The 55,741-nt window shown below is 66.5% G+C and carries 58 protein-coding genes (2 of these 58 running past the window's edge); 27 read left to right on the top strand and 31 right to left on the bottom strand.

Features of this window, described 5'->3' with window-relative positions; genetic code table 11:
* The 3 genes from A5775_RS09535 to pdhA all read right to left on the bottom strand — a co-directional run.
* Positions 1–1,181, bottom strand: the 5' portion of a protein-coding gene (locus tag A5775_RS09535; RefSeq protein ID WP_067251130.1) for a dihydrolipoamide acetyltransferase family protein. It extends 34 nt beyond the left edge of the window; 1,181 of the gene's 1,215 nt are visible here — the first part of the coding sequence; it begins with the start codon at positions 1,179–1,181; the stop codon falls past the left edge of the window.
* Between the two features lie 389 nt (positions 1,182–1,570).
* On the bottom strand, positions 1,571–2,578 hold the full coding sequence (locus A5775_RS09540) for an alpha-ketoacid dehydrogenase subunit beta (RefSeq protein ID WP_067251133.1): 1,008 nt from the start codon (positions 2,576–2,578) through the stop codon (positions 1,571–1,573).
* Between the two features lie 5 nt (positions 2,579–2,583).
* A complete protein-coding gene (pdhA, locus tag A5775_RS09545) occupies positions 2,584–3,699 on the bottom strand; it encodes a pyruvate dehydrogenase (acetyl-transferring) E1 component subunit alpha (RefSeq protein ID WP_067251135.1) in 1,116 nt (371 codons plus the stop codon).
* Positions 3,700–3,856: 157 nt separating this feature from the next.
* Between pdhA and A5775_RS09550 the strand changes: the two genes are divergently transcribed.
* A complete protein-coding gene (locus A5775_RS09550; protein ID WP_067251138.1) occupies positions 3,857–4,330 on the top strand; it encodes an Lrp/AsnC family transcriptional regulator in 474 nt (157 codons plus the stop codon).
* Between the two features lie 17 nt (positions 4,331–4,347).
* Here A5775_RS09550 and A5775_RS09555 read toward each other — a convergent pair whose 3' ends face one another.
* Genes A5775_RS09555 through A5775_RS09570 form a run of 4 tightly spaced genes read right to left on the bottom strand, consistent with a single transcriptional unit; the run spans position 4,348 to position 8,569 of the window.
* Positions 4,348–5,415, bottom strand: coding sequence for a Glu/Leu/Phe/Val dehydrogenase family protein (locus A5775_RS09555; RefSeq protein ID WP_067251140.1), 1,068 nt, complete (start codon positions 5,413–5,415; stop codon positions 4,348–4,350).
* A 42-nt stretch (positions 5,416–5,457) separates the two neighbouring features.
* Positions 5,458–6,678 carry an XdhC/CoxI family protein gene (locus A5775_RS09560; RefSeq protein ID WP_067251142.1) on the bottom strand — a complete coding sequence of 407 codons (1,221 nt, stop codon included), beginning with the start codon at positions 6,676–6,678 and terminating at the stop codon, positions 5,458–5,460.
* Between the two features lie 23 nt (positions 6,679–6,701).
* Complete coding sequence (locus A5775_RS09565; protein ID WP_067251144.1) at positions 6,702–7,943, bottom strand: amidohydrolase family protein; 1,242 nt, start codon at positions 7,941–7,943, stop codon at positions 6,702–6,704.
* Positions 7,940–8,569, bottom strand: coding sequence for a TetR/AcrR family transcriptional regulator (locus A5775_RS09570; RefSeq protein WP_067251146.1), 630 nt, complete (start codon positions 8,567–8,569; stop codon positions 7,940–7,942). The genes A5775_RS09565 and A5775_RS09570 overlap by 4 nt, the downstream gene beginning before the upstream one ends.
* Before the next feature lie 123 nt (positions 8,570–8,692).
* Between A5775_RS09570 and A5775_RS09575 the strand changes: the two genes are divergently transcribed.
* Genes A5775_RS09575 through A5775_RS09610 form a run of 8 tightly spaced genes read left to right on the top strand, consistent with a single transcriptional unit; the run spans position 8,693 to position 15,938 of the window.
* Positions 8,693–9,679 (top strand): LLM class flavin-dependent oxidoreductase, encoded by a 987-nt coding sequence (locus tag A5775_RS09575; RefSeq protein ID WP_067251148.1) that lies wholly within the window; start codon positions 8,693–8,695, stop codon positions 9,677–9,679.
* 20 nt (positions 9,680–9,699) lie between these two features.
* The gene (locus A5775_RS09580; RefSeq protein WP_156660637.1) at positions 9,700–10,134 is read left to right on the top strand and encodes a nuclear transport factor 2 family protein; all 435 of its coding nucleotides are present in this window, start codon (positions 9,700–9,702) and stop codon (positions 10,132–10,134) included.
* A gap of 20 nt (positions 10,135–10,154) precedes the next feature.
* Positions 10,155–10,931, top strand: a complete 777-nt coding sequence (locus A5775_RS09585) for an alpha/beta fold hydrolase (protein WP_197512457.1) — start codon at positions 10,155–10,157, stop codon at positions 10,929–10,931.
* Positions 10,932–10,940: 9 nt separating this feature from the next.
* A complete protein-coding gene (locus A5775_RS09590) occupies positions 10,941–11,804 on the top strand; it encodes a xanthine dehydrogenase family protein subunit M (protein WP_067251155.1) in 864 nt (287 codons plus the stop codon).
* Positions 11,801–12,286: a (2Fe-2S)-binding protein gene (locus tag A5775_RS09595; RefSeq protein WP_067251157.1), complete on the top strand. Its 486-nt coding sequence runs from the start codon at positions 11,801–11,803 to the stop codon at positions 12,284–12,286. Before A5775_RS09590 ends, A5775_RS09595 begins: the two co-directional genes overlap by 4 nt.
* The gene (locus tag A5775_RS09600; protein ID WP_067251160.1) at positions 12,283–14,640 is read left to right on the top strand and encodes a xanthine dehydrogenase family protein molybdopterin-binding subunit; all 2,358 of its coding nucleotides are present in this window, start codon (positions 12,283–12,285) and stop codon (positions 14,638–14,640) included. Before A5775_RS09595 ends, A5775_RS09600 begins: the two co-directional genes overlap by 4 nt.
* A complete protein-coding gene (locus tag A5775_RS09605; RefSeq protein ID WP_067251162.1) occupies positions 14,637–15,023 on the top strand; it encodes an SCP2 sterol-binding domain-containing protein in 387 nt (128 codons plus the stop codon). The genes A5775_RS09600 and A5775_RS09605 overlap by 4 nt, the downstream gene beginning before the upstream one ends.
* A 3-nt stretch (positions 15,024–15,026) precedes the next feature.
* On the top strand, positions 15,027–15,938 hold the full coding sequence (locus A5775_RS09610) for a DUF1028 domain-containing protein (RefSeq protein WP_067251164.1): 912 nt from the start codon (positions 15,027–15,029) through the stop codon (positions 15,936–15,938).
* Here the strand turns inward: A5775_RS09610 and paaK are convergent.
* From paaK to A5775_RS09655, 9 genes are read right to left on the bottom strand one after another with little or no spacing between them, the layout of a single operon-like run.
* Positions 15,933–17,264, bottom strand: a complete 1,332-nt coding sequence (paaK, locus tag A5775_RS09615; protein WP_067251166.1) for a phenylacetate--CoA ligase PaaK — start codon at positions 17,262–17,264, stop codon at positions 15,933–15,935. The genes A5775_RS09610 and paaK overlap by 6 nt on opposite strands.
* Positions 17,265–17,285: 21 nt before the next feature.
* Positions 17,286–18,353 carry a 1,2-phenylacetyl-CoA epoxidase subunit PaaE gene (gene paaE, locus A5775_RS09620; RefSeq protein WP_067251168.1) on the bottom strand — a complete coding sequence of 356 codons (1,068 nt, stop codon included), beginning with the start codon at positions 18,351–18,353 and terminating at the stop codon, positions 17,286–17,288.
* 1 nt (position 18,354) lies between these two features.
* Positions 18,355–18,861 carry a 1,2-phenylacetyl-CoA epoxidase subunit PaaD gene (gene paaD / locus A5775_RS09625; protein WP_255362109.1) on the bottom strand — a complete coding sequence of 169 codons (507 nt, stop codon included), beginning with the start codon at positions 18,859–18,861 and terminating at the stop codon, positions 18,355–18,357.
* The gene (gene paaC, locus A5775_RS09630) at positions 18,855–19,763 is read right to left on the bottom strand and encodes a 1,2-phenylacetyl-CoA epoxidase subunit PaaC (RefSeq protein ID WP_067251173.1); all 909 of its coding nucleotides are present in this window, start codon (positions 19,761–19,763) and stop codon (positions 18,855–18,857) included. Before paaC ends, paaD begins: the two co-directional genes overlap by 7 nt.
* Before the next feature lie 14 nt (positions 19,764–19,777).
* Positions 19,778–20,077, bottom strand: a complete 300-nt coding sequence (gene paaB, locus A5775_RS09635; protein ID WP_067251175.1) for a 1,2-phenylacetyl-CoA epoxidase subunit PaaB — start codon at positions 20,075–20,077, stop codon at positions 19,778–19,780.
* Positions 20,058–20,987 carry a 1,2-phenylacetyl-CoA epoxidase subunit PaaA gene (gene paaA, locus A5775_RS09640; protein WP_067251177.1) on the bottom strand — a complete coding sequence of 310 codons (930 nt, stop codon included), beginning with the start codon at positions 20,985–20,987 and terminating at the stop codon, positions 20,058–20,060. Before paaA ends, paaB begins: the two co-directional genes overlap by 20 nt.
* Positions 20,988–20,997: 10 nt before the next feature.
* On the bottom strand, positions 20,998–21,783 hold the full coding sequence (locus tag A5775_RS09645; RefSeq protein ID WP_067251178.1) for an enoyl-CoA hydratase/isomerase family protein: 786 nt from the start codon (positions 21,781–21,783) through the stop codon (positions 20,998–21,000).
* Positions 21,780–22,658, bottom strand: a complete 879-nt coding sequence (locus A5775_RS09650) for a 3-hydroxyacyl-CoA dehydrogenase family protein (protein WP_067251181.1) — start codon at positions 22,656–22,658, stop codon at positions 21,780–21,782. The genes A5775_RS09645 and A5775_RS09650 overlap by 4 nt, the downstream gene beginning before the upstream one ends.
* Positions 22,655–23,395 (bottom strand): enoyl-CoA hydratase/isomerase family protein, encoded by a 741-nt coding sequence (locus A5775_RS09655; RefSeq protein ID WP_067251184.1) that lies wholly within the window; start codon positions 23,393–23,395, stop codon positions 22,655–22,657. Before A5775_RS09655 ends, A5775_RS09650 begins: the two co-directional genes overlap by 4 nt.
* A 93-nt stretch (positions 23,396–23,488) precedes the next feature.
* Here A5775_RS09655 and A5775_RS09660 point away from each other — a divergent pair, with 93 nt between their 5' ends.
* The 5 genes from A5775_RS09660 to A5775_RS09680 all read left to right on the top strand — a co-directional run bounded on the left by A5775_RS09660 (position 23,489) and on the right by A5775_RS09680 (position 28,800).
* Positions 23,489–24,112: a TetR/AcrR family transcriptional regulator gene (locus A5775_RS09660; RefSeq protein ID WP_067251412.1), complete on the top strand. Its 624-nt coding sequence runs from the start codon at positions 23,489–23,491 to the stop codon at positions 24,110–24,112.
* 105 nt (positions 24,113–24,217) lie between these two features.
* A complete protein-coding gene (paaZ, locus tag A5775_RS09665; protein ID WP_067251186.1) occupies positions 24,218–26,269 on the top strand; it encodes a phenylacetic acid degradation bifunctional protein PaaZ in 2,052 nt (683 codons plus the stop codon).
* Positions 26,269–26,580 (top strand): EthD family reductase, encoded by a 312-nt coding sequence (locus A5775_RS09670; protein WP_067251188.1) that lies wholly within the window; start codon positions 26,269–26,271, stop codon positions 26,578–26,580. Before paaZ ends, A5775_RS09670 begins: the two co-directional genes overlap by 1 nt.
* Before the next feature lie 35 nt (positions 26,581–26,615).
* On the top strand, positions 26,616–27,605 hold the full coding sequence (locus tag A5775_RS09675) for an SDR family oxidoreductase (RefSeq protein WP_067251191.1): 990 nt from the start codon (positions 26,616–26,618) through the stop codon (positions 27,603–27,605).
* A 133-nt stretch (positions 27,606–27,738) separates the two neighbouring features.
* Complete coding sequence (locus tag A5775_RS09680; RefSeq protein WP_067251193.1) at positions 27,739–28,800, top strand: dihydrodipicolinate reductase; 1,062 nt, start codon at positions 27,739–27,741, stop codon at positions 28,798–28,800.
* On the opposite strand, the gene A5775_RS09685 is transcribed toward A5775_RS09680, so the two are convergent.
* On the bottom strand, positions 28,795–30,069 hold the full coding sequence (locus A5775_RS09685; protein ID WP_067251195.1) for a serine hydrolase domain-containing protein: 1,275 nt from the start codon (positions 30,067–30,069) through the stop codon (positions 28,795–28,797). The two genes, A5775_RS09680 and A5775_RS09685, sit on opposite strands and share 6 nt — an antisense overlap.
* 39 nt (positions 30,070–30,108) lie before the next feature.
* The gene (locus A5775_RS25635; RefSeq protein WP_197512485.1) at positions 30,109–30,267 is read right to left on the bottom strand and encodes a hypothetical protein; all 159 of its coding nucleotides are present in this window, start codon (positions 30,265–30,267) and stop codon (positions 30,109–30,111) included.
* A 60-nt stretch (positions 30,268–30,327) separates the two neighbouring features.
* On the opposite strand from A5775_RS25635, the gene A5775_RS09690 reads away from it, so the two are divergent.
* Genes A5775_RS09690 through A5775_RS09700 form a run of 3 tightly spaced genes read left to right on the top strand, consistent with a single transcriptional unit; the run spans position 30,328 to position 32,210 of the window.
* On the top strand, positions 30,328–30,501 hold the full coding sequence (locus A5775_RS09690) for a CsbD family protein (protein WP_067251198.1): 174 nt from the start codon (positions 30,328–30,330) through the stop codon (positions 30,499–30,501).
* Positions 30,501–31,217 carry a cutinase family protein gene (locus A5775_RS09695; RefSeq protein ID WP_067251200.1) on the top strand — a complete coding sequence of 239 codons (717 nt, stop codon included), beginning with the start codon at positions 30,501–30,503 and terminating at the stop codon, positions 31,215–31,217. The genes A5775_RS09690 and A5775_RS09695 overlap by 1 nt, the downstream gene beginning before the upstream one ends.
* A gap of 6 nt (positions 31,218–31,223) precedes the next feature.
* Complete coding sequence (locus A5775_RS09700) at positions 31,224–32,210, top strand: SDR family NAD(P)-dependent oxidoreductase (RefSeq protein ID WP_067251203.1); 987 nt, start codon at positions 31,224–31,226, stop codon at positions 32,208–32,210.
* A 12-nt stretch (positions 32,211–32,222) separates the two neighbouring features.
* On the opposite strand, the gene A5775_RS09705 is transcribed toward A5775_RS09700, so the two are convergent.
* Positions 32,223–32,612 carry a PPOX class F420-dependent oxidoreductase gene (locus A5775_RS09705; protein WP_067251205.1) on the bottom strand — a complete coding sequence of 130 codons (390 nt, stop codon included), beginning with the start codon at positions 32,610–32,612 and terminating at the stop codon, positions 32,223–32,225.
* Positions 32,613–32,760: 148 nt separating this feature from the next.
* Here A5775_RS09705 and A5775_RS09710 point away from each other — a divergent pair, with 148 nt between their 5' ends.
* Positions 32,761–33,345: a TetR/AcrR family transcriptional regulator gene (locus A5775_RS09710; RefSeq protein ID WP_067251207.1), complete on the top strand. Its 585-nt coding sequence runs from the start codon at positions 32,761–32,763 to the stop codon at positions 33,343–33,345.
* 6 nt (positions 33,346–33,351) lie between these two features.
* On the opposite strand, the gene A5775_RS09715 is transcribed toward A5775_RS09710, so the two are convergent.
* Both A5775_RS09715 and A5775_RS09720 read right to left on the bottom strand, forming a co-directional pair.
* The gene (locus tag A5775_RS09715; RefSeq protein WP_067251415.1) at positions 33,352–34,554 is read right to left on the bottom strand and encodes a cytochrome P450; all 1,203 of its coding nucleotides are present in this window, start codon (positions 34,552–34,554) and stop codon (positions 33,352–33,354) included.
* A 147-nt stretch (positions 34,555–34,701) separates the two neighbouring features.
* Positions 34,702–36,702, bottom strand: a complete 2,001-nt coding sequence (locus tag A5775_RS09720) for a glycoside hydrolase family 172 protein (protein WP_067251210.1) — start codon at positions 36,700–36,702, stop codon at positions 34,702–34,704.
* Positions 36,703–37,024: 322 nt separating this feature from the next.
* Here A5775_RS09720 and A5775_RS26040 point away from each other — a divergent pair, with 322 nt between their 5' ends.
* Positions 37,025–37,147, top strand: coding sequence for a hypothetical protein (locus A5775_RS26040; RefSeq protein WP_255362110.1), 123 nt, complete (start codon positions 37,025–37,027; stop codon positions 37,145–37,147).
* A gap of 576 nt (positions 37,148–37,723) precedes the next feature.
* Here A5775_RS26040 and ligD read toward each other — a convergent pair.
* Positions 37,724–38,746 carry a non-homologous end-joining DNA ligase gene (ligD, locus tag A5775_RS09725; protein ID WP_067251212.1) on the bottom strand — a complete coding sequence of 341 codons (1,023 nt, stop codon included), beginning with the start codon at positions 38,744–38,746 and terminating at the stop codon, positions 37,724–37,726.
* Between the two features lie 26 nt (positions 38,747–38,772).
* Here ligD and A5775_RS09730 point away from each other — a divergent pair, with 26 nt between their 5' ends.
* The gene (locus A5775_RS09730) at positions 38,773–39,846 is read left to right on the top strand and encodes an ATP-dependent DNA ligase (RefSeq protein WP_067251214.1); all 1,074 of its coding nucleotides are present in this window, start codon (positions 38,773–38,775) and stop codon (positions 39,844–39,846) included.
* On the opposite strand, the gene A5775_RS09735 is transcribed toward A5775_RS09730, so the two are convergent.
* The 7 genes from A5775_RS09735 to A5775_RS09765 all read right to left on the bottom strand — a co-directional run bounded on the left by A5775_RS09735 (position 39,843) and on the right by A5775_RS09765 (position 46,902).
* Complete coding sequence (locus A5775_RS09735; protein WP_067251215.1) at positions 39,843–41,381, bottom strand: HNH endonuclease signature motif containing protein; 1,539 nt, start codon at positions 41,379–41,381, stop codon at positions 39,843–39,845. The genes A5775_RS09730 and A5775_RS09735 overlap by 4 nt on opposite strands.
* Before the next feature lie 121 nt (positions 41,382–41,502).
* A complete protein-coding gene (locus tag A5775_RS09740) occupies positions 41,503–42,738 on the bottom strand; it encodes a cytochrome P450 (RefSeq protein WP_067251218.1) in 1,236 nt (411 codons plus the stop codon).
* Between the two features lie 44 nt (positions 42,739–42,782).
* A complete protein-coding gene (locus A5775_RS09745) occupies positions 42,783–43,688 on the bottom strand; it encodes a haloalkane dehalogenase (RefSeq protein ID WP_067251220.1) in 906 nt (301 codons plus the stop codon).
* Between the two features lies 1 nt (position 43,689).
* Entirely contained in the window at positions 43,690–44,175 is a 486-nt protein-coding gene (locus tag A5775_RS09750) for an NUDIX domain-containing protein (protein ID WP_067251222.1), read from the bottom strand.
* Positions 44,176–44,181: 6 nt separating this feature from the next.
* On the bottom strand, positions 44,182–45,537 hold the full coding sequence (locus tag A5775_RS09755) for a wax ester/triacylglycerol synthase family O-acyltransferase (protein ID WP_067251224.1): 1,356 nt from the start codon (positions 45,535–45,537) through the stop codon (positions 44,182–44,184).
* A gap of 74 nt (positions 45,538–45,611) precedes the next feature.
* Positions 45,612–45,995: a DUF1330 domain-containing protein gene (locus tag A5775_RS09760; protein WP_067251226.1), complete on the bottom strand. Its 384-nt coding sequence runs from the start codon at positions 45,993–45,995 to the stop codon at positions 45,612–45,614.
* A 49-nt stretch (positions 45,996–46,044) separates the two neighbouring features.
* Positions 46,045–46,902 carry an SDR family oxidoreductase gene (locus A5775_RS09765; RefSeq protein ID WP_067251229.1) on the bottom strand — a complete coding sequence of 286 codons (858 nt, stop codon included), beginning with the start codon at positions 46,900–46,902 and terminating at the stop codon, positions 46,045–46,047.
* Between the two features lie 115 nt (positions 46,903–47,017).
* On the opposite strand from A5775_RS09765, the gene A5775_RS09770 reads away from it, so the two are divergent.
* From A5775_RS09770 to A5775_RS09785, 4 genes are read left to right on the top strand one after another with little or no spacing between them, the layout of a single operon-like run.
* On the top strand, positions 47,018–48,103 hold the full coding sequence (locus A5775_RS09770; RefSeq protein ID WP_067251231.1) for a dihydrodipicolinate reductase: 1,086 nt from the start codon (positions 47,018–47,020) through the stop codon (positions 48,101–48,103).
* Positions 48,100–48,456 (top strand): VOC family protein, encoded by a 357-nt coding sequence (locus A5775_RS09775; protein WP_067251233.1) that lies wholly within the window; start codon positions 48,100–48,102, stop codon positions 48,454–48,456. The genes A5775_RS09770 and A5775_RS09775 overlap by 4 nt, the downstream gene beginning before the upstream one ends.
* Positions 48,453–49,226, top strand: coding sequence for an SDR family NAD(P)-dependent oxidoreductase (locus A5775_RS09780; RefSeq protein WP_067251235.1), 774 nt, complete (start codon positions 48,453–48,455; stop codon positions 49,224–49,226). Before A5775_RS09775 ends, A5775_RS09780 begins: the two co-directional genes overlap by 4 nt.
* The gene (locus A5775_RS09785; protein WP_067251237.1) at positions 49,223–49,831 is read left to right on the top strand and encodes a TetR/AcrR family transcriptional regulator; all 609 of its coding nucleotides are present in this window, start codon (positions 49,223–49,225) and stop codon (positions 49,829–49,831) included. The genes A5775_RS09780 and A5775_RS09785 overlap by 4 nt, the downstream gene beginning before the upstream one ends.
* 5 nt (positions 49,832–49,836) lie before the next feature.
* Here the strand turns inward: A5775_RS09785 and A5775_RS09790 are convergent, their stop codons facing one another.
* Together A5775_RS09790 and A5775_RS09795 are read right to left on the bottom strand one after the other, a co-directional pair.
* Entirely contained in the window at positions 49,837–50,826 is a 990-nt protein-coding gene (locus A5775_RS09790) for a D-2-hydroxyacid dehydrogenase family protein (RefSeq protein ID WP_067251418.1), read from the bottom strand.
* A gap of 13 nt (positions 50,827–50,839) precedes the next feature.
* Entirely contained in the window at positions 50,840–52,264 is a 1,425-nt protein-coding gene (locus tag A5775_RS09795; protein ID WP_067251239.1) for a short-chain fatty acyl-CoA regulator family protein, read from the bottom strand.
* 119 nt (positions 52,265–52,383) lie between these two features.
* On the opposite strand from A5775_RS09795, the gene prpD reads away from it, so the two are divergent.
* The 3 genes in view from prpD to A5775_RS09810 are tightly spaced (each overlapping or abutting the next) and all read left to right on the top strand, a layout consistent with a single transcriptional unit that may run on beyond the window.
* Positions 52,384–53,889, top strand: coding sequence for a 2-methylcitrate dehydratase PrpD (gene prpD / locus A5775_RS09800; protein WP_067251241.1), 1,506 nt, complete (start codon positions 52,384–52,386; stop codon positions 53,887–53,889).
* Positions 53,889–54,803 (top strand): methylisocitrate lyase, encoded by a 915-nt coding sequence (gene prpB, locus A5775_RS09805; RefSeq protein ID WP_067251243.1) that lies wholly within the window; start codon positions 53,889–53,891, stop codon positions 54,801–54,803. Before prpD ends, prpB begins: the two co-directional genes overlap by 1 nt.
* Positions 54,803–55,741, top strand: the 5' portion of a protein-coding gene (locus A5775_RS09810; RefSeq protein WP_067251245.1) for a bifunctional 2-methylcitrate synthase/citrate synthase. 189 nt of this gene lie beyond the right edge of the window; 939 of the gene's 1,128 nt are visible here — the first part of the coding sequence; its start codon is at positions 54,803–54,805; the stop codon falls past the right edge of the window. The genes prpB and A5775_RS09810 overlap by 1 nt, the downstream gene beginning before the upstream one ends.

Raw genomic sequence — 55,741 nt, forward strand, 5'->3', positions numbered from 1 at the left:
ATGAAATCGCCGAACAGCCGCAGGAATCCGCCGGCGGTAGCGCCGTCACACACCCGGTGGTCGAAGCTCAGCGATACTTGCGTGATTTTCCGCACGGTTAATGCGCCGTCGACCGCCCACGGCCGGTCGATGATGCGGCCGATACCCAGGATCGCCGCTTCGGGGTGATTGATGATCGGTGTGGACCCGTCGACACCGAAGACGCCGTAGTTGTTCAGCGTGAATGTCCCCCCGGTGAGCCTGGCGGGCGGGAGCTTGTCGTTGCGTGCCAATGTTGTTGTCTCGGTCAACACATCGGATAAGGCAAGTACGTCGAGTGTGTCGACGTTCTTGATTACCGGGACCACCAGCCCGCGCGGGGTTTGGGCCGCGATTCCCAGGTTGACATGTCGGTAGCGGACGAATTCCGATCGTGCGGTGTCGACCGACGAATTGAGGTCGGGGAACTGACGGAGTGCGGCGACGGTGAACCGGGCCAGTAGCGCCAGCAGGCTGACCTTGCGGCCCGCGACCTCCTGGACGGATCGTCGGGCGTCGAGCAGCCCGGTGGCGTCGACATCGACCCAGGTGGTCGCATCCGGAATCTCGCGGCGGCTGATTGAGAGTTTCTCCGCAATTGCCTTGCGCATGCCGGTGATTGGGGTGCGTTGTTCGTCTTGCATGCTGGTTGCGGTCTGAGTCAGGGCGTGTTCGACGTCTGCGCGAGTGATTACGCCGCCCGGTCCGGGGGCCGGCAGGACAGTGAGGTCAACACCGGTGTCGCGGGCCACTTTACGCACCACCGGCGAGATAACCTTGGTCGTGGCGGCGGCTGGAGCGATCGGCTGCGGTACCGGCGTGCGATGGCGGCGACGCCTACTGCCCGCTTCACGGGTTCCGTAACCGACCAGCACATTTCCCGAGCCCGCCCCAGCGCCAGGTTCGGTCGCTTCAGGCTCATCAGCGCTGATAACGGTGATCAACGGAGCGCCCACGGCCAGGGTTGAACCCACGTCGCCGTGCAGTTCAATCACCTTGCCCGCGAATGGGACCGGAACCTCGACCGCCACCTTGGCGGTTTCGACCTCGACGACCACCTGGTCGACGGTCACGGTGTCGCCAACCCGCACTCGCCAGTCCGCGATGACGGCCTCCGCAAGGCCCTCACCGAGGTCGGGCAGCACGAATGTCCGGTCGGTCATTAGGGCACCATCTTTGTTGCGGGTCTCGTTTGCTGTTCGTGGATAGGACTCGGCGGGAACCTAAGTGGCTCATCCCCATTGGTTGGGCCGTCTGCGCCAGGCTTGGCAGGTGAGGTCTCCCGCAACCGGCTGACACCAGCTGCCGACAACCGAGGGCTATCGAACACCCGGCTCGCCGTGGCCCTGGGGCAGTTGCGGGGTCGATGCCGGCGCCACTGCGCGGTGCCCAGGGCGTGCCCGACGGTCACGAGCACGGGTATGAGTAGCGGGAACAAGATCAGCAAGAGCATCAACGACAGGGTTCCGATGGCACTGAGCACGGATTCACTCCTCTTGTTCGGTATTCATATCGCGTTGACGGGCAATGCTTCTCACTTGACGATGTGTCGTTATGAGTGGGCCGGAGCCCACCGGGTGTCGATGCGGTCGTCCCATTGAAGCCGGCCGAGTGCGTCGAGAATCCGGTCGCAGCAGGGCAGGTGCAACCCCTCGAATTTGGGTGCTGGGTAAGGGATGTCGAATCCGCAGACGCGCAGCACCGGCGCGTGCAGGTGATGGAAGCAGCGTTCCTGAACCCGGGCCGCGATCTCGGCTCCCACCCCGGCGAATCCCTGGGCCTCGTGCACCACTATGCATCGACCGGTCTTTCGCACCGATGCCGCGACGGTCTCGTCGTCAAAAGGGACGATCGACCGCAGGTCGATTACTTCGACGTCGCACCCGTCGTCGGCAGCAGCGGCTGCCGCCTGCAACGCGGGATCGACCGCAGGCCCATACGCGATCATCGTGGCGGCGTGTCCCGGCCGGAGGATTCGCGCTCTCCCGATCGGGGCGCCACGCTCGAGGTCGACGTCGTCGCGGGAAAAATATAGGCGTTTGGGTTCGAGGAACACCACCGGATCGGGGTCGTCGATCGCGTGCCGCAACAGACTGTAGGCGTCCGCGACCGACGCCGGCGCAACGACTTTGAGGCCGGGGGTGTGCGCGTAGTACGCCTCGCTGGAATCGCAATGATGCTCGACCCCGCCGATACCGCCGGCGAACGGTATCCGGATCACCATCGGTGCTGACAGCGCACCTTTGGTGCGGTTCCTGAGCTTGGCGACGTGGGACACGATCTGCTCGAATGCCGGGTAGGCGAAGGCGTCGAACTGCATCTCCACCACCGGGCGAAAACCCGCCATCGCCATGCCGATGGCGAACCCGATGATTCCCGATTCGGCCAGCGGGGTATCGAAACACCGATCCTTGCCGAACGTTTTGGCCAGGCCGTCGGTGACACGGAAGACGCCACCCAGGTCGCCGACGTCCTCGCCGAATACCAAGACGGCTTCGTCCTCCTCGAGTGCGTCGCGGAGCGCGGTGTTGAGAGCCTGCGCCATGGTGATCACGGTCATCTTTGTCAGGCCTCCCGGGCCTCGGCGGCTAATTCCGCTCGCAGCTGCAATTGTTGTTCGCGCAGTTGACTGGTCGGTTCGGCGAATACGTAACGGAAAAGGTCGTCGGGATCGGTCGGCCGATCGGCGTTAATCGCCACTCGTAGCGCCGCGGCGCGGTCTTCGGCTTCGGCGGCGACAGCACTGACATGGGCGTCGTCAATCAGGCCTTCGGCGCGCAGGTAGGTATCGAGCCGGGCGATGGGGTCCCTCGCGCGCCAGTGCGCGACTTCGTCGTTGGTCCGATACCGGGTTGGATCATCGGCGTTGGTATGACCCTCAACGCGGTAGGTATGAGCTTCGACGATTACCGGGCCATTGCCGTCCAGCACATAGCTACGCGCTTCATCCATCACCGCCAGCATCGCCACCGGATCGTTGCCGTCGACCTGCTCACTGCCGATGCCATATCCGATACCTTTGTGCGCCAACGACGGGGCGGCCGTCTGCCGCGCCAGTGGCACGCTGATCGCAAAACCGTTGTTCTGCACCAAGAAAATCACAGGCGCACCGAAAACCGCCGCGAAGTTCAGTGCTTCGTGAAAGTCGCCTTCACTGGTCGCACCGTCGCCGCAAAGCGCCAGCACCACCGCGTCGATGCCTTTGCGGGTCTGGGCATGCGCCAGCCCAGCCGCGTGGAGAAGCTGGGTCGCCAACGGCGTGCACTGCGGTGCGGTGCGGTGGCGTGCCGGGTCGTAGCCGCAGTGCCAATCGCCTGCCACCATGGTGAGGATTTCGACAGGATCCACACCCCGGGTGACCAATGCCATCGAATCGCGGTACGTCGGGAACATCCAATCCACGGCCCGCAGCGACATCGCGGCGGCGACCTGACAGGCTTCCTGTCCTCGTGCTGACGGATACACCGCCAACCGACCCTGCTTGGTCAGCGCCGTTACCTGTTCGTCAAAACGGCGCCCCAGAACCATGTTTCGATACATGTCGACCAGTCGTTTGCCGGACGGACGGAGGTACCTCGCAGCGCTGTTGGTGAGCTGACCCGTCGGGTCGAGGTACTGCACGGGAGCGTCGGCTGGAAGAAAATTCGCGTATGTCGTGCCAATCTGCTCAACCACCGACACAACTGCCTCCCAATTTGACTACCTGCGCTCCAATCGTCGGGGTTTGCGGCCATTAGTGCATCATGACCGCAGAATTTACGGATGTATTGGTCTGGCCTGAGGCGCTGGTATGCATACTGTTCATAACCCCGATCGAACTAGGCGAGGCGGCGAACACATGGACGACGACACGACGGCATCTCTGGAACTCGACGATGTCGATCGGCGGCTGATCCGGGAATTGGTCAACGACGGCCGGGTGTCGATGCTGGAGTTGGCCAAGCGTGCGCACATCTCTCGCACCCACGTGTACTCGCGGATCGAGCGGCTCGAACAGCGGGGCATCATCGAGGGGTTCACCGCCCGAATCAACCTGGAAAGGGCGGGGTTTGCGACGTCGGCGCTGATCGCGTTGTCCATCCAACAGGACGCCTGGCGCGGCTTGTCGGCACAGTTGAAGACACTGCGGTTCGTCGAACGGTTCACACTGGTGGGCGGCGACTTCGACGTTCTCGTTGTGGTCCGCGCGCCCGACAACGCGACGCTGCGCACGGTGGTGCTGGAACGGCTGCACGGCATGGCCGGCATCCGCTCAACCCGCACCTGGTTGGTATTCGAGGAGTGGAATGGCTTGCCGGCCAATTGGTTTTGAACAGCATTAGGGCTACGTCAAGCCGGAATCACCGCGCCCACGGCCCTCATCCGGCGACGGGCCAGTATCCGGGCGGCGGCGTCGGTGGTAATGCCCTCGGCCTCACTGATCGCGTAAACCTCGATGACGGTATCTCCGATTCGTCTGGTGTGCTGTGCGACAGTGTCGTCGTCCCACCCGAGCACTTCGCGGCCGACAAGGTGGAACGCGCCGCCGGCATTGGCGACGAAGTCGGGCGCGTACAGAATGCCGCGGTCGCGCAGAATGGCACCAGCCTGTTCATGGGCAAGGATGTTGTTGGCCGCCCCGACAATCGCGGACGTGGTCAGCCGCGCGGCAGTTGCGCTGTCGATGACACCGCCCATCGCGCACGGGGCGAAGATATCGCAACGTGTGGTCGAGACGTCTTCGGGTTCGACGACCGTGCAACCGAATTGACGAGCCCATGTCAGACGCGCAACGTCGGTGTCGGAGACCAACAATCGGGCGCCCGCTTCCGACGCGAGAGCGGTCAGTTGGCCGCCGACCGCGCCCAGCCCCTGGATCAGAATGGTCAGCCCGTCGAGCGCTCCGAGGCCGCCATGTACGGCGGTAGCCTGCATGGCTTCAAACACCCCGAGCGCGGTGTTGACGGCGCTGGACCCGGCGCCGCCGCGATCCGCCGAGCGGCCGAACACGAATTCGGTTGTCTCGTTGAGGATGTCCATGTCAGCGGAGTTGGTGTTGACGTCGGGTCCCGTCCAGTAGGTGCCGTTGAGCCGGTCGATGTTCTCGGCATGCAGTTCCAGGATCCGCTGCCAGGTCGCCGCTTCGATGTCTTTGCGCGGCGACGGAAGCACGATCACGGATTTCCCACCGCCCATTGGAAGGCTGCTCACCGCCATCTTCAACGTCATTGCCTCGGCGAGTCTCCCGGCATCCTCTAGGGCGCCGGAAAGCGACGAATACTGCGCCGCCCGGGTGCCGCCGGCCGCCTGCCCTAACCGCGTCGAGTCCACCCGGATGACAAACGATGCCCCGGTCTCGGGGTCGTGCCGGGTCACCGTCAATTCCCCGTCCCAGCGCAACACATCGTCCAAACTCATGATGAAGCCCCTCTGGCCGGCAACCCTATACGTCTACAGAACCTAGGTATTCGACGATAGATTTGCATCTGTACCCGCGAAGATGGAAACAGATTGTCCGCACCCGCCGGATCGGAGCACATCATGTTCAGTCGGCCGAGGCACGACTCGATCTCGGAGGGCATGTTGCGTGGATCCCGCAAACGGGTGAATGGGCGCATCGGTCCCGGTCAGCCGGCCTCCGTTCCCGCCACCGCGATCCGCGATGATCTCCGCGGCGATCGAGATCGCCGTCTCCTCGGGCGTGATCGCACCGAGTTGAAGACCGATGGGCGCCCGCAACCGGCCCAATTCCTGTTCGGTCAATCCGATTTCACGCAGCCGAGCCGCACGGTCAGCATGGGTCCGTCGGGAACCGATCGCGCCGACGTACGCCGGCCGCTCCTTCCAGCCCTCGTCACGCAGGGCAAGTTCGAGTAAGGGGACATCGAATTTCGGGTCATGGGTCAACACCACCAATACGGTGCGACCATCAACGCGACCGGCGTCACGCTCCGCCCTGAGGTAACGGTGTGGCCACTGCGCCACGATGTCGTCGGCATCGGGAAGCCTTGTCGGCGTGGCGAATACCGCCCTCGGATCGCAGACGGTGACGTGATAGCCCAGAAACGTGCCGATTCCCGCGGTGGCTGCCGCGAAGTCGTTTGCCCCGAAGACGATCATCCGGGCCTGCGCGCGATGCGCGGACACGAAGATCTCGAGTTCGTCGTCCATCCCACCGCCTGTTGGGCGGTAACGCAGCACCCCCGGGCCCCCGGCGTTCCGCGTTCCGCGCACTGTCCGCGTCACATCCGCGTCGGCGCGAGCTGAGCCCAGCGACCCGCTGATCGAACAGGATCGGACGATCAGTCGGCGGCCCACCAGGGCCGGGTCCCCCGCCCGAATGGTGGTTGCGACAACGATCAGCTCCCGTTTCGGGCCGACCACTTCGCCGAACTCCGGATAGCTGTCGCGGTGGATCCGCTCAATGAAGACCTCGAGGGTGCCGCCACAGGTAAGGCCTGCCTCAAAGGCGTTGCTGGCCAATCCGAAACGCTGCAGAACCGGTACTCCGTCCGTGCGGACCTGGAGCGCCAGTTCATACACCGCCGATTCGACGCATCCGCCCGACACGCTGCCAGTGACCGAACCGTCCTCGGCGACAAACATCATCGACCCGGGCGGCCGAGGCGCCGAATCCCACGTTCGAACCACGGTCGCTGCCGCGACCGCTTCGTCGCGCATCCACCGCCGGCGAATCTCCCCTGTCACACCCACTGCGCAATCCGCGTGGAGGTCTTGTCGACATGGATGGTGCCGCGGTGGATCACCGCCCGTACCCGCTCGGACAAGCCGCGCACGCCGATGTCAGTGCCGTCCAACAGCACGAGGTCCGCTCGCTTGCCGGGCGCCAACTCACCGATCTGGTCACCGACACCGAGTAATTCGGCCGCCGACGTTGTTGCCGCGCGCAGCGCATCGGGCGGCGACAGGCCCTGGTCATGCATCAGTTCGAGCTCGGCGAGGTTGTGCCCGTGCGGCGCAATCCCGGCATCGGTCCCCATCGCGATGCGGACACCGGCGGAGTGCGCGAGCCTCAGCGATTCGTCGTGTGCCTCGACCACATCGGCCACCTTTGTCCGAGTGGTCGCGGTGATGCCAGCGCCAGTCTGCGCCAGACGCAAGAGGGCGCGCGGTGCGGATAGTGTTGGCACCAGCCAGGTTCCGTTGTCCACCATCATCGCGACCGCTTCCTCGTCGAGATACACGCCGTGCTCGATGGAACGAACACCGCAACGCACCGCATTCTTGACACCATCCGTGCCCTGCGCGTGCGCCATGACGTGGACCCGCGCGGCTCGTGCCTCAACCATCATCACCGCAAGTTCTTCGGAGGCGAGGTGCGCGCGGCGAGGGTCACTGCACGGGCTGATGACCCCACCCGTGGTGGCGACCTTGATGACGTCGGCGCCGGCGCGGACCAGTTCTCGGACCTTGCGGCGCATCTCGTCGACGCCGTCGACAATTGTCGACGGGCAGCCAGGGTAGGACGGCCACAGGGCGTGCACGCACTCGCCTGATGGCATCCATTCGTCGGCGTGGCCGCCGGTCTGGCTCAGCATACCGACCGCGATTTGCATGTCGGGGCCGTCGATCAGCCCGGTGGCCACCGCCTGTTTGACGCCGAGATCCGCGCCGGCGGCATCTCGGACAGTGGTCACTCCGGCGTGCAGGGTCAACCGCAGGTTGCGGACTGCCTGAAAGAACCTGAGCGAGAACGGACTTTGGATCAGCCGCAGTACGTCGACATCGTCGAGCGTGACATGAACGTGGCAGTCGACAAAACCCGGTACCACCAGGTGTCCGGTGGCATCCAGCGCGGTGTCGCCGTCCAGGCCCGGCCCCACCTCGACGATCTGTTCACCGTCGACGACCACATCGGCGGGCGCCGCCGTTCCGGAGACCGGATCAAAGACAGTCCCACCGTGGACGAGCAGCCGTGGGCTCACGGTCCATCCGCCGATTGCCGGTAGAGCGTGTTAATCCAGATGGTTGTCAGCGCGTCGGTGGCCGCGGCCGGGTCGGCGAACGGTCGCTGCCCGAACGACGCCAGCAGGTAGCGCTCGTTCATCCACGTCAGGGCGCGCGCCACCTCGTCGGGCTGCGCAATCTGGCTGCGGCCCCCCGCAATGTCCGCTTGGATCCGGCGCGCGGTCGCCGTGACGAGGCCCTCAGCCAGAGCGGAATACAGCTCGCTGATCTCCGGGTCGTATCTCGCGGTATCCGAGATCGCCTGGATGAGCCGACCATGTTCGACGAATATCTCGGTCAGGTCGGCCAGGCTGTGCCGAAGATCGGCGGCCGGATCATCGTGATCGGCCATCCACTCGTCGGCGACATGACCCAACTCCAGACCGACGTCGTCCAGCATCGCCATCAGCAGATGCTGACGATCCTCGAAATGCCGGTAGAAGGCGGTACGGGCGACCTCGGCCGCGGAGGTGATGTCGTCGAGCGAGATCTCAGCCCAGGGCTGGTTCTCCAGCAGGCGATGGGCCGCGTCGAGTAGCCGTCGTCGGGCATTGCGCCGGTGTTCGCGCCGGCGCGCCTGCAGATCGCTTTGTCGCGTCGTCACGTCGCCAAGTCTGGCACGTTGAGACGTTATGTTCAACTACAACGTTGACACCGTGTCACAGATGGCGTTACGGTGTCCGCGCCGATGATCCCATCGGCTGATCGAGCGACGAGGGGTCGGACCGTGCGGGTCAGTTTGTCGTTTACCGGGTTCGGCTCAATCCTTGCCGACCTGCCGGCCGTCCGGGCCGCCGACGAGAACGGCTTTGACGGTCTGTGGTACGCCGAACACATCTGCGCGCACGACGCGGTGGTGCCCGCGACCGTGTACTTGCGGGAGACCGAGCGGCTCGAAGTCGTCCTGATGGGGATCAGCGCCGCCGGACGTCACCCCGGCGTGGCCGCGATGGAGCTGGCGTCGCTGGCCGAAATCGCACCGGGCCGGGTCCGGGCGGCAATCGGGACCGGGGTGCCGGACATGATCGCCACGCTCGGCAAGTCGATCGACAAGCCGATCGCGTCGACGATCGCGCTGCATCGTGCGCTCAAAAGCGCGCTGGCCGGCGACGAGCTGACCGCCGAATTCCCCGGGTTCCGATTCGAGCAATACAAGTTGAACCCGTTGTCCGTGCCGCCCGCGGTGGACATCATGGCCGTGCGCCCGCGGATGGTGGAAACTGCCGCCCGCTATGCCGACGGTGTCTGCTTGAGCGCCGGCTCATCGCGCAAGTACCTGGCCGAGACCGTGCAACGGGTGGAGGCGACACTCACCGACGCCGGCCGCCCGCGTGACAGCTTCCGCATTTCCGCTGTGGTCACCGCATTCATCACCGACGACGTGCAGACGGCCCGCATTCAGGTGGCGGAGCTGCTGTCGGCGTTCGATCCGGGCACCACCGAATACCTTGCCGCCGGGGCGATCCCGGACGGGGCGCTGGTGGAGGCATTCGCTAGGGGTGGTCCCGTCGAGGCCGTCAGGGTCCTCACCCCCGAGGTCGTCGATGCGGTGGCGATGGTGTGCCCGCCCGAAGCCGTCGGCGATTCGTTGGCGGCCTACGCCGAGACCGGCATCGATGAGATCGCGATCGTGCCATTCGCGCCCCCCGACCAGTTGCCCGAACTCATTACGCACATAGGTGAGTGCCGTCCGCTGCTCGCCGCCCGACCCTGATCGAAGAACGGAACACGTCCATGACCGAAAGCCTGCTCGACGGCGACGCACAGGAGATCATGCGCCTGCATCGCGAATTCGTCGACGCCAACGGTCCGCTCGATTCGAGGTACCTGCGTCGACGCGTGACAGCAATACCCGACGAACTGGTCTGGTACAACCTCAACGGCGCGGTCTACGTCGGGCAGGATCACATAGCGCAGCTGTGGGACATGCTGTCGTCGGCCATGGGGGGCGAGGCAATAAGCGGCGAGCTCCGGGACGAGCGCATCGAGGTGGTCGGCGATGTCGCCTGGGTGACCTACCTCAACCACTACCAGGCCGACTTCGGCGACCTGGGCAACTACAACGCCGGCATGCGCAGCACCGAGATCTGGCGGCGCCGCGAAGGCAACTGGGAGCTGGTACACGCGCACTTCTCCGCCCATGCGCCCGATGCGACCGGTGAACGGTAGCGACCATGGAGCGATTCTCGGTGTCAGGTCCGGTCGGTCTGATCGGGGGTGTACGACGAACATCTGACGGACCGGGAACGCCCGTCGTCTTCGTCCACAACATCAACGGCGCCGCCGCACAGTGGTCGCCGGTGATGGAGGCACTCGCCGACCGCACCACGGTGGCTGTCGACCTACGGGGACAAGGGTTTTCCGACCCCGGCGGAACCTACGGTGCCGCGGATTACGCCGCGGACGTCGCGGCGGTCATGGACGGTCTCGGCATTGCGCGCGCCCATCTGGTGGGCGCCTCGTTCGGTGGCAGCGCGTGCGTCACACTCGCGGCTACCCAGCCGGCGCGAGTGGCGTCGGTGACGGTGATCGGTGGAGCGCTGCGCGTCGCCGATGTGGACAGCGCCGCTGTCGTCGGTGAGTTACGCCAGCTCGGCCCGAGGCTGTTCTTCGAGAAGTTCGCCGCGCTGAGCTTTGCGCCCGGTACCGACGACGCGCTGCTTGCCGACTCGGTCCGCTGGGCGGTCCGCAACGACAGCACCACGGTCGAGCACATCATCGACGGCGCATTCTCAGCCGACATTTCCGCAGCCGCAAGCCAAGTAGACGCACCGGCTCTGGTGCTGACCGGCGAACACGATCAAACATGCCCCCCGGTGCTCGGCGCCGAGTTCGCAGCGGCACTGGGTACCCGGTGCCGCGTGCTGGCTGGGCGCGGGCACTTGGCCCACATCGAGGATCCGATGCTCGTCGCCGGGTTGATCGACGAACACCTGCGGCACATCGACAGCGTGCCGATCCACTGAGGCTTTGCAATGCATCCGGCTCCATTCGACTACCTGGCGGTTGCTTCAGTCGACGAGGCCTGTGCTGCCCTAGGTGAAGATCCCTGCGATACCCGGGTTCTCGCCGGCGGACAGAGCCTGATGCCACGGATGGTCCGCAGGCTGGAGCGGCCCCGACGGCTGGTCGACATCACCCGGATCGCCGAACTACGCGATCTGCACGCCACAGTCGATGGATTGCGCATCGGCGCCGCCGTCACCCAACGCACCACCGAGTTCTCTGCCGCAATCGCCGGTTTCCACGTTCTCGCGCAAGCGCTTCCCCGCGTGGGCAAAGTGACCACACGCAACCGGGGCACGGTATGCGGCAGTATCGCCCACGCCAACCCGGCGGCCGAACTCGGTGTCTGTCTGCTCGCCCTCAGGGGTGAAATCACCGCCGTCTCATCGAATGGGTTCCGGCAGGTCGCAGAACAGGACTTCTTCCGGGCACCCCATCGAACCGACCTGCGACCCGGCGAGTTGGTGCACAGCGTCAGGTTTCATCGGCCGAAGCCCGAATCTGTCGGGTATTTCGACGAAGTCACGCTGCGCGGTGCCGGCGACACGCCACTGATCAGTGCCGCCGTCACCGGCAGCATCGTCGATGGCGAGGCCACCGGCGTGCGCATCGTGGTCGGCGGCGCCGGGCAGATACCCGTGCTCGCCGATCCGGCGAGCACCGGCGGGCTGTCCGGGCGACTCGACGACGACGCGGTCGAGCATGCCGCCCATACCTTTTCGGCGGGCCTCTCCTTCACCGGCGACCCGCACGGCTCCGCGGACCATCGCCGTCGGCTCGCCGTACATATTGTCGTGCGGCTGTTGCGTCGGCTACGGAAGGACCTGCCGTGACCATCGAGCTACGGGTGAACGGTAGACGGACCCGCGCGGATGTGCCCGCGCGGATGTCGCTGGCCGACTTCCTGCGCGAGCGGCTCGGCCTGACCGGTACTCATATCGGCTGTGGTCAAGGGCTGTGCGGCAGTTGCAATGTGTTACTCGACTCTCGTTCGGTGCGAGCGTGTTTGACGCTGGCGGTGCAGGCCGACGGGTCGGATGTCGTCACGATCGAGGGCCTGAGCCACCCGGCGGAGCCCTCTGCGGTCCAGGACTGCCTGATACGACACCGTGCGCTGCAGTGCGGCTTTTGCACCCCCGGATTCGTGGTGTTGATCGAGGAACTGCTGGCCGAGGTCGAGGCGGGCGCCCGGCCCACACCGGCGGAGCTGCGGGACCGGCTCGCCGCCTCGTTGTGCCGGTGTACGGGTTACGCCCCGATCGTGGCCGCCACGGAAGAACTCGTCGCAGCCAAGGTCGTGGAGCAGAGCCGATGAGCCCGGCGCGCCAAGTCGGCGCCGCGCCACCGGGGCTGCACTTGCGGCGGTTGGCGGCCGGCGGTGGCCGGTATTTGGCCGACGAGTACGCGGCCGGCGAACTGCATCTGGTGGTGGTCCGCTCACGCGAACCGCACGCCCGCATCACGGTGGACCCGCGACGGGCCCGTGCCGCGCCCGGCGTTCACGCGGTGCTGGTCGGCTCTGATGTTCGCGACGCTACCGAGCCGATGGGGATGATGTGGAATGCGCAGATCCAGGCCTCCGCCCCCACCTGGTGCCTAGCGACGGACAAGGTCCGTTACGTCGGTGAGCCGATCGCCGCCGTCGTCGCCGACGACGCGTATCAGGCGGAGGACGCCGCCGAACTGGTCGAGGTCCACTACGAGCGGCTGCCCGCGGTGGTCGACGCGCGTCCGGACAGCCAGCCACTGCTCTACGACGATTGGCCGGATAACGTGTTCGGCCGCAACCGTTTCGAGGCGGGCGATGCCGCCACCGCGCTCGACGATGCGGCGGTGGTCGTCAGCGGGCGCTACACCAACAGCCGCGTCGCTGGATTGTCGTTGGAGGCCCGCGGGGTACGCGCCATCTGGGATATCACCGGCGAGTCGGTCACGGTTTGGACCTCCACGCAATCGCCGCACCAGGTCCGCAGCTCACTCAGCGCGACGCTGCGGGTCCCGGAGAGCTGCGTCCGCGTGCAATGTCCCGACGTCGGCGGCGCGTTCGGCAACAAGGCGTGCGCCTACATCGAGGAGACTCTGGTGGCCTTCGCGGCCCGCGCCGTACGCCGGCCGGTCCGCTGGATCGAGGGCCGGTCGGAGGCGTTCGTCGCTACGGTGCACGGTCGCGGCACGGTCGTCGACCTCGATTTGGGATTCACCGCCGACGGAGCGATCTCCGGGCTGCGGGCCAATGTCCTGCTCGACTGCGGCGCGACGCCGTACATGGTGGGCTGTGGGACCGGGATGGTCACCGCGGCGACGGTGCTCGGTCCGTACCGAATTCCCGACGCGCTGTCCGAGTTGGTGGCCGTGGTAACGAACAAGACACCGATTGGCGCCTACCGCGGATTCGGCATGCCCGAAGCGACGTTCGCCATCGAGCGCGCGATGGACGAGGGCGCGCGGCGACTCGGCATCGATCCGATCGAGATCCGCCGGCGCAACCTGCTCCGCCCCGACGAGCTTCCGTATTGGACGGCGGCAATGATGTGTTTGGACAGCGGACGCTACAGCGAGTTGCTGGATCTTGTTGCCGCGCAGATCGACTGGCCCCGGACGCGGCGGGAGGCTGGCGAAGCCCGCGACCACGGGCTCCTGGTTGGCGTCGGTGTCGCATGCTACCTGGAGGCCACCAATTTCGGCCCGTCGTTGACGGCGGCGATGATGGGGATCAACAGCCCCGGCCACGACCGCGCCGTCGTCCGGATGGATGAGTCGGGCTTGGTCACGGTGTTGACCGGCCAGATTCCGATGGGTCAGGGACTCGAGACGGTCCTGGCGCAGGTCGCCGCCGACGAGCTCGGAGTGCCCCTGGAGTCGGTGTCGGTGATCTGCGGGGATACGTTGGCTTGCCCGTATACCGGGTACGGCAGCGGCGGCAGCCGGGGCGCCGGGGTCGCCGGTTCGGCGGTGATGATGGCGTCGCGGCGGCTGCGTGAGCGGATGCACGGCATTGCCGCCCACCTGCTGGAGGCCGCCGATCCCAGCGCGGTGCGCGACGTCGAGGGTGGCTTCGCCGACGAATCCGGCTGCACGGTAACCGTTTCCGCGGTCGCCGAATCGGCCTATCAGGCTCGGGATCTTCCACCTGGTACCGAGCCCGGGCTGGAGTCGTCGTATACCTACGATCCGCAAGCGTTCGCGTTCGCCTATGGCGCGGTGGCCGCTGTGGTGGAGATTGACCGCGACACCGGGGCGGTGTCGGTGCAGCGCCTGGTGTTCGGGCACGACTGCGGCGTGCAACTCAACCCGGCCAACGTCGCCGGGCAGATCATCGGCGGCGCCGCCCAGGGACTCGGCGCGGCGCTGTATGAACAGCTGCCGTATACCGCCGACGGGCACCCGGTGGTCGAGTCGCTGTGGGACTACTTTCCGCCGCTGCCGGCCAACATGCCCGCAGTCGAGCTGGTCCACCTGGAGACACCATCGCCGTTCTCGCTCAACGGCGCCAAGGGCTGCGGAGAGAGCGGCGCGATCCCGCTGCCCGCGGTGCTGGCCAACGCCATCCGCGATGCGCTGGATTCGGAGAGCAGCGAGGTCGTCGACAGCATTCCGATCACCGCGGAACGCTTACTGGCCGTGCTCGATGGAGAGAACACCACCACTCAACCGAGGGAGACAGTATGAAGTACGCATCGCAGGAATGGCTGGATCGGCAGCGCGAGCTGCAGCAGGCGTTCGGTCGGCGGCCCGGCGCGTCGGCGCGGGTGCAGTATCGCCTCACTCACGCTCCCGACGGTGATGACATCCGCTATTTCGCCGACGTGCAGGATGGCCGCATCGTCGACCAGCGGATCGGCGACGACCCGGCTGCCGACGGCACCATGTCGGCGTCGTACGCCGATTCTGTCGCGATGCTGCGCGGCGAGCTGGCGCCGAATGCCGCGTTCATGGAGGGCCGGGTCAAGCTGTCCGGCAATGTCGCGAAACTGGCGGCGCTGATGCCGATTACGCAGACCACTGAATACCGCAATCATTACGCGCAGCTCGTCGAGGAAACCGAATTCTGACCGATGACGTTCTCGTTACTGGCTCGCGAGCCGGCCACCGGTGCGTTGGGTGTTGCATCCCAATCCCACTATCTCGGCGTCGGCGCGGTGGTGACGTGGGCCGAAGCGGGCGTCGGCGTGGTGGCGACCCAGGCGATTCCGGACCGTGCCTACGGCCCGCGGGGCTTGGCGTTGATGAGGCAAGGCAACTCCGCTGCCGAGGCATTATCGCTACTGCTCGACGCGGACCCCCATCGGGAGCTGCGGCAAGTCGCCTACTTGGACTCGTCGGGGTGCCTGGGCATCCACAGCGGGAACCGGTGTGTCGCGGCGGCCGACGTCGCGGCCAACGAGCACGCCGCCGCGCTGGGCAACATGCTGCACAGCGACGCGGTGCTCGGCGCGATGCTGCGCGGCTTCGAGCAAGCCGAGGGCGATCTGGCCCATCGCCTGATCGCCGGCCTGCGTAGCGGCGACCGGGCGGGCGGCGACATCCGTGGCAGCCAGTCGGCCGCGCTGCTCGTTGTCGACGGTCGGCGCACCGACGCACCCTGGGAGGGCCTGCTGCATGACCTGCGAGTCGACGACCACGCCGATCCGATCGGCGAACTGGCTCGGCTCGTGGAGCTCCACGACGCATTCGACAACGTGTCGCGGGTGGTGTTCGACCCGTCGGGCGCCATACTCGGTGCTCAGCGATCCGACGCCGAATTCACCGCGGCCGCAGCCGCACTCGCAGCCGCCGACGGTGTGCTGGACCCGAATCCCGAGGCCACATTCTGGTCTGCGGTGCTGCACGCCCGCTGGGGCCGATGCGACGAGGCTCAACGGCTGCTGGCCGACGCCACCCGGCGCAACCCGCGCCTAACACGATTTGTGGCGCGGCTGGCCGATGCCGGGATTCTGACCGCGGAGGACGCCGCGCTGCTGTCATGAGCGCCGCCCGCGTTCGACAATGCGGGTGGCCTTGCCGGCCGAGCGCTCGATCGAGCCGGATTCCACGACGCTCACGATGACGCTGACGCCGATCCGGTTCTTTATCTGCTGCGCCAGTGCATCAGCGGCGAGTTGACGGTGCTCGACGGCAACGCCGGGGCGGTGCTCCACCCGAACCGTTAGCTGCTCGAGCCGGCCCGGACGGTCGAGCACACACTGAAACTGCGGCGCCAGGGCGCGCTGAGCCAAGACCAGTTCCTCGATCTGGCTGGGAAATACGTTCACGCCGCGCAGGATCATCATGTCGTCGCTGCGCCCGGTGATCTTGCGCATCCGGCGCATGGAGCGAGCGGTGCCGGGCAGCAGCGCGGTCAGGTCGCGGGTGCGATACCGGATGACCGGAAACGCCTCCTTGGTCAACGACGTGAACACGAGTTCGCCGTCACTGCCATCGGGCAACACCTCTCGGGTGTCCGGGTCGACGATCTCCGGGTAGAAGTTGTCTTCCCAAATGTGCAGACCGTCCCTGGTTTCCACACATTCCTGCGCGACGCCGGGACCCATCACCTCAGAGAGGCCATAGATGTCGACGGCATCGATCCCGACGCGGTGTTCGAGCTCGGCGCGCATCTCCTCGGTCCATGGTTCGGCACCGAAAACACCGACGCGCAGCGACGTGCTGCGTGGGTCGATGCCCGCCGCGTCCATGGCGTCGACGATGGTCAGCATGTAGGACGGGGTGACCATGATGGCGTCGGGCGCAAAGTCGGTGATCAGCTGCACCTGGCGTTCCGTCATGCCACCCGACATCGGAATGACGGTGCAGCCGAGTCGTTCGGCCCCGTAGTGGGCACCGATCCCGCCGGTGAAAAGCCCGTAACCGTAGGCGATGTGGACCTTGTCGGTGGAGCGGACACCACCGGCGCGCAGCGAACGGGCGACCAGGCTGGCCCAGGTGTCAATGTCGGCAGCGGTGTAGCCGACGACGGTCGGACGCCCGGTAGTGCCGGAGGACGCGTGCAGCCGCGCCACCTGCGACTGGGGCACGGCGAACATGCCGAACGGGTAGTTCGCCCGCAGATCGGCTTTGGTGGTGAACGGGAACAGCGCGAGGTCGCCGAGCTCTTTGAGGTCGCCGGGGTGTACCCCGTGGGCGTCGAATGCCGCCCGGTAGTGCGGAACGTTGCTGTAGGCGTGCCGCAGGGACCATTGCAGCCGGCGCAGCTGCAGCGCGCAGATCTCGTCGCGGGAGGCGGTCTCGATCGGCTCGAGGTCATCCGGCGAGCGGGGGACCCGCGGGGCGGGACGGTCGACGGTTTCGGTCATAGCTGACTCCTCGGTCGCGGGTCAGGCGTCGAAGTCGACGGCGACGGTGTCGCTGGACGGAAACGATTGGCAGGTCAGCACGAAACCAGCGTTCACTTCCGCGGTTTCGAGCGCGTAGTTGCGGCGCATGTCGACGGCACCGTGAGTCACCTTGGCGCGGCAGGTGCCACACACTCCGCCCTTGCACGCGAAGGGCAAGTCGTCACGGCACCGTTGCGCGGCGTCGAGCACCGTGCTGTGCCGTGGCAGGCTGAGGGTGCTGGAATGCCCGTCCAGGATGATGGTGACCTCGCTGGTGGGCCCGTCCGAGCTGGTATCGATGTGGTGGACCGGTTGCGGGGCAACATCTTCGACGAAGAACAGTTCCCGATGGACCCGGTCCTCGGCGACGCCGAGGTCGCGCAGCACCTGTTGGGCCGCGACGACCATGCCAAGCGGCCCGCACAGCCAGAAATGGTCGACGGCGCCGATCGGGACAAGCGTTTTCAGCAGCGCCTGGATGCGGGCGGCGTCGAGACGGCCGCTGAACAGGTCCACGCCGCGGGGTTCGCGGGAGAGCACGTGGATCAATTCGAATCGGGCCCGAAAGCTGTCCTTGAGGTCGGCGAGTTCCTCGGCGAACATCACCGAGTTGACGTGCCGATTCCCGTAAAACAGCGTCACGTGCGAATCCGGTTGCCGCAGCACGCTCTCGGCGATCGAGAGGATCGGCGTGATGCCGGATCCCGCGGCGATCAGCACGTGTCGTTCACCGCTCTGCGGTGCTGCGGCAAAGCTGCCCGACGGTGTCTGCGCCTCGACCGTGTCGCCGGGACGGATGTCGCGGACAAGCCACGGGGAGAAGTTGCCGCCCGCGACTTCCCGCACACCGATCCGTAGCGGCGCGCCGGACGGCGCGCAGATCGAATAGCTGCGCCGTTCTTCGTTGCCGTCCACGGTCTTTCGCACCGTCACCGACTGTCCGGGGCGGAACGCGAAGTCGACTCGCAGCTCGTCGGGTATCGCGAACGTGATGGCGACGGCGTCGGCGCAGAGGTGCTGCACCGCGGCAACCGACAGCGGGTGAAATGGTCTGGTGCGGGTGGGCATCCTAGATCTCCTTGACCCGCTCGAACGGCTCGGCGCAGGACCGGCAGCGGTGCAGCGATTTACACGGTGTGGCACCGAATTCCGAGGTCATCTCGGTGTCGACCGATCCGCACCGCGGGCAGCCGACCACCTGGCGACGCGGAGTCAGCGTGAGCAGCACCGGGCCGGCGCCCGGGCTGGCCACGACCCCGGGCGGCGCGATGCCGTAGTCGGCGAGTTTGCGCCGGCCGTCGGCGCTGATCCAGTTCGAGCTCCACGCCGGGCTCAGCGTCGTGCGGACCTGCGCGTCGGCGAACCCTGCCGCGACCAGCGCCCGTCGCAGATCAGCTCGGATAGCGGCCATCGCGGGGCAACCGGAATAGGTGGGCGTGATGGTGACGACCACCCGGCCCTGCTCGTCGCAGGACACGTCGCGTAGCACCCCGAGGTCGGCAAGTGTCAGCATCGGCATCTCCGGGTCGGTGACCGCGGCGACGGCGCGCCGCGCCCGGTCCAGCGGGATCACCACTGCCCCAATGGGTGTGACCGGGCGACCGACTGCATCTCGGCGAGCAGGACTCGCATCGCTTCGGTGTGGCCGCCGTCGCGCCCGGTCCGGCCACCCGGAGTCGCCATCGCCGGAATCGGTAGTTCGGCGGCGTGAAGCACCTGCGTCATCACCGTGTCGAACTCGGCACGCAGGTCCGCCGGGTCGACACCGGCGCCGACCGTCGCCAGCCGGGTCTCGATGGGATGGCCGGTGAACAGCTCACCGACGTACGGCCAGACCACGGCGACCGCCGCATCGACGCGGCGACGGGATTCATCAGTACCGCAGGCCAGCGTGATCAGCCAGCGCGCGGCGTAGTCGCGATGGTAGGTAACCTCTTTGACGCCCTTGGCCGCCACCGCCGCCAGCACGGGATCGCGGGAGCTGCCCAACCGGTGCAGCAGCGCCAGCCGGTAGGTGGCGAAGACGAGCAACCGGGTGATGGAGACAGCGAAGTCGCCGTTGGCCGGTTCGACCAGCCGCACGTTGCGGAACTGCGGTTCATCGCGGAAGAACGCGAGCCTATCCTCGGCGGAAACGGGCGAACCCGCGGGCAGGACGGGGACCACGTCGGGGTCGGCGACCGCGGCGCGGGCCAGCAGCAGTCGCGCCTGGCCGAGCAGGTCCAGGCCGATATTGGCCAGTGCCACTTCCTCTTCGAGTTCGGGTGCGCGGGTGACCCATTGGGTCAGGCGCTGCGCGGCGATCAGCGCGTCGTCGCCGAGCATCAGGCAGTAGACGGCCAGATCCGCCCCGTCGATGCCGTCGGCAAGCCGGGTGTCCACCCCGGCCAGCGGGTCGTCAAAGCTGGTCCCGAACGCCCACTGGTCGGCGGCGTCAAGGTCGACGAGGCCGGCGTAGGCCGAATCGTGGTCAATCATGGCTGGTCCTCACCTCACATGTGCGCGACGGTGTCGGGGATGTCGTAGAAGGTGGGATGGCGGTAGACCTTGTCGCCACTGGGCGCGAAGTACGGGTCTTTCTCGCTGGGGCTCGATGCGGTGATCGCCGCGGAGCGCACCACCCAGATGCTGACGCCCTCGTTGCGTCGGGTGTAGACGTCGCGGGCGTGGCGTAGGGCCATCTCGCCGTCGGCGGCGTGCAGCGATCCCACATGGACGTGGTTGAGGCCACGCTTGCCGCGGACGAACACCTCATACAGCGGCCAGGCGGCATCAACCTGCTTGTTGCTCATCGTGTTTCCTCTTGTCGGCGAAGGCGGTAGCGGCCTCCCGTACCCAGCGGCCTTCGTCGTGGGCGGATTTGCGGGTGGCGATCCGTTCTTCGTTACAGGGGCCGTCGCCGTTGACGACCGCCATAAACTCCGACCAGTCGGGCGCGCTGAAGTCGTAGGATCCGCGTTGCTCGTTCCACACCAAACCGGAATCGGGAAAACGGACCCCGAGGACCGCGCCCTGCGGGACCGTCATGTCCACGAACCGCTGTCGCAGCTCATCATTGGTGTGGCGTTTGATACCCCAGGCCATCGACTTGGCGGTGTTGGGTGACTGGTCGTCGGGTGGCCCGAACATCATCAATACCGGCCACCACCACCGATCCACCGCGTCTTGCACCATGACACGTTGGGCATCGGTCCCGCGCATCATCGTCATCAGCAGTTCGTAGCCCTGCCGCTGGTGAAACGACTCCTCCTTGCAGATCCGGATCATCGCGCGGGCATAGGGTCCATACGAGCTGCGACACAGCGGCACCTGATTGCAGATCGCCGCGCCGTCGACCAGCCAGCCGATCACGCCCACGTCGGCGTAGCTGCGCGTCGCGTAGTTGAAGATCGAGGAGTACTTCTGCTGGCCGGCAATGAGTTTCGCGGTCAGGTCGGCGCGGTCGGCGCCCAGGGTTTCCGCAGCCGAATACAGGTACAGGCCATGGCCGGCTTCGTCTTGCACCTTGGCCAACAGGATCGCCTTGCGGCGCAGCGACGGCGCCCGGGTCAGCCAATTGCCCTCGGGCTGCATCCCGATGATCTCCGAATGCGCGTGCTGGGCGATCTGGCGGATCAGCGTGTTGCGGTAGCCGTCGGGCATCTGATCGCGCGGCTCCACCCGCTGCCCGGCGGCGATGACCTTGTCGAAGGTGTCCGTCATCGGATGGTCCTCACTGCCCGACAAAGGCCGGGCGTCGTTTGTCCAGGAACGCCTCGACGGCAGCGCTGTGATCGTCGCTGGCGCCGAGCAGCGCCTGGGCGCGGGCTTCGCGGGTCAGCACGTCGCTCAGGGCCGCGCCCGCGTTGTCGGTAATCAATTGTTTGACCGCTTTGAACGCAGCCGTTGGCCCGGTCGCGAGTTGTCTTGCCAGCGCGGCCGTTTCGGCGGCGACATCGGTGTCGGGCAGCACGCGATGGATCAGTCCCCAGGCCAGCGCGGTGTCGGCGTCGATGGTGTCGCCGAGCATGAACAGCCCGGTCGCCCGGCTTCTGCCGATCAGGGTAGCCAGGGTCGCACTCAGCCCCGAGTCACTTGCCAGCCCGATCCCGCAGAAGGCGGTGCCGAACTTGGCGCGCTGCCCGGCGATGCGGATGTCGGCGCCCAGTGCGATGCCGAGACCGACGCCGACGCAGGCTCCGCCGATGCCGGCGACGACCGGAACTTCGATGGCGTCCAGCGCCAGCATGATCGGGTTGTAATGCTGCGCGACGGTGTCCATCGCGTGGCTGGGGTCGGCTCGCAGCGCCTCGACATGCTCGCCGAGGTCTTGGCCGACACAGAAGTTCTTCCCGGACGCGGTCAGGGCCACCGCCCGGATGGTCGCGTCGCCGCGAACGGCCGACAGCGCTTGCAGCAGGTGCTCTTTCATGGCGCAATCCAGGGCATTGGACGCCGTGGGACGGTCCAGGACGATACTGGCGAGGCCGTCGTCGACGGTGTAGGTGACGGTGGTCATCGGGACTGTCCTCCTTCGGTGCGAGGCCAGAAGTAGAAGCCCTGGCCGGACTTGCGACCCAGCTCGCCGCGGGCGACTTTGTCCCGCAACAGTTGCGGCGGTCGGAACCGCTCGCCCAGGGTCTCGTGCAGGTGCTGGGCGATCGCCAGCCGCACATCCAGGCCCACCAGGTCGGTGGAGCGCAGCGGCCCCATGGCGTGGCGGTAGCCAAGTTCCAGGGCGCGGTCGATGGCCGCCGCATCGGCGACCCCCTCGTCAAGCATGCGGATGGCTTCCAGCCCGAGTGCCACGCCCAGGCGGCTGGTCGCGAATCCCGGCGAATCATTCACCAGGACATGGCTTTTGCCGAGCGCCTCGACCCACCGCAGTGCCGATTCGGTGGTCGCGTCATCGGTGTCCGGACCGCGCACCACCTCGACGAGGCTGGATGCCGGGACCGGGTTGAAGAAGTGCATACCCACAAAGCGGCGCGGTTGCGCCAGGGCGGCACCGAGATCGGCGATGGACAGCGAACTGGTGTTGCTGGCCAGCACCGCATCACCGCCGACGACTTTCTCGGCGGCGCTCAGCACGGCGATCTTGTCCTCGACGCGTTCGGGCACCGCCTCGATCACCAGGCCGGCGTTAGCCGGCATGTCGGTCAGCGCGGTGACGGTGTGCAGCCGGGCCAGCATGGTGTCGAGTTGATGGGCGTGCGACCGCTTCTCGGCGGCCTTGGTCAGGCCACGAGCAAGCCGGTCCCGCGCGCCCGTGGCGGCGTGGGCGTTTGCTTCGACGATGGTGACCGTCGCGCCCGCGGCGGCGAAGACCTGGGCGATGCCGGCGCCCATCCGCCCGCCGCCGATCACCGCGACCGTCGCCGGCGCGGCGGTCATGTGCCGCTCTTTTCCAGGAATCGGGTCATCCGGTCGGCCTTGTCGGGACTCTCGAACAGCACCGCCTGCGCGAGATCGTCGAGCAGCGGGTGTGGTGCGGCCGCGTCGAGCACGGCTTTCGACAACCGCAACGCCAGCGTGGAGCAGCGCCCGATGCGGTCGGCCAGCGCGTGGGCGGCGGAGAGCGCCGAGCCCGCCTCGACGACCTCGCACACCAGTCCGTGGCGCACGGCGGCCTCGGCGTCGAGCAGCCGACCGCCCAGGATGACCTGTTTGGCGATCGACCTGCCGACCAGGTCGGCGATCCGGTAGCTGGCCCCGGCCGCGGCCAGGATGCCCAACCCGGGTTCCGGATTGCCGAACCGGGCACCCGCGCCGGCGATACGCAGGTCGCAGGCGTAGGCCAATTCGGCGCCACCGCCCAACGCATTGCCTTCGACGGCGGCGATGGTCGGCATCGCCAGGGCGGCGATCCGATCGAATACCGCGCGGTTGATCCCGGCCAGCGCGTCGTCGCGGCGCCGCGCCCGCAGTTCGGCGATGTCGGCGCCGGCGGCGAAATCGCTTCCGGCGCCGGTGATGATGAGCAGGCGCGGGTCTCGTTCCAGGTCGGCGCAGACCCGGTGCAGTTCGGTGACCATTGCGGCGTTGATGGCGTTGCGCTGCTCTGGTCGGTGCAGTTCGACGACGACGCGATCGTTGGCCACGTGCACCCGGAGCGTGTCGGAGACCGTCACAAGCGCAACAATAACCGACCTTTCGGTCGGTTATCAACCCGGGGTTGGCCGATCGGCGCGGTCAGCGGCCCCCGCAGTGCGATGATGTGCGGTATGGCTGCGCCGCGTTCTCGACCCGCCGGCCAGGTCGGGCGCCCGGGCTACGACCTGGACTCGCTGTTGGCCGTCGCTGTGACGGTGTTCAACCAGCGGGGCTACGACGGCACCAGCATGGAGCATCTAGCGAGCCGACTCGGGATCACCAAGTCGTCGATCTATCACCATGTGCCCGGCAAGGCCGAGCTGCTGCGGCTGTCGGTCAACCGGGCACTCGATGCGCTGTTCGCGGCCACCAGGACATCCGACACCACCACCGGACCAGCTATCGATCGGCTGGAGAATCTGGTCCGGCGCAGCATTCATGTGCTGGTAGAGCAGCTGCCATACGTGACGCTGCTGCTGCGAATCCGGGGCAACACCACCGTTGAGCGCCGCGCGCTGGCGCGTCGTCGCGAGTTCGATCAGATCGTGGAGCAACTGGTGGCCGACGCCTGCGCCGAGGGCAGCGTACGACCGGACGCCGACCCCGCCCTGACCAGCCGGCTGATTTTTGGCACGGTCAACTCGCTCGTCGAGTGGTACAAGCCGACGCGCGGCCTAGGCGCCGATGAACTGGCCGACGCGGTCGTCACGGTGCTGTTCGACGGCTTGCGCGTGGTTCCCTCCAGCCAACGCTGACCCGTCCCCGTTCTAGCGCGGTCCCCCGGCGACGCTTGACGCCGACTCGCTCGGCTGCCAGTCTAATAACCGAACGAACGGACGGTTGGGAAAGGATCGGGGCGCATGGCGGCGATGTTGCAGAGTTACGTCAACGGGAAGTGGTGCATCGCGCGGGATGACGGCGTCGCACTCGCCGACGCCGCTACGGGCGAGGCGGTGGCGCGGTTCTCGACGCAGGGCCTCGATTTCGCTGCCGTCATCGACCATGGCCGACGCGTCGGCGGGCCTGCGCTGCGCGAGCTCACATTCCATCAGCGGGCATCACTGCTCAAGCAGCTCGGCAAGCGGTTGATGGCCGACAAGGAGCAGTTCTATCCGCTGTCGTTTGCGACCGGCGCGACCGCGCGGGACTCGGCCATCGACGTCGATGGCGGCATCGGCACGCTGCTCGGCTACGCGAGCAAGGGCACCCGCGAGCTGCCCAACGACACGGTCTATCTGGACGGCCCGACCGAAAGCATCGGCCGCGCAGGGACATTCGTCGGCCAGCACATCTACACCTCGCGCCCCGGCGTCGCGGTCCAGATCAACGCGTTCAACTTCCCGGTGTGGGGCATGTTGGAGAAGCTGGCGCCGGCGTTTCTGGCCGGTGTCCCAACCATCGTCAAGCCCGCCCACCAGACGGCGTACCTCACCGAACTGGTGGTGCGCCACATCATCGACTCGGGCCTGTTGCCCGAAGGCTCGCTCCAGCTGGTATGCGCCAGCCCGCACGGATTGCTCGACCAACTCGGCGAACAGGATCTCGTTGCGTTCACCGGGTCCGCCGCCACGACCGCGGCACTGCGCGCCCACCCCAACGTCGTCAGCGCCGGTGTGCGGTTCAACGCCGAGGCCGATTCGCTGAACTGCTCGATCCTGGGACCGGACGCCACCCCCGAAACGCCCGAATTCGCGCTCTACATCAAGCAACTCGTCGCCGAGATGACCGCCAAGGCCGGGCAGAAATGCACCGCCATCCGCCGCGCCCTGGTGCCGCGCGACCTGGTCGACGACGTGGTGGATGCCGCTCGCGCCCGGCTGGCCACGGTGGTGGTCGGCAAGCCGGACGCCGACGGAGTGACGATGGGCCCACTGGCCAGCATCGCCCAACGCGACGAAGTGCTGCGCTCGCTGAAGAGCCTGACCGACGTCGCCACCCTGGTCAGCGGTGATCCGGACAACTTCACGGTCGAGGGGGCCGACGCCGATCGCGGTGCGTTCCTGCCGCCGCTGCTGTTGCGCGCCGACGGCAACACCGCGGCCGCGCTGCACGACGTGGAGGCGTTCGGCCCGGTCAGCACCGTCATCGGTTACCGCGACGTGGAGGACGCGATCACGCTGGCCGCCCGCGGCCACGGCAGCCTGGTCGGCTCGGTCGTCACCCACGACGCCGACACCGCCCGCCGCGTGGTCATCGGTATCGCCCCGTACCACGGCCGGATGCTGGTGCTGGACCGCGACGACGCCAAGGAGTCCACCGGGCACGGCTCCCCGCTGCCCACCCTGGTGCACGGCGGACCCGGACGCGCCGGCGGCGGTGAGGAACTCGGCGGCATCCGCGGCGTGCTGCACCACATGCAGCGCAGCGCCGTGCAGGCCTCCCCCGACATGCTGACCGCCGTCACCGGCCGGTGGACGACTGGTGCGGCCCGCGACGTCGGCGACGTGCACCCGTTCCGGAAACATCTGGGGGAACTGCGGATCGGCGACACGATCATCGGTGGCCCGCGCACGGTGACGCTCGATGACATCAACCACTTCGCCGAGTTCACCGGCGACACGTTCTATGCGCACACCGATCCCGACGCCGCGGCACAAAATCCGCTGTTCGGCGGCATCGTCGCGCATGGCTACCTGGTGGTGTCGCTGGCGGCGGGCCTGTTCGTCGATCCCAAGCCCGGTCCGGTGCTGGCCAACTTCGGTGTCGACGCGCTGCGATTCCTCACCCCGGTCAAGGCGGGCGACGCGCTCACCGTCACCCTGACCGCCAAACAGCTCACCCCGAGAATTTCCGCCGACTACGGCGAAGTCCGGTGGGACGCCGTCGTCGCCAATCAGGACGAGTCACCGGTGGCGACCTACGACGTGTTGACACTGGTCGCCAAGCAACCCGTCACCCTCGAGGAGTACTGATGCATGTCGTTTCCGTCTGCTACCGCCAGCCCACCGACCCAACGGCGTTCGACGACTACTACGCCAGTACCCACGCGTCGCTGGCGTTGAAAGTGCCTGGGCTGGTGAGCTTTACCACCGGAAAATGCCGGTCGCTGGACCGCTCCGAGCCGCCGTACTACATGGTGGCCAAGCTGGGCTTCGAGACGGCCGAGTCGCTCAAAGCGGGCCTGACCTCACCGGAAATGCAAGCCGCCGGGGCCGATGTCGCCAACTTCGCGACCGGCGGCGTGACGATGTACGTCCAAGAAGAGAACGTCATCCTCGGCTGATCACCGAACTGCCCTCCGCTACAAAGGAATCCAGCATGACATTGCCGTCCGAGCCGTCGTTTCTTGTCTTCGGCGCCGCCGGGCACATTGGTGGTCCGTGTGCCCAATGGCTGGTCGAGCGACACCCGACGGCCAAGATTCGCGTCGTCTCGAGCCGGCCAGACATGGCCGCCGATCTGGCCACGAGGCACCCCGGTGCGGAGGTCATGATCGCTGACTATTTCGACGCCGACGACATGATCGCGGCCTTCGATGGGATCGACGCGGCCTTCGTCGTCACTCCGGATTTCCTGGACGAGCAGACCGCCATGACCAATGTGGCCGGCGCGATCAAAGCATCGGGCGCGCTGGTCCGACTCATCCGGCTGATCGGCGACCCGCCGGGGCTCCGCGATGAGTCGGAGGTCACCGCATTGCCGGGCTTCGACGACGAGAAGATGAATGTCCAGCATCTGCGCGCCCGTAAGGTCTTAACGGGTGCAGGCGTGCCGGTTGTCTACGCCAATGTCCCGGGGTGGTTCTTCGAGGACTTCTCCGGATTTCTCCTCGGCCCCATCCGCGACAAACGCACGTTCGTCATGGCTGCCGATCGACCAATGAACTTCATTGCCACCCGCGATATCGGCCGCTGCGTAGCCGAACTCCTACTGAATCCGGCGCTGACCGAGGTTGGCGAGACGGTTCATCTGGAGAACGGCATCGACGACCTGGTCATGTTCAGCAAGATCCCGCAGATGATGAGCGACGCGTGGGGCGTGCCAATCGGCTACGACGGCACCGATGAAACGTTTCTGCGCGAACTCGGCGACGGGCTTCGCACGTACTACCGCCGCGACGACGCCGCCGAGTACATCCTCACCTACTGTCACCACGAGGTCCCCTTCATCAAAGAGTTGCTGAAGAGCGGCAACAGTTTGCACGGCACCGAACGGCACTTCACACCGAAAATGCTCGGTTTTGAGGCGCTGCCGTTGAAGTCGTGGCTCCGGGACATGAAGGACGTGTTCGTTCCGGCGGGCGGCTGAGCCTACAGCCACAGATCGCGGCGCTTTTCACCGTTTTGCTCTCGAACCCGGAGGCACCCGACAGCTCTCCGGGCCGAAATATTGGCTTCGAATCCGCCTACTAAGGCCTGCTAAGTTCCCCTATGCTGAGCGAGTGCCAAACAATTATCGAGTGGTTCAGTGGAACACCGGCAACGTCGGCAAGAGCTCGCTGAAATCCATCGTCACCAACACCACGCTGGAACTGGTCGGGTGCTACGCCTGGTCGAAGGACAAGGTCGGGCGGGACGCCGGTGAGCTCGTCGGGATCGCTCCGGTGGGCGTCGCGGCCACCAACGACGTCGACGAGCTCCTGGCCCTCAAACCGGACTGCGTGGTCTACAACCCGATGTGGTTCGACGTCGACGAGGTGGTCCGCATTCTGGCGGCCGGCGTCAACGTGGTAACCACGGCGTCCTTCATCACCGGGCACAACCTGGGCGACGGCCACGACCGGATCCTGGAGGCCTGCGAGAAGGGCGGCTCGACGATCTTCGGATCCGGCGTCAGCCCGGGCTTCGCCGAACTACTGGCGATCGTGTCGGCGATGGTGTGCAACCGGATCGACAAGGTCACCGTCAACGAGGCCGCCGACACGACTTTCTACGACTCACCCGAAACCGAGAAGCCGGTGGGCTTCGGCCAGCCGATCGACCATCCGGACCTGCCGGCGATGGCGGAGAAGGGGACGGCCATCTTCGGCGAAGCCGTCCGGCTGGTGGCCGACGCCCTCGGCGTCGAGCTCGACGAGGTGCGCTGCGTGGCCGAGTTCGCCCAGACCACTGAGGACCTCGTGATGGCGTCCTGGACCATCCCCGCGGGGCACGTCGCGGGCACCTACATCAGTTGGCAGGGAATCGTCGGCGGCCAGACCCTGATCGACCTGAACGTGCGGTGGCGCAAGGGGCAAACGCTCGAACCGGACTGGAAGATCGACCAAGACGGCTGGGTCATCCAGATCGACGGGCAACCCACGGTGACCACCAAGGTCGGCTTCCTGCCGCCGCCCTATTTCGAGGCCACGACGCTCGAGGAGTTCATGGACCTCGGCCACATCATGACGGCAGTGCCCGCCATCAACGCGATCGGAGCCGTCGTCGCCGCCGCGCCCGGCATCGCCACCTATGCCGACCTTCCGCTGACGCTGCCCCGGGGCAACGCGCACGTCGGGCTATAGGGCCGCGGTGCGCCGCCCGGGTTTGGCGTAGCGGGCGCCCAGCGGCGGCACCGCGAGCGGGCCCTGATCGCGGACCGCCTCGATCGCGTTGCGCAGCGGACGGGCCAGGCCCGCAAAGGATCCCATGTCGAACAGCAGGGGCGTCAGCAGCCGGTTGTGCACGAAACCGAAGGCGCTGCCGGTCTCGGGGTCGGCCCAGCCGAGGGTTCCCCCCAGCCCGACGTGACCGAAACCGCGGAGTAATCCGGGAACCGGCGACTCGTGGTAGCCGAGGTGAAAAGGCATGGGCACCACCATGTTTGCGTCGGGCCACTTGCGTCGCGCCTGCCCGGCCAGTCCCCGCGCCAGCTCCTCGGACAGGAACTTCTTGCCGTCGATGCGGCCGTCGTTGGCCAGCGCGGCGAACATCTTGGCCAGGCCCCGCCCGGTCACCACGCCGTTGGCGGCGGGAACCTCGCCGTCCAAGAACGGGGTGTCCCCCTTGATCAGCGAGATGACGCCGGGGAAGTACATCGCGCCCAGCGCCCCGGAGAAGGGCAGACCGGCCAGTCTGGGTGCGATGAAGTTGAACACCGGGGCACGCAGTCGTCCCTGCGGTATCAGGATCTGGGCCGGCGTGGTCGGCGAGCCTTCCGGGGGGCGGCCCAGGTGCAGTCCGTCGGTGTTGAGCGGACGGGCGACCTCCTGGCGGATCAGTTCGCGCATGCCCTTGCCGGTGACCGCCCGCGCCAGGCCGGACAACAACCATCCGTAGGTGAGGGCGTGGTAGGCCTGCACACCGCGCAGATGATCGACCGGCGCGGCCGCCAGCCGCTCCTCCATCAGGGTATGGTCCATCAACTCCGCTTTGGTGACGCCCCGCAGGTGCGACAGCCCGGATCGGTGCCGCAAGACGTCGCGAACCGTGATCTCGGCCTTCCCGTTGGCGCCGAACTCGGGCCAGTATTGCGCGACGGGCGCGTCATACGACAGCAGGCCGCGGTCGGCGAGGCGGTGAATCACCGTCGACGCGATGCCCTTGGTCGCCGAGAACACCATCGCGCCGGTGTCGGCGGTCCAACGCTGGGCGCCGGCCCGGTCCGACCATCCGGTCCAGACGTCCACGACGGACACGCCGTCGATGTAGACGCTCAGGGCTCCCCCGCCGAACCGACGACCGGGAAACAGCTGGGAGAACAGCTTGATGGCATTGGCGAAACGCGGGTCGGCGGCACCGGACACACCGCGTGGCAATCCATCGTCGGTGACCAGAAGAGTCGACGGTGTCACTGAGTCGCGAAGCCTCGAGTGCCCATCCGAATGAAGGTATCAGTCAGGATGGCGCGGGGGCTCGGGATTGATACCAGGGGCTTGATCGGGCGGGGGATCCTTCAAATAGCGCCGCAGCCGCAGCAGCTGATTGACCACCATGCCGATGCCCAGCAGCATCAGGCCCGCCACTACGGCCACCACGATTGCGGTGCTCACGGAGTCCATGATGTCAGGGCGGGGTTTCGATATCTCCTGCTGCCGGGTAGCCACCACGCCATGAGTGCAGAAGATAAGTTGAAGAATAAGATCGAGGACCTCGGCGGCCGCGCCAAGGAAGCCCTCGGCAAAGCCACCGGTGATGCCGAAACGAAGGATGAAGGTCGCGCCGATCAAGCGAAGTCCGCTTTGAAAGACGCCGGCGAAAAGGTGAAGGACGCGTTCAAAAAGTAATGAATACACGGAATGTGTTGACCGTCCGGTCGATGCGCCGACTGCCGCTGCCCTTGCTGGCAGCGGCAGCGGTTTTCGGTGCGTCTGTCGTGAGCGCGCCGTCGGCGGCGGCGGAACCGTGTCCCGACGTCGAGGTGGTGTTTGCACGGGGATCCGGTGAGCCGACCGGCATCGGCGGCATCGGTCGGCCCTTCGTGGACGCGCTGCGCTCGCAGATCGGCGCCAAGTCGCTGACGGTGTATGCGGTCAATTACCCCGCCAGCACCGACTTTGACAATCCCGCTTTCCCGGCGACGGTCATCGACGGAATTCGCGACGCCAGTTCGCACATCGAGTCGATGGTGGCGAACTGTCCCAACACCCGCGAGGTGCTCGGCGGCTACTCACAGGGCGCCGCGGTGGCCGGCTACACCACCTCGGCCGCAGTGCCACCGGGGGTTCCCGCAGCCAAGGTGCCGCCGCCGATGCCGGCGGACATCGCAAATCACGTCGCCGCCGTCGCGCTGTTCGGCACGCCGTCGGGGCAGTTCCTGCAGAAGTACAACGCGCCGCCGCTCGCCATCGGGCCGTTGTATCAGCCCAAGACGATCCAACTGTGCGCGGCGGAGGACCCGGTCTGCGTCAGCGGCGGCGGCGGCGGACTGGCCGCCCACACCTCCTATCCGGCGAACGGCATGACAAACCAAGCCGCCGACTTCGTCTCCAGCCGCCTGTAGGACGCCATGCGGGTTCTGATCACGGGCGGTACGGGCTTTGTCGGCGGGTGGACCGCCAAGGCCATTTCCGATGCGGGGCACTCGGTGAGGTTTCTCGTCCGCAACCCGGCGAAGCTGCAGACCACCGTCGCGAAGCTGGGCGTGGACACCTCGGACTGCGCCGTCGCGGACATCACCGACCGCGTCGCGACACGGGAGGCGTTGCAAGGATGCGACGCCGTCGTGCACAGCGCCGCCCTGGTCGCCACCGACCCGCGCCAAACGCCCGAGATGCTCGCCACCAACATGCAGGGTGCCCAGAACGTGCTCGGCCAGTCCGTCGAACTCGGTTTGGATCCCATCGTCCATGTGTCGAGTTTCACCGCGCTGTTCCATCCTGACCTGGAGACGCTGACGGCGGACCTGCCGGTGGTGGGCGGGGCGGACGGATACGGAACGTCCAAGGCGCAGGTCGAGATCTACGCCCGGGGACTGCAGGACGCGGGCGCGCCGGTCAACATCACCTATCCCGGCATGGTGCTCGGTCCGCCGGTCGGCGACCAATTCGGTGAAGCCGGCGAAGGTGTGCGAGCCGCCGTGCAGATGCATGCGATTCCGGGACGCAGCGCGGCGTGGCTCATCGTCGACGTCCGCGACTTGGCCGCGCTGCACGCGGCGTTGCTCGAGCCCGGGCGCGGGCCGCGGCGCTACACCGCCGGCGGGCACCGGGTGCCCGCGGCCGACCTCGCGAACCTGCTCGGCCAGGTGGCCGGGACGCCGATGGTGGCCGTCCCGATCCCGGACACCGCGCTGCGGGTGGCGGGGGCGGTGCTGGATCGGGCGAACCGCTTCCTGCCCTTCGAGACCCCGTTCACCTGGGCGGGAATGCAGTACTACACCCAGATGCCGGCGTCCGACGATTCCCCGAGCGAACGAGAACTGGGCATCACCTACCGGGATCCCCACCAGACGGTGGCGGACACGTTCACGGCGATGCGCGCGGAAAGCGGCTAGCCGCAACGTTGCTCACGCGGCGGGCATAATCTCCACGCCGACGTGCACCTTGTCGATGCCGCCGCGGATGATCGTGTGCGCATAGAACCACCACGCGTGATACCAGTACCGCTTGAGGACGGCGTTGTAGACCCGCCGCGTCTCGGACTTCGGGAGCACCCGCGCGACGGCCTCGACCCCGTCACTCTTGGGCTTGCCCAGCGCCGTGCTCCTGGCGATCGTCACCCTGGCGGTGTTGTTGATCCGCTTGGTTTTCCACGAGCCGTCGTCGGTGATCACCAACAGCTTGCCGTCGCCGGCGGGCGCTGCCCAGATCGGCGTCGGTTTGGGCCGGCCGTCTTTGGTGAACGTGGTCAAGAGCAGGTACTTGGATCGAACGACGTCGGTGAAGGTGGGGGCCACTGCCTTGCCTTCCTGTAGATCGGGGCATTAGCAACTCAATTGCCCGATCACCCGACTTCCTAATCGCGGCGGTTCGACGCTGGGCTAAGCTTTTGGGCGACTGCCCAAAAGCCGGCTCTCGACATCCTTTGTGGGAAAGACGCATACCATGACCGCCTCCCGACGGCCGAAGACGCGAGACTCCAACACTCGCGACCTGCTGATCGACGCGACGGTCCAGATCATGGTCGAGGACGGATACGCAGCGGCCACCTCGCGGCGGGTGGCGAACGAAGCCGGCGTCAAACCGGCGTTGGTCCACTATTACTTCCCCACCATGGACGAGCTGTATCTGGACGTGTTCCGGCGCGGCGCCGCCGCCTATCTGGAGCGTCAAAGGCAAGCGTTGGCCTCCGACCGCCCGCTGCACGCGTTCTGGGACACGCTGATCGAGCCGAAGGACACCCGACTGCTGCTGGAGTTCATGGGGCTCGCCAATCATCGCAAGGAGATCGCCGCAGAGATTGCGGCCTGGTCGGAGCGGTGGCGCGAAACACAAACCACCGCACTGAATTTCATCTTTCGCGAACATGGGTTGGACAAGAGCGAATTCCCGCCCGCCGGCATCGCGGTCATCATCGCCGCGATCGGTCGCATGCTCATCCTGGAACAAGCGCTGGGCACCACGGGGGGTCATCACGAAGCCGTCGCACTGGTCAACCGGCTCATCGACCGGTTCGAGATGCCGAAGTAGCGCCGGCTAGGGCAACACGACCCGCAAGCGCTCCCAGCCGCGCACGGTCGACGTCGACGCCAATTGCGCAGTGTCGTAGTCGATGTCCCATTCGGGCCATCGGTTGAGGATCTCGTCCAGCGCGATGCGGCCTTCGAGGCGGGCCAAATTGGCGCCCAGGCAGTAGTGCACGCCCTTCCCGAACGTGATGTGCGAGATGTTGTCGCGGCGGATGTTGTAAGTGTCGGGATCGGTGTAGCGGCGGGGGTCGCGGTTGGCGGCGCCGAACAGCAGCAGCATGGCGCTGCCGGCCGGGACCGTCGTGCCGTAACACTCGAAATCCTGTGCCATCCAACGGGCGACGTGGGGCCCGGTCGGTTCGAATCGCAGGGCCTCATCGACGGTGCGGGTCAACAGCGACCGGTCCTGGCACACCTCGCGGCGCTGGTCGGGATGCTCGGCGAGCACCTTGGCCAGCCAGCCGATCAACCGGCCGGTCGTCTCGTTGCCCGCCCCGGCGACCACCTGCGTGTAGTGCAGCACCTCTTTGCGGGTCAGCTTGCGGTGCACGCCCTTCTCGTCGTCGAACTCGACGTTCAGCAGCGTCGTCATCAGGTCGTCGGACGGATTGTTGGATCGCCACTCGACATAGTCGGCGTAGATCCGGCCGTCGGCGATGGAGTCGGCGTTGGCTACCTTCAGCGGCGCGCCCGGCTTGGTGCGCAGGTTGGCGTCGTTGGCATCGCGCACCGAAACCTGTTCGGATTCCGGGATTCCCAGCAGCATCCCGATCACCCGCATCGGCATCATCGAAGCCAGTTCGGCGATGATGTCAAATCCTCCGGACCCGACGAGCGGGTCCAGGCACCGAACGCAGTACTGGCGGATCTGGTCCTCGAGGGCGGCCATCCGGCGGGGCGTGAAGACGCGGGACATCAGGCCGCGCAGCCTCGTGTGCTCGGGCGGGTCCTGGAACATCATGACGCCGCCGGGCATGTCGAACTTCGACTGGACCAGCTCGAGGATGTCGCTTCGCTTACTGGAGAAGGATTCCCAGTTGGCCAATCCGCGCTCGACGTCAGAATGCCGTGACAGCGCCCAGAAGTCGTACCGCTCGTTGTAGTAGATCGGGGCTTCTTCGCGCAGCCGCGCATAGATCGGATACGGGTCGGCGTTGATGCCCACGTCATAGGGGTCGTAGTAGACGTCCGTGTCGTTGGTGACGGTCATCGATTCCTCACTTCGGGCAGCCGCCGGCATCCCCGCAACCCATTGACTTTGGGCGATCGCCCAAAATCGTGGCGCAGGCCATGTCTAGCAGCATCTCCGCGAATTCGTCAAGACCGCCGAGCCGGCTGTCGCCGCGGTCGCCGCTCTTTAACGGGTCGGGGCGGTCAGCGCGTCGACGTGGTAGTGGCTGGCGGTCCAGGGCGGCGAGTCTGGGGTGGGCGTGAGGGTGATCGTCAGCTGCGCTTTTCCCGCGGTGACCGATTGCGGCACCAGGTAGGTGTCGTCCAGCCAGCGGTGAAAGGTGTTGCTGCGCGGCTGTAGCCACGTACCCACCGGCACGCCGTCCACCGCGACGTCGGCCGATTGAAAGCCGGTCGCCTGGTCCGACGTGCGCCGCAGCAGGACGCCGTGGTTGTCGGGGTCAACCTGGACACGGAAAGTGATCGCGCTTCCGGTGCTGCGGACCGAGCCGGCGACGGGCAGGGTGTCCTCGGTGCCCTCGTATTCGGTGACCAGCAGCTGATCGGTGCCGTCGGTGTCGGCGTAGCCGTGCAGGACTCGATTGAGCGGATCGGTGGGGCGGACGTCGTCGCCGCCGGTCACGTCTGCGTCCGGCTGCGTGTAAAGGAACGCGGTTGAGCTGTAATCGGGTTGGACCATGTTGCGTTTGCCGTGCTCGATGCCGAAGCGGAGCGCGGAGTGATAACCGATCGCGTCGGCGAGCATGATCCGGTAGACGGCGACGCAGTAGTCCGCGCATCCACCGGTGGCCGTGCGTTGGTCGGGTTGGCCGTTGAGGGGGTCGCTGAAGTGGGTGCCGTCTTTGAAGTACCAGCCGCCCTCGTACAGGTCCTCGGTGCCGGTGCCGTACCACTGCGGGGATCCGGCGCCGTCGGTGTAGACCCGCTCGGCCCCCTCGAGAAAGTAGGGGGCGTCGTCACTGAACGCTGTCTTGGTTCGCTGACCACGTATGGTCTGGCTGACGCCCACGAATTTGCCACGGCCCTGCTCTTCGGCGAACACCCAGTCCCGGCCCACGGCCGTCGGGCCGGCGTGTGAGCGCGCGGTGAAGTAGCCGGCTCGACCACTGGCCAGCGCCGCCGCCCATTGGGCGTCGGGTGTGATCGTGACGTCGCCGGCTATCCCCGATACCGCAGCGTCGGTGGTGTTGACGAGCATGACGCGGAACGAGTTCGCGAAAGGCATTGGCCACCAATCCTGTAACGCCAGGGACCCGTCGGGCTGTGGGACGGCCGCGAACATCAACGAACGCACGGAGTTGGTGCCGAGTCCCACGCCGAAGAATTCCCCGAGTGGCGAGTCGACCATGGTCCGGCCGTCGAACTCGATGTGCAATCGCAATCCGGTCAACGGTTGATCCGCCGGTGCCGGCAGCTGCAGGCGCAGCGCCGAGATGCTGCCCGTGCCACTCGATTCGGCGATGGTTTGTTCGGAGCCCGCGAGGAGGTCGACGATCCGAATGTGATGCGCCGCAGAGCCTGCCGTCGGTTTGGGGTCGGCGGTTCCCGCGGCGCGAAAGGTGTCGAGCACATCGAGCGCGGGATCGGCCGGCGAGAAGGTGCTTACCCCCTCGGCGTTCGGGAATTGTCGATAGTCGACGTGGTAATACTCCAAATGGGATGCGACGCTGATCCGCATCAACCGTCGATACGGCATCGGCACCTTGATATAGACCCCGCCCGGCGACTGCGCGGCGTTGGCCACCAGCGGCCACACGAATGGGGCCCCCAGTTTGCCGTCGACCAGCGATTGCAATGGCGCGTCGACGACGGCCTGCCCATCCAACTCGATGCGGATGTGCCCGATGGCACGAACATTGCCGCCGTCGCGGGTCAGCCAGATCGAATCAACCTCTCCGGCACCGTGATCCTCCGCGATGACGCAGCCGGCGCCGCCTGAGGCCAAACACCCGCCGGTGCCATTCTTATTGCCCGTGGAAACGTCGAAATCGCCGCCGCTGCGATCGAAACTCGACACCTGCAGAGTCTGCGAGCCGGCGTCCAGATAGGGCAGCCGATCCAACCGACGATAGGTGTCCCAGCCGATCATCCTTTCGCCGAAGACGTTGATCGTCGGCTCGGCCGGCGCCGCGGCGGCGGCGATGACAGTTGCGGCCGCCCACAGCATTAACGCGCAGGCCGCAGTCCACGCTCGACAAGCCACCGGCATAGCCAGAAAGCTTACTTTTCGTTGGAATCAAACTCCGGCCCGCCGGCGCGAAATACATTCGAGGTGTTGCGCGTTTGCCCCTGCGGCCGGGATTGGCCATGCCGACACGATTGCCGAATCGGGCCAGGGCCTTTTACCGGGCGAACAATCCGAGCCCCGGCGAACTTCAATCAGTTGACGTAATTCGCCGCTATTTCGCTGAATCCCATGGCATTCCGCATTGTACTCACGTAATATAACGCTCCTCGGGCGTAAGAATTCTCCTACGGAAGGAGTGGTTATGTCTGGTTTGAAATACAAGGTCGTTCTCGGCCTGATCCTCACCTTCACCGCCATCACGGCCTCCGGTTGCACATTTCCGCTGACCATCGACTGCGGACCGAATCTGACCTGCACTCCGTAGGTCCACTACGCGGCCGAAAAGACCTCAACAACGGCACCCTTTTGCGCCTTTAATGGCATTGGGTGCCAGTTCATCCCACGGCCGAAGGCGATGCCGTGACAGCGACAGCGCGTCCATGTCTCGTGAAAGTGACTGGGCACCAACACTTTAGCAGTTCGCGTTGGTGTTGTTCCGGCCGGCTCAACAAGGCCGGCACCTAAGCGACGCGAGGGCGTGCGCATCCTGCGGGCCGTGCGCACGCTCTTCGCGAATTGCTTGCTGACCTTCGTGCGGATTCGCGGTAGACTAATCGCCTCAGCGAAACAGCGTTTGAAAGCGGTTGGCCCCGGCGCCCTGGCAGTTCGGGTGGGGGAATTCGTGTGGTGGGAATCCGGTGAGCAATTCCATGCTTACAGCCGTTGGCCGTCACTGTGACAAATTCGCCTAAGCCACTGGGGCGCAAGAGAATCACTTCCGGGTGCCACCTCCGAGTGATAATGTTTGAGGTGCTCGCATGGGCACGCGGTTCAGCAATGTGAGAGGGGTAGCCGCGGGCCCACGGGCGACCTCAGATGCCAGTTGCCCCAAGTCGATCCCTCAATTTTTCAAATCCCGATCCCGGCTGGGCTGAACGCGTTTGGGCTCCCCGGGCATCTTCGGATAATTCGGCGGATAGGGCATGTCGCCGAGCCCCCGTTCTTCGTCTGCCGCAGCCATCTCCAGCAGGGATGTGATCGACTGGGCCGCATCATCCATTGCGGCCCAAGGGTCTTCCCGGTTCGAGACCAGATCGGGCACGGTCGCCATGGTGTACTCGTCGGGCTCGGCGCTGGCCAGCTCGTCCCATGTCAGCGGCATCGACACCGTGGCGATCGGTGTGCGCCGCACCGAGTATGCCGACGCCATGGTGCGGTCCCGGGCGTTTTGGTTGAAGTCGACGAAGATGCGCTCGCCCCGTTCTTCCTTCCACCACGCCGTGGTGACCGCGTCGGGCGCGCGGCGCTCCACTTCACGGGCCAGCGCGATGCCCGCGCGGCGCACTTCGATGAAATCCCAGTCGGCGGCGATCCGCAGGAAGACGTGGATCCCGCGGCCGCCGGACGTCTTGGGGTATCCCACCAGACCGAGCTCGTCGAGGAGCGGGCGCAACACGTCGACCGCCACGGTGCGCGCCTGTTCGAACGCGACGCCGGGCTGCGGATCCAGATCGATGCGCAGCTCGTCGGGGTGGTCGGTGTCCGGGCAACGCACCTGCCACGGGTGCAGGGTGACCGTGCCCATCTGTGCCGCCCAGACGATCGCCGCGGGGTGGGTCACCTTCAGCGCGTCGGCGGTCCGCCCCGACGGGAACATCACCTGGCAGGTCTCCAAGTAGTCGGGATGGTGCTGCGGAATCCGCTTTTGGTAGATCTCCTCACCGTCGATGCCGTCCGGGAAACGCTGCAGGTGGCTGGGCCGGTCGCGCAGCGTGTCGAGCATCGGGCCGCCCGCGACGGCGCGGTAGTAGTCCACCAGGTGCCGCTTGGTGCCCTTGGACCCCAGCTTGGGGAAATACACCTTGTCGGGATTGGTCAGGCGGACCGCAATACCGTCGACGTCGACCTCTTCTGCCGCAGCCATACCACTGATTCCAGCACAATCAGGCTATGGACCTCCCTGTCATGCCGCCGGTGTCGCCGATGCTGGCCAAATCGGTGCGCTCGATTCCGCCCGACGCATCCTATGAACCCAAGTGGGACGGATTCAGGTCGATCTGTTTCCGCGATCGCGATGATGTCGAGCTGGGCAGTCGCAATGAGCGGCCGATGACCCGCTACTTCCCCGAGTTGGTCGCCGCGGTCAAGGCCGAGCTGCCGGCACGCTGCGTGATCGACGGCGAGATCGTCATCGCCACCGACCACGGGTTGGACTTCGAGGCGCTGCAACAACGCATCCACCCGGCTGACTCGCGGGTGCGGATGCTCGCCGAGGCGACACCGGCGTCCTTTATCGCGTTCGACCTGCTGGCCCTCGGCGACGACGACTACACCCGGCGCCCGTTCAGCGAGCGGCGCGCCGCCCTCGTCGACGCGCTGGCGCCCTCTGCGCCCGGTTCCATCCATGTCACGCCGGCCACGACCGATCTGGACACCGCGCAGCGGTGGTTCGACGAATTCGAGGGTGCCGGCCTCGACGGCGTGATCGCCAAGCCCCTGGACGTCACCTATCAGCCGGACAAACGGGTCATGTTCAAGATCAAGCACGAACGGACCGCGGACTGTGTGGTCGCCGGATATCGAGTGCACAAGTCCGGCGCCGACGCGATCGGGTCGCTGCTACTCGGGCTCTACCAGGACGACGGCCAGCTCGCGTCGGTCGGCGTCATCGGCGCCTTCCCGATGGCCGAACGGCGGCGGCTGTTCGCCGAACTGCAGCCCCTCGTCACCGACTTCTCCGACCACCCATGGAACTGGGCCGCCCACGAGGCCGGTGAGCGAACGCCCCGCAAGAACGAATACTCGCGTTGGAACGCCGGCAAGGACCTGTCCTTCGTGCCGCTGCGGCCCGAGCGCGTGGTCGAGGTGCGCTACGACCACATGGAGGGCCGGCGGTTTCGGCACACCGCGCAGTTCAACCGGTGGCGTCCGGACCGCGACCCGCGCTCTTGCACCTATGAACAGCTGGAGCAGCCGGTGACATTCAGTCTCGGCGAGATCGTGCCGGGCCTCGGCTCGGGCTAAAACGGCGGCGGCTGGTTGCGTTCGGCGACGCGCGCGGCATTAAGCGAGCGTTCGGCGGCGATGCGGCGAGCGCGGTCTTGCTGTCGGGTTTGGCGGCGCGTGGGCATCATGACCCCGCGATCACCAGAAGAGCGGTATTGCCGTGGGGCGGTTGGTAATTTGCCGGTTGGCACGCACAGGGCGGGAAAGAACAGTCGGCTGCCTGGCTGGGTGATGTAGCGGTGTCCGCTTGGCGATTTCCATGCGATGGTGCCGTCGGGCCGTTGCTCGTCGTGCCAGCCGGTCCAGAAAGTTTTCAAAAGATGATGTTTTCGGCACAGGCATTTGAGGTTGGACGCGTGGGTCGGCCCGAGCGGGTAGGGCACCGTGTGGTCGATATCGGCGAACTCGGCGGCCCGGTCGCAACCGGGGAACCGGCACGTCATATCCCGGCTTCGGATAAACCGCTCCAGCTCGGCTGATGGGCGGTATCCCGATTCGGGCATGGCATCGCCGGGATGGTGTACCGGCCGAACCTTCGCCCCGCCGCGGACCAACTCGGCGATCAGCGCGGGGGAAAGCACGCCGCCGCCGGTGATCAGAGCGGGAGGCCTGCGTTCGGCCGGCACGTCCGGTTCTGGGTCGGGCGCCAGAGCCTCCGCCAGGGTCATCTCCGGCGTGATCGGCCTGGGTGGCCGTTCTCCGGACATGTGCGGATCCGGGTCGGCGTCCAACGTCGACGCCTGCGCAACAACGTGAATCACGACGCTGCTGGCCCGCTCGTCGTTGGCGGTTCCCACCGGGCAGTCGCGATTGCCGCATGCGCACGCGAGCCGATCCGCGTCGGCGGCAAGCGCACCCAACGCGTCAGCACGCCGCTGGCCGAGGGTGCGCGGGTCGTCCTGGCAAACCGTGTGAGCCAGTTGCGACAGGCGCCGATCCAGCATGGCCGCATCGGTCGCATAGAGCCGCCCCCACAAGTCCGCGGTGCCCGACTCGTCATCGGCCTGGTTGATGACGACGTCGCGGGCGCGGGCACCGGTGCGGGTGCGCCGCAAAGCTCCTGGATCGTATTGGTCTACCACCGCGTCGATCGCTTGTGCGGTTTTGTTCGCCGTCATCGGCCCGAAGCCGGTCGCATCCTCGGCCAGCATCGTATCGACCAACCGGACAGTTTCTGGGTCTTTGATCAGGTCGGTGCGCCAGACGATGGTCGCCGCCAGCCTGGCATTGACGGCGCCCTCAGCGAACAGCGCAGCCACCCGCGGCAACCGATCACGCAGGGCCACAGCAAGATACATCTGTCCCGAGGCCATGGCATGGCTGATGTTTTGCGCGGCGGCCACTTCCGCGGCCATCGCATCCCAGTTGTCGCACGACCAGTGGGCGCAATCCGTGGGACCGTTGGCGTGGCGGCGCACGAGTTCCGCCGTAGCCGCCAGCCGGCGCGCCGCGGCCGCCGCCTCCACCCTGGCGCATTCGGCGATCGCGGCCACCACTTCCGCGTCATCGACGTGCGCCAGCGCCTCGGCGGTCGGCAACTCGCAATCGAACATGCTTCGAACGGTAGCCACGCCCACCGACATCCCGCTGGGCCCAAAGGCCCCCCTGTGGAGGAACTTCCAACTGTGGATAACTACAAGGTGAGCGTTTGATACCGGACCCGGAGACGCCTGATCAGACCCCGATCATGAGCTGCGACAGCCCTCGCAGCGTCACGTTGGTCTTGTACTGTGGTTCGCCATCCAACCGCGCGTGCGGGAAGCGCGCGGTCACCGCCGACAGGGCCACGCCGGCCTCCAGCCGGGCCAGCGGCGCACCCAGGCAGTAATGCGCCCCGCGTCCGAAGCCCAAGTGCCGCAAACTTTTCCGATCCGGGTCGAACACGTCGGGCCGGTCGTATTCGGCGGGGTCACGGTTGGCGCCGGCGAGCAGCAGCATCATGACATCACCCGCGGGCACCTCGATGCCCCCAATCGCCATGTCGGCGAGCGCAATTCGGCCCACCAGTTGTACGGGTGGGTCATAACGCAGGGTCTCTTCCACGATCGCCGGCGCTCGGTCGGGGGCGGCGCCCAGGGCTGCCCACTGCCCGGTGTTGCGCAGCATGGCCAAAATGGCGTTCCCAATGAGGTTGACCGTGGTCTCGTGTCCGGCGATGAGCAGCAGATTGCAGGTCGAGACGATCTCGTCCTCCGTCAGTTGATCCCCCGACTCCTCCACGGCGATCAACCCCGACAGCAAGTCGTCGCCCGGCCGCGAACGGCGCTTGTCGATCAGGCCGTGGAAGTAGTCACGCAGCCACGTCCCGGCCTGTTGTCGCTCATTCGCGACTTCCGCCGACACGCCGGTAATCGTCGAAAACGGGTCCAGAGCCTGGGCCAGCAACGCCGACGCGTGGCTGAACTGCGGCTCGTCCTCGAGGGGCACACCGAGCAGCCGGCAGATCACGGCGACCGGCAGCGGATAGGCGAAATCTTCGACGACCTCGAACTGGCCTTTTTCGGCGACCCGGTCGAGCAATCCGTCGACCAGCGAGCGGATGTCGGGTTGCAGCGCGCTCACCACCCTCGGCGCGAACGCCTTGCTGACCAGCTTGCGCAGCCGGGTGTGATCGGGCGGATCGAGGAACAAAAACCCCGGCGGGCCTTGCCTGGGCGGCGCGGTGCCGGACTCCGCCTGCTGCTTCGCGACGGTCGAGTTGACGTTGTCGCTGCTCGACGACGGGTGCCGCAACACCTCGTCGCAGTCGCGGTAACTCAGGAAGACGGCCAGGTTGGCGTCGGGCAGCTGCAGCGCTCCGCGGTCGCGAAACTGCGCGCACAGCCGGTAGGGATCTGCCCGGTTGGCGGGGTCCAACAGCTGCAGCAACAACCCTTGGGATTCGGTGGCTTCGGTCGGCGCGGTCGTCACCCTGACATTGTGCCCGCAGCCTGATCCGCCGCGGCGCGGCCCGCTCAGCGGCGCAGGAACGCCGCGATGTGGCCGGCCAGTTCTTCTCCGGCGTCCTCCTGCAGAAAGTGTCCGGCGCCGCGGATCACCGGGTGGTCGATCCCTTGCGCGCCACGCATCTCGCGCCGGAAGATCGCGGCCATCGGTCCGGTGATGGGGTCGCTGTCACTGAAGGCGACCAGCATGGGCGTCGGGCTCACCGACAGCTTCGCCCACGCGGCCTTGTTGGCCGCGGCGGCCGGATCGTCCGGTGACGTGGGCACCAGCCCGGGCATGGCCCGCGGGGCCGTGCAGTACTCGTCGGCGGGGAACGGCGCGTCGTAGCCCGCGCGCTCGGCATCGCTCATCCGCCGGCGACAACCGCCCTGCACAAACGCGCCGATGTCCAGCGTCGGCGCCGACGTGATGGCCTCCCGGAAGCGCCACCAGACGTCGGCCATGGGCTGCTCCCCGTTCGGCAGCCCGGTGTTGGCGACGACGACCCGGGCAAACCGTTCGGGATGCTCTGCGGCGAGCCGCAATCCGATCAGCCCGCCCCAGTCCTGACCCACCAGGGTGACGTCGCGGAGGTCGAGGACATCGAACGCCAGCGCGCGCATCCATTCGACATGGCGGGCGTAGCTGTGGTCGTCCAGCCGCGTCGGCTTGTCCGAACGGCCGAATCCGACCAAATCCGGGCAGATGACCCGGTGGCCCTCGGCCACCAGAACGGGAATCATCTTGCGGTACAGGTAGGACCAGGACGGCTCGCCGTGCAGCATGAGAATCGGGTCGGCATCATCTGGACCGTCTTCGATCCAGGCCACGCGCAGCACACCGCCGTCGTCGTCTGATACTTCGCAATACCTTGGCGGGTAAGGGAAATCCGGTACCTCGTCGAACCGTTCGTCGGGTGTTCGCAGCGTCTGCATGTCACGTCCCTTCGGATAACCCGGCCACGGCCGGATGCGCCATCAAGCGATCGAGAAAACCGTGCTGACTTTTCAGCAATTTGATGCGTGCGGTCACCACCGCGAACCAGCCCACCCGGTCGACCTCGGGAAACTCCCGCAGTGTGCCCGACCCTTTGGGCCACTCCAATTCGAAGGTGTTACTGCGCGCCTCGGTGATGTCGAGGTCGCTCTGCACGGCGAAGGCGGTCACCACCTTGCCGCCGGATTGTTTCAGCTGACCGAGGTCGATGCGCGGCCCGGCCGGAACCGACAGCCCCAACTCCTCGGCGAACTCGCGCTGCGCGGCCGCCCAAGGATCCTCCCCGTCGGTGTACTCGCCCTTCGGGATCGACCACGCACCGTCGTCTTTGCGGGCCCAGAACGGTCCACCCGGATGCGCGAGCAAGACCTCGACGACACCGTCAGGCGCCCGGCACAACATCACGCCCGCGCTCAGCTTCGCCATCGGCTTCTATTCTCCCACAGCGCGTTCCAGATCCTTGAGCGAGGACTCCAGATGCGTGAGCAGGCGTTGCAGGTGCGGCACACTGCGCCGGCACCCCACCAGACCGAAGTCCAGACTGCCGGCGTTGTTGGCCAGGGTGATGTTCAGCGCTTGGCCGTCCAGCGCGATGGACAGCGGGTAGTTGCCGTCGAGCCGGGCGCCCCCGTAATAGATCGGCTGCGTGGGTCCGGGCACGTTCGAGATGATGATGTTGAACGGGGGTGACGTCGATGCCACCCAGCCCGGGACCGCCGCCAACGCCAAGGCTGACGTATTGACGGCGGACAGTGCCAGCGCCTGGAACCGCGGCAACTGCGAGAACACTGTCTTGTTGCTGCGCATCGAATCGCTGATCGTCAGCAGACGCTGTGCAGGATCCTCGGTATCGGTCGCGAGGTTGCACAGGATGGCTCCGACCAGGTTGCCGCCAGCGTCGGCCTCTTCCTCGGTGCGCAGGCTCACCGGGACCATCGCGATCAGCGGGCTGTCCGGCAGCGCGTTCTGCTCGAGCAGGTAGTAGCGCAGGGCACCCGCGCACATCGCCAGGACGACGTCGTTCACCGTGACCCCCGCGGCCTTCTTCACGCTTTTGATGCGGTCCAGCGACCAGGACTGCGCGGCGCAGCGGCGAGCGCCGCCGACCTTGACGTTCAACATGGTCTTCGGCGCCCCGAAAGGCAGCGTCAGTTGCTGCTCGAGCAGGGCCGCACGCGCCAGCCCCAGCGTCGAGGGAGCAAGTGCCGCAAGGGATCCCGCTGTGCGAGCCAATGAACTCAACGGAGACGACAGGCTGGGTTTGCGCTTGGGCTTGCTCAGCGTCCACGGCGCGCGGATCTCGGTGTCGTCGGGGTCGGTGGACAGCGCACGCTGCATCAGCTTCTGTGCAGACACACCGTCGATCAGTGCGTGGTGAACCTTGGTGTAGATGGCGAAGCGGCCGTCCTTGAGACCTTCGACGATGTGCGTCTCCCACAACGGGCGATGACGATCCAGCAGGCTGCTGTGCCACCGCGACGTGAGCTCGAGCAGTTCGCGGACCCGTTTGGGTGACGGCAGCGCCGAACGCCGGACGTGGTAGTCGACATCGACGTCGTCGTCGTATGACCAGCCGAGGTTTGCGATTCCGCCGACGAACTTCGCGGGGTGTTTGCGGAACGTGGGCTGGAATTCCTGCTGAGACGCCAGACTCTTGTAGAGGTCACTGACGAAGCCGGGGCCGGCGCCCGGCGGGGGCTCGAACAACTGCAAGCCTCCGACGTGCATGGGATGTTCGCGGGATTCTCCCAGGAGAAAGATCGCGTCGGTGGGCATCATCAGTTCCATCTACCCATTACACCGCGACTGACGTCGGCGTGCGGTTCTCTGCGCAGATCGGCGACGAGCTGGTTTGCTGCCGGTCAGTCAGCCACGACCGACCACGTCGACGTCGCGATCAGGTCTCCGCGATCCAGGCCGGCGGCGCGATGCTCGTGCACCTTGGCGTACTCCTGAGTCGTCACCATGTCGATGAAGGCCTGCGGCGTCGGGTATTCGACGATGAGAATCACGTCCCACCAAGGCCGTTCGCCATCGCCGATCACCACCGATGGCGCTCCCCCGGCGTAACGCAGGGTGGCGCCCACACGTTCGAGGTGCGGAACGACCTCTTGGCCGTATTGCAGGTAGCTCTCGAGGCCCCCCTCGGGTTTGAACTTCAACAGGTTGACCATCACCACCGGCGCGTCGGCGGGGCGCGCCGCCAGCGCCGAGAACTGTTGTGCGGTGGGTTCCAGGCTGCTCACGTGAATCTCCTTGCCCTAGCTCTGTGTTCTTGAAGCGTGCCGGGCGGGATCACAGCAGGTCGGTGATCGTCTTCAGGCCGGCGTCGTACAGTACGCCGGGAAGCATTCCGCCGTCGCATTCGATGGTGGTGCCGTTGACGAAGTCGGCCTGCCCGCCGGCGAGGAAAACACAGATCCGCCCCACCTCCGCGGGCTCACCGGCGCGGCGCAACGGAACGGCGGCGAAATACCTCTCTCCGGTCGGATCGTCCTTGGGCAGCACGAACGACCGGAAGTTCTCCGTCATCGTCGGGCCCAGCGCCACGCAGTTGACGCGCACCTTGGGCCCCCACTCCTCGGCCAGTGACCGGGTGAGGTGGTTGAGACCGCTTTTGGCCGCGCCGTAGGAGACCAGCGTCGGCGAGCCCGCCGGGTGTCCCGCGCCGCTGGAGATGTTGATGACGGCGCCGACGCCATCCTGGGTCTGCATCTGCCGATAGGCGCGGATGGCGAACCACAAGGGGCTGATGAGGTTCATCTGCACCGCGAACGCATGGAACAGGGCGGTGCGCGCGTACTCGTCGTCGGCGGCGGGCGCGCCCTGAATGCGTTGCACCAGTTCGGGAATGTTCTCTGCGTGTGGCGCCGGGACCGTGCCGCCGGCGTTGTTCACCAGGATGTCAACTCGCCCGTGGGTGGCCACAACGTCGGCGACGAACGCGTCGATCGAACGATAGTCACCCTGATCGCAGACCTTCTGAGAAGCGCGCGCCGCCCACTCTTGTTCGATGCCCGGGATGGCGTCCAGCGGCGAGCGCGAACAACCGATCACGGTCGCGCCGGCCCGCAGCAGTTCGTGGGCGATGCCGACGCCCACACCGCGGCTGGTGCCGGTCACGATCGCGATCTTGCCGTCGAGGACGCGCATCAACAGACCTTCTCCCGAACCATTCGATTGTTGACAGTCACTGTCAGCAAGTCATAGCCTGCCATTTCGTTCGCCGATGTGTAAAGGCCGCGCACTGCCGTCCGGGAGGTCAATGATGAGTAGCCCGTCCAAGCTTCGTGTCATCCAGTGGGCCACGGGCGGCGTGGGCAAAGCGGCGATCGAGTGCGTCCTGAATCACCCGCGGCTGGAACTCGTCGGGTGCTGGGTGCACAGCGCGGACAAGAACGGTGTCGACGTCGGCAAAATCATCGGCACGCAGGATCTCGGTGTCACCGCGACCACCAGCATCGACGAGGTGCTGGCGCTGGACGCCGACTGCGTCATGTACAGCCCGCTGATACCCAACGACGACGAGGTCATCGCGATCCTGCGGTCCGGTAAGAACGTCGTCACACCGGTCGGCTGGGTCTACCCCGATCCGGGCAACCCGCGCCATCAGGCCGTCGCCGATGCCGCGGCGGAAAGTGGTGTGACGCTGCATGGTTCGGGGATCCATCCCGGGGGCATCACGGAGCGATTCCCGCTCATGCTGTCCTCACTGTCCTCGGCTGTCACCCATATCCGCGCCGAGGAGTTCTCCGACATCCGCACCTACAACGCACCGGACGTGGTGCGCCACATCATGGGATTCGGCGGCACACCCGAGGAAGCCACCCAAGGGCCGATGGCCGGCCTGCTCGACGCGGGCTTCAAGCAGTCGGTGCGGATGATCGCCGATCACATGGGATTTCGCATCGACCCCAACATCAGAACCATCCAGGATGTCGCCGTGGCGACCGCCGACATCGACTACGACCCGTTCCCGATCACCACCGGCACCGTGGCGGCACGCCGGTTCCGCTGGCAAGCGCTCGTCGACGGCGAGCCGGTGATCACCGCGGCCGTCAACTGGCTGATGGGTGAGGAAAACCTGGACCCCGCCTGGAATTTCGGCGGGCGCGGTGAACGCTTCGAGGTCGAAATCACCGGCGACCCCGACGTCAGCCTCACCTTCAAGGGGCTGCAGCCCGAGACGATCGCCGAAGGGCTGGTGAAGAATCCGGGCGTCGTGGTCACCGCCAATCACTGCATCAACGCCGTTCCCGACGTGTGCGCCGCCGAACCGGGCATCAAGACCTACCTCGATCTCCCGCTGTTCGCCGGGCGGCCGGCCCCGAATCTGGCGGCGAGCAGGCCATGACCGGCGAGGCCGTCCTCGACGACGTGTCGTTCTGTCACCTCGTCGTCGGCGTCACCGACATGGACCGCGCACTGGCGTTCTACCGGGATGTCCTCGGCATGGACGTCGTCTTCGAATCCCTCATCTCCGGAGAGCCTTTCGACGCGGTGTTGCATGGCCACCGCAAACAGGAGGGCCGGGTGGTCGGCGGTCACATCCCCGACCAGGACCCCTTCGAGATCGGCGGTGTCCGAATGTTTTTCGTCAAAGACCCGGACGGGACGCCGGTGGAGTTCATCGAACGGCCCCACGGGGCGCGTAGCACCTACGAAATGCACCGGGGTGTGCAGCTGCAGATGGGACCCGCGCAATGAGCTACAGCCACGCCGATTCGATGCGCGGGCACGTCGCGATCGTCACCGGCGCCGCCCAGGGCGTCGGCAAGGGCGTGACCGGCGCGTTGCTCGAACGCGGCGCTGCGGTGCTGTTGGTCGACATCCAAGAGGAGGTCCTCGCGGCGACCACCGCTGAACTCCAGGCGATCGGACGGGTAGAGCCCCTCGTCGCCGATCTGCGCGACCCCGACAGCGCGCAGCGGATCGCGGCCGCCGCAATCGACGCCTTCGGGACGGCGCATGGCCTGGTGAACAACGCGATTGCCACCAACGAGCCCAAGGCATTCGTCGACATCACCACCGAAGATCTCGCACTCGGCTATGAGGTCGGCCCGCGGGCGACCTTCCTGCTCATGCAGGCCGTGCACCCCCTGATGGTCAAGGCGGGCGGCGGGTCGATCGTCAATCTCGGCTCGGGGACCGGGACGGGCGGCGAGCCCAAATGGGGCGGGTACGCGGCCGCCAAGGAAGGCATCCGCGGGCTGTCCAAGGTCGCGGCGCTGGAATGGGGACGCGACAACATCCGCGTCAACGTGATCTGCCCGTTCGCCGAGTCGGACGGCGTCAAGTACTGGAAGTCCTTCGCGCCCAAGGAGTACGAAAAGGCCGTCGGACGCGTGCCGATGAAGCGCATCGGCGACGTCCGCACCGACGTGGGCGCGTTGGTGGCGTTCCTGCTCGGCAGTGACGCGACGTTCATCACCGGGCAGACCATCCACGTCGACGGCGGGATCGGCTGCTTCCGGTGACCGTTTCCGCCAGACCGGAGTCGCTCCGCGATCGGCAGCGCGCACAGATCCGCGCCGACATCCGGCGCGCGGCCTTCCGGTTGTTCGTCGAGCGCGGGTATGACGCAGTGACCACCGAGGAAATCGCCACGGCCGCAGGTGTTTCCCCGCGCACCTTCTTCCGCCACGTCCCGGCGAAGGAGGAGCTGCTCCTTGCGCCCGTGCGCTACGGCGGCGCCGCGATCGTCAATCTCCTCGAAGGTCGCCCGGCCGCCGAATCACCCGACATCGCGCTGATCAACGCCATCATCACCCGGACCCGCTCGTTCGAGCAGGCCGACACCGAAGAGTGGCGTGAGGCTTTGCTGGTGGCTCCCGATCTGCTCGACAAGGTCACGGTGCATCGGCCCGCCGACAAGGAACGGGCCACCAAGCTCATCGCCGAACGGATGGGCGTCGACCCCGAGACCGATCTCCGTCCCGGCTTGCTCGTCCAAATTGCCTTTGCGGCGGCCGATTTCGCCTTCCAGCAATGGGTGCGACAGTCCGGGAAGCCGTGGCCGCTCGACCGCTACGTCGCCGAGGCCCTCGACGCGGTGAAAAGTCCGCACTGGAGACGGAAGTGAATCGATCAGCGCCGCTCGAGCGCCTCGGGATTGGCGATCCGGATCGGCGCCCCGTCCAGAAAGGCCACCACTGACTCCACGGTGTCGGAGTAGAAGGCGCCGAGCATCTCGCGAGTGACGTACCCCAGGTGGGGAGACAGGGTCACATTCGGGAGCAGCCGCAACCGGTGATCGCTGGGCAGCGGTTCGATGTCAAACACGTCCAGCCCCGCGCCGGCGATACGCCCGTCTTCCAACGCGGCGATCAGTGCCCCCTCATCGACGATCGGGCCCCGAGACGTGTTGATCAGATAGGCGTGCGGCTTCATCAGGGCCAGCTCGGACGCGCCGACGAGGCCATGGGTGCGCTCCGAGAGCACCAGATGGATGGAGACCACGTCGGCGGCTTCGAAAAGGTCGGCCTTCTCCACCCGCCGGGCGCCCACGCTCGCGGCGGCGTCCTCGGTGAGATTTTGGCTCCACGCAATGACTTCCATGTCGAACGCCTTGGCGTACTTGGCCATTCGTGCGCCGACCCTACCCAGACCGAGCAGACCGAGCGTCTTGCCCGCCAGCGTCATACCCGCGGCGCTCTGCCACCCACCGTCGCGCATGTGCCGATGCTCTTCCGCCAGATGGCGCACCGTCGCGATCATCAAACCCCAGGCGAGTTCCGGCGTCGCGTCGCGCATGGACCTGAATCGTGAGTGTCCGAAATCGGAATGGGCGACCAGGATCCCGTGCCCGGTGGCGGCGGCCATATCCAGGTTCGGCAAACTCTTGCCGACGATGGTGATCAGCCTCAGGTTCGGCAGCCGCTCGATCAGTGTTCGCGGAAACGCCATCCGCTCGCGCAGGGTGCACACCACATCGAACGTCCGCAGCGCTTCGGCGGCCCTCGCTTCGGAGAGATGGCGGTCGAAAACGGTGATGTCGGCCCGGTTCTGCACCGGTGACCAGTCGGCGACCTGCAAGGCCACCCCGGCGTAGTCATCGAGTATCGCCACCTTGGGCATGTGCACTCTCCAATCAGGGCGTGATCGCGGGCGGGTACGGCAGATCGGTGCTGTTGTGCGGATCGGCGTAGACCGGGTGGCCGAGGTAGGGGAACGCACGTTGCGGGCACGCGGGCCGGTCGCAGATCTTGCAGCCGGCGCCGATCGGCACGATCGCCTCGGCATCGGCCAAATCGATGCCGACCGAGTAGATCAGTTTCTCCGCGTGCGCGACGTCGCATCCCAGTCCGATCGCGAAGCTCTTGTCCGGGCCGAGGTAACGGCTCGGCTCCGTTGTGGTGGTCCGGGCGATCCAGAAGTAGGTGCGCTGGTCGGGCATCTGCGCGACCTGGGTCAGAAACTGGCCGGGCCGGGAAAACGCGTGGTGGACCACCCACAGCGGGCAGTTGCCGCCGACGCGGGAGAAGTGAAAGGCCGTGGCGGACTGGCGTTTCGAGATGTTCCCGGCGCTGTCGGTGCGGACGAAGATGAACGGCACCCCCCGCGCGTTCGGGCGTTGCAGGGTGGACAGCCGGTGGCAGATGGTTTCGAATCCCACCTCGAATCGCCTTGCCAGCTGGTCGATGTCGTAGCGGACACTCTCGGCGACGTCCAGGAATCTCAGGTAGGGCAACAGCAGCGCGCCGGCAAAATAGTTGGCCAGCCCGATGCGCGCCACACCGCGGGCATCGTCGCTGAGCTGATCATCGCCGGCGATGATCCCGGTGATCAGCCTTTCCTGCGTGAGCAGGGCGACCTGGGTGGCGAGCTGAAAGGCACGCTGGCCCGGATGTAGCCACCGGGCCAGGTACACGGTTTTCGATTCCGGCGCGAACAGGCGTTTGGAGTTGGGGCCCAACACCTGGCCGTCGTCGATCACCACCGTGACGCCGAGTTGGTCTGCGAGCAGCTGCGCGAGCTGGCCGTCGAGTCCGCCAATTCGCAAGTGGTTCTTGGTGAACAGATCTTCGGCCGCGATGTCGAGTTCACCGATGTAGTTCTTGCGGTCGTAGAAGAAATCCCGAACCTCTTCGAACGGCATCGGCTGCTGGGACAGCGCCGACGTGTCGGAAACGTCTAGGTTCGCCCGACTGTGCAGGGCCTCCAGGTCGGCGGTGGTGTCGTGCAGCCGCCGGTGCAGGTTGACCAGAGTCTGACCGATCGCGGGCATGCGGGCGACGAGCTCCTCGACTTGCGCGGCCGTGACGGGCCCGTCGGCGAGCACCTCCCGAAGGTCGGAGATCAAGCGGGCATCGGACTCCGGCGCAAAGTACTGGCTCGGCAGGTCGAATCGGTCGGTAAGGCTGAGTAATACCGGAACGGTGATCGGGCGCTGGTCATTCTCGAGTTGGTTGACGTAGCTGGTCGACAGCCCCAGGACGCGCGCCAGCGCCACCTGGGTCAGCCCCTGCTCCTCGCGCAATCGCCGTAGCCGCGCTCCGGCGAACGTCTTCGCCACGGGTCCCACCGTACGCCCGACGCCTTTCACAACATTCGCAAAATCTCGCGCATAAGGACACAAATTTACGCCTTTACAGGGCATTTACCCGGCAACTGGTCGTGCGTACTGTGCGTCCTATGCGCGTACACGACGTTCGAACCCGGCGTAGCGCCGACGACTTCCCCCGTAGTGAGCACCTGGCGTGGAAGATCGCGGAGGTCGCCGCGGACCCGGTGGAGGTGCCCGCGGACACCGAAGCGATGGTGATCAACCGCGTCATCGACAACGCCGCGGTGTCGGCCGCCTCGCTGGTCCGTCGTCCGGTGGCGGTCGCGCGGGCTCAGGCGCGCGCGCACCCGAGCGCGGTCCATGGCGCGAAGGTTTTCGGGATCGAGGGCGATTACTCCCCTGGGTGGGCGGCCTGGGCCAACGGCGTCGCCGTGCGTGAACTGGATTTTCACGACACCTTCCTGGCCGCCGAGTACTCCCACCCGGGCGACAACATTCCCCCAATGGTTGCCGTGGCCCAGCACCTCGGGATCAGCGGAGCCGATCTGATCCGGGGGATCGCGACCGGTTACGAGGTCCAGATCGATCTGGCCATGGGAATCTGCTTGCACGAACACAAGATTGACCATGTTGCGCACCTGGGTCCGTCGGTGGCCGCGGGCCTGGGCACGATGCTGCGCCTGGACACCGAGACCATCTATCAGGCGATCGGGCAGGCGCTGCATTTGACGACCGCCACCCGGCAGTCGCGCAAGGGTCTGATTTCGAGCTGGAAGGCGTTCGCGCCCGCCTGGGCCGGCAAGGTCGCCATCGAGGCCGTCGACCGCGCGATGCGCGGCGAGGGCGCGCCCGCCCCGATCTGGGAGGGTGAGGACGGGGTGATCGCCTGGCTGCTCTCGGGTCCCGAGCACACCTATCACGTCGCGCTGCCCGAACCCGGTGAGCCCAAACGCGCCATCCTGGACAGCTACACCAAGGAGCATTCGGCGGAGTATCAGAGTCAGGCGCTGATCGATTTGGCCCGCCGGATGCGCACCCGGATCGGGGATCTGGGCCAGGTCGCGACGATCGTGCTGCACACCAGCCATCACACCCACTATGTGATCGGCACCGGGTCGGGCGATCCACAGAAGTTCGACCCGGATGCTTCACGCGAGACGCTGGATCACTCGGTGATGTACATCTTCGCGGTCGCGCTGCAGGACGGAACCTGGCATCACGAGCGGTCCTACGCGCCGCAGCGCGCGCACCGGGCCGACACCGTCGAGCTGTGGCACAAGATCTCGACGGTCGAGGATCCCGAATGGACCCGGCGCTACCACTCGGCGGATCCGGCGGAGAAGGCGTTCGGTGCGCGCGCCGAGGTCACCCTCAAAAACGGTGAGGTCATCGTCGACGAGATCGCCGTCGCCGACGCTCATCCATTGGGGGCCAGGCCGTTTGGGCGAAAGCAGTACATCGGGAAGTTCACCGAGCTGGCCGAAGGTGTGCTCAGCGACACCGAACAGCAGCGGTTCCTGTCGGCGGCCGAAGCCCTGGCGGACCTGCAGGCCGGCACTTTGGGCGCCCTCAATATCACGGTCGGTCCACGGGTACTGGACACGGCGCCCAGCATCCCCTCGGGGATCTTCTGATGAGCGGGCTGATCGGCGGGGCCGTCGCGGCGACCGACAAGCGGGCACAATTCCGTTCCGCGCTGGAAAGCGGCCGGCTGCAACGGTTCCCGGGCGCCTTCTCACCGCTGGTGGCAAAACTCGTCGCCGAGCTCGGGTTCGACGGGGTGTACGTGTCCGGGGCGGTGCTCGCCGCCGACCTCGGCCTGCCCGACATCGGCCTGACCACCCTGACCGAAGTCGCCGGTCGTGGCGCCCAGATCGCAGGGGTGACCGATCTGCCCACGCTGATCGACGCCGACACCGGCTTCGGTGAGCCGATGAGCGCGGCGCGCACGGTGACGGTGCTCGAGGACGCCGGGCTGGCCGGCTGCCACCTCGAGGACCAGGAAAACCCCAAGCGCTGCGGGCATCTCGACGGCAAGACCGTGGTGCCGGCCGCCGAGATGATCAAACGGTTGCGGGCCGCCGTCTGCGCCCGCCGCGACCCGAATTTCATCGTCTGCGCCCGCACCGACGCAGCCGACATCGAAGGGGTGCCGGCCGCGATCGAGCGCGCCAAGGCCTACGCGGACGCGGGTGCGGACCTGATCTTCACCGAAGCCCTGCACACCCCTGCAGAATTCGAGCGGTTCCGCGCCGCGGTCGACACGCCGCTGCTCGCCAACATGACCGAATTCGGCAAATCGCCGTTGCTGAGCGCCGGGCAGCTATCCGACATCGGCTACAACGTGGTGATCTACCCTGTCACCACGCTGCGGTTGGCCATGCACGCGGTCGAGGCCGGTCTTCGTGAAATCGCCGAGACCGGAACACAATCGGGCCTGATCAACCGGATGCAACGCCGCAGCAGGCTCTACGAGTTGCTGCGCTACGCCGATTACAGCCAATTCGATTCCGACATCTACAACTTCACCGTGCAAGGAGACATGTAATGAGCACCGTCGAAGACAACCACCCCCGCATCTATAAAGGCCTGGCCGGTGTCGTCGTCGACACGACCGCCATTTCCAAGGTCGTCCCCGAGACCAACTCGCTGACCTACCGCGGCTACGCGGTCCAAGACCTCGCCGCCGCCTGCAGCTTCGAGCAGGTCGCCTACCTGCTGTGGCACGGCGAGCTCCCCGACGAGCAGCAGCTGGCACTGTTCACCCAGCGGGAACGAGCGGCCCGCAGGCTGAACCGATCGCAGTTGTCGTTATTGACCAAATTGCCCGACACGTGTCACCCGATGGATGTGGTGCGCACCTTCATCAGCTCGATGGGTGCCGAAGACCCCGACGAGGACGACAGCAGGCCGGCGGCCAACTACGCCAAGGCGCTGCGGATGTTCGCGGTGCTGCCCACCATCGTCGCGGCCGACATGCGCCGCCGGCGCGGCCTGGAACCCATCGCGCCGCACAGCCACATGAGCTACGCCCAGAATTTCTTGCACATGTGCTTCGGCGATGTCCCCGAGCAGGTGATCGTCGACGCATTCGAACAGTCCATGGTGCTCTACGCCGAGCACAGCTTCAACGCCTCGACCTTCGCCGCGCGGGTGGTCACCTCGACCCAGTCCGACATCTACAGCGCGGTCACCGCCGCCATCGGCGCGCTCAAGGGCTCGCTGCACGGCGGCGCCAACGAAGCGGTCATGCACGACATGATCGAAATCGGAAGCGTCGAGCGGGCTTCGCAGTGGCTACAGGACAAACTGGATCGCCAAGACAAGATCATGGGCTTCGGCCACCGCGTCTACAAGAACGGCGACTCCCGGGTGCCGACCATGAAGAAAGCACTCCAGCGCGTCGCCGCGGCACGTGACGGTCAGAAGTGGCTCGACATCTACCAGGTCCTGGAAAAGGGGATGGCGCAGGCCAACGGCATCAAG

Source organism: Mycobacterium sp. 852002-10029_SCH5224772, from assembly GCF_001667315.1.
Lineage (GTDB): Bacteria > Actinomycetota > Actinomycetes > Mycobacteriales > Mycobacteriaceae > Mycobacterium.

Excerpts from the sequence above, each read along its gene's own strand:
- A5775_RS09750 (WP_067251222.1), bottom strand. The coding sequence starts at position 44,175 with ATGGCGAAGCTGAGCGCGGGCGTGATGTTGTGCCGGGCGCCTGACGGT.
- A5775_RS09590 (WP_067251155.1), top strand. The coding sequence starts at position 10,941 with ATGCATCCGGCTCCATTCGACTACCTGGCGGTTGCTTCAGTCGACGAG.
- A5775_RS09670 (WP_067251188.1), top strand. The coding sequence starts at position 26,269 with ATGCATGTCGTTTCCGTCTGCTACCGCCAGCCCACCGACCCAACGGCG.
- A5775_RS09580 (WP_156660637.1), top strand. The coding sequence starts at position 9,700 with ATGACCGAAAGCCTGCTCGACGGCGACGCACAGGAGATCATGCGCCTG.
- A5775_RS09560 (WP_067251142.1), bottom strand. The coding sequence starts at position 6,678 with ATGCGCGACGAAGCGGTCGCGGCAGCGACCGTGGTTCGAACGTGGGAT.
- A5775_RS26040 (WP_255362110.1), top strand. The coding sequence starts at position 37,025 with ATGTCTGGTTTGAAATACAAGGTCGTTCTCGGCCTGATCCTCACCTTC.
- A5775_RS09555 (WP_067251140.1), bottom strand. The coding sequence starts at position 5,415 with ATGAGTTTGGACGATGTGTTGCGCTGGGACGGGGAATTGACGGTGACC.
- A5775_RS09605 (WP_067251162.1), top strand. The coding sequence starts at position 14,637 with ATGAAGTACGCATCGCAGGAATGGCTGGATCGGCAGCGCGAGCTGCAG.
- A5775_RS09610 (WP_067251164.1), top strand. The coding sequence starts at position 15,027 with ATGACGTTCTCGTTACTGGCTCGCGAGCCGGCCACCGGTGCGTTGGGT.
- A5775_RS09775 (WP_067251233.1), top strand. The coding sequence starts at position 48,100 with ATGACCGGCGAGGCCGTCCTCGACGACGTGTCGTTCTGTCACCTCGTC.
- A5775_RS09600 (WP_067251160.1), top strand. The coding sequence starts at position 12,283 with ATGAGCCCGGCGCGCCAAGTCGGCGCCGCGCCACCGGGGCTGCACTTG.
- A5775_RS09540 (WP_067251133.1), bottom strand. The coding sequence starts at position 2,578 with ATGACCGTGATCACCATGGCGCAGGCTCTCAACACCGCGCTCCGCGAC.
- A5775_RS09695 (WP_067251200.1), top strand. The coding sequence starts at position 30,501 with ATGAATACACGGAATGTGTTGACCGTCCGGTCGATGCGCCGACTGCCG.
- A5775_RS09790 (WP_067251418.1), bottom strand. The coding sequence starts at position 50,826 with ATGCCCAAGGTGGCGATACTCGATGACTACGCCGGGGTGGCCTTGCAG.
- A5775_RS09675 (WP_067251191.1), top strand. The coding sequence starts at position 26,616 with ATGACATTGCCGTCCGAGCCGTCGTTTCTTGTCTTCGGCGCCGCCGGG.
- A5775_RS09780 (WP_067251235.1), top strand. The coding sequence starts at position 48,453 with ATGAGCTACAGCCACGCCGATTCGATGCGCGGGCACGTCGCGATCGTC.
- A5775_RS09700 (WP_067251203.1), top strand. The coding sequence starts at position 31,224 with ATGCGGGTTCTGATCACGGGCGGTACGGGCTTTGTCGGCGGGTGGACC.
- A5775_RS09715 (WP_067251415.1), bottom strand. The coding sequence starts at position 34,554 with ATGACCGTCACCAACGACACGGACGTCTACTACGACCCCTATGACGTG.
- A5775_RS09765 (WP_067251229.1), bottom strand. The coding sequence starts at position 46,902 with ATGCGCGTCCTCGACGGCAAGATCGCGATCGTGACCGGCACCAGCCGC.
- A5775_RS09730 (WP_067251214.1), top strand. The coding sequence starts at position 38,773 with ATGGACCTCCCTGTCATGCCGCCGGTGTCGCCGATGCTGGCCAAATCG.
- paaC (WP_067251173.1), bottom strand. The coding sequence starts at position 19,763 with ATGATTGACCACGATTCGGCCTACGCCGGCCTCGTCGACCTTGACGCC.
- A5775_RS09720 (WP_067251210.1), bottom strand. The coding sequence starts at position 36,702 with ATGCTGTGGGCGGCCGCAACTGTCATCGCCGCCGCCGCGGCGCCGGCC.
- paaK (WP_067251166.1), bottom strand. The coding sequence starts at position 17,264 with ATGACCGAAACCGTCGACCGTCCCGCCCCGCGGGTCCCCCGCTCGCCG.
- A5775_RS09550 (WP_067251138.1), top strand. The coding sequence starts at position 3,857 with ATGGACGACGACACGACGGCATCTCTGGAACTCGACGATGTCGATCGG.
- paaZ (WP_067251186.1), top strand. The coding sequence starts at position 24,218 with ATGGCGGCGATGTTGCAGAGTTACGTCAACGGGAAGTGGTGCATCGCG.
- A5775_RS09710 (WP_067251207.1), top strand. The coding sequence starts at position 32,761 with ATGACCGCCTCCCGACGGCCGAAGACGCGAGACTCCAACACTCGCGAC.
- ligD (WP_067251212.1), bottom strand. The coding sequence starts at position 38,746 with ATGGCTGCGGCAGAAGAGGTCGACGTCGACGGTATTGCGGTCCGCCTG.
- prpB (WP_067251243.1), top strand. The coding sequence starts at position 53,889 with ATGAGCGGGCTGATCGGCGGGGCCGTCGCGGCGACCGACAAGCGGGCA.
- A5775_RS09755 (WP_067251224.1), bottom strand. The coding sequence starts at position 45,537 with ATGGAACTGATGATGCCCACCGACGCGATCTTTCTCCTGGGAGAATCC.
- A5775_RS09660 (WP_067251412.1), top strand. The coding sequence starts at position 23,489 with ATGGCTGCGCCGCGTTCTCGACCCGCCGGCCAGGTCGGGCGCCCGGGC.
- prpD (WP_067251241.1), top strand. The coding sequence starts at position 52,384 with ATGCGCGTACACGACGTTCGAACCCGGCGTAGCGCCGACGACTTCCCC.
- paaA (WP_067251177.1), bottom strand. The coding sequence starts at position 20,987 with ATGACGGACACCTTCGACAAGGTCATCGCCGCCGGGCAGCGGGTGGAG.
- A5775_RS09690 (WP_067251198.1), top strand. The coding sequence starts at position 30,328 with ATGAGTGCAGAAGATAAGTTGAAGAATAAGATCGAGGACCTCGGCGGC.
- A5775_RS09650 (WP_067251181.1), bottom strand. The coding sequence starts at position 22,658 with ATGACCGCCGCGCCGGCGACGGTCGCGGTGATCGGCGGCGGGCGGATG.
- A5775_RS09645 (WP_067251178.1), bottom strand. The coding sequence starts at position 21,783 with ATGACCACCGTCACCTACACCGTCGACGACGGCCTCGCCAGTATCGTC.
- paaB (WP_067251175.1), bottom strand. The coding sequence starts at position 20,077 with ATGAGCAACAAGCAGGTTGATGCCGCCTGGCCGCTGTATGAGGTGTTC.
- A5775_RS09735 (WP_067251215.1), bottom strand. The coding sequence starts at position 41,381 with ATGTTCGATTGCGAGTTGCCGACCGCCGAGGCGCTGGCGCACGTCGAT.
- paaE (WP_067251168.1), bottom strand. The coding sequence starts at position 18,353 with ATGCCCACCCGCACCAGACCATTTCACCCGCTGTCGGTTGCCGCGGTG.
- A5775_RS09745 (WP_067251220.1), bottom strand. The coding sequence starts at position 43,688 with ATGCAGACGCTGCGAACACCCGACGAACGGTTCGACGAGGTACCGGAT.
- A5775_RS09770 (WP_067251231.1), top strand. The coding sequence starts at position 47,018 with ATGAGTAGCCCGTCCAAGCTTCGTGTCATCCAGTGGGCCACGGGCGGC.